The organism is Streptomyces sp. NPDC048584, assembly GCF_043199595.1.
In the GTDB taxonomy this organism is placed as follows: domain Bacteria; phylum Actinomycetota; class Actinomycetes; order Streptomycetales; family Streptomycetaceae; genus Streptomyces; species Streptomyces edwardsiae.
Map to the genome: position 1 here is coordinate 1 of NZ_JBICWF010000024.1, position 57671 is coordinate 57671.

Here is a 57671-nt window from a genome sequence, read left to right on the forward strand (position 1 = left end):
GCCGCAGGCGGTGGAACCGACCTGACCTCCCTGGCCTCCGCCGCGAACTCCGCCGACGGCGTCGACGCCGTCTACGGCGCCTCCGGCTGGGGCAGCTCCAACATCTACCTCCTCATCGGCACCCCCGACGCCAACGGCGACGCGATCCCCGACATCTGGACCGTGCGCACCGACGGGACCGTACGGTTCTACGCGGGCGGCAGGACCGTCCTGTCCGGATCCGGCACGGAGATCATCGGGACGGCCTCCTACTGGAAGACACGTATCGCCATCGGCTGAGCGGAACGGGTGAGGGCCGCCGGAGTGTTCTTCGGCGGCCCTCACCCGTTTGTCGCGTCAGCCCCGGTGCGAGCCGGTGGCCGGCTGGGGGCGCTTGGTCCTGGCGCCGTTCGGCCACAGGCGTGGCCTGCGTTTGGCGCCGAGGTCCTCGACCCAGCCCACGGTGAGGATCATCAGGCCGATGAGCGGCCAGACCAGGGCGAACGTCCAGAGGGTGTACGTGCTGTCCAGGGCGGACGCCGCCTTCTCGCTCTGCATGAACGGGAGGCGGTACAGCAGGTCGATGATCGGGAAAGTCGCCATGATCATCATGTTGTGCCACAGGTAGATGGTGACGGCCCGGTTGTTGGACAGGGTCACCAGCTTGTCCCAGTTCGCCAGGCGGCCCGGGAGTTCACTCCAGGACGGGGAGTACTGGAGCAGGATCACCACGAAACCGAACGACCAGGCGGCGTCGGCCATCGGGATGTCGTTGAGGTCCCAGCCCGAGGAGCCGAGGTGGTTCGAGGCCCACCACAGGCCGAAGGCCATCACCAGGGTCGCGCAGGAGACGGTGACGTAGCGCGGGATCCGCTTCAGCATGCCGTCGTGATGGGCGAAGCCCAGGATCCAGCAGCCGCCGTAGACCGCGAAGTCCGTGACCGCGTTGCCCAGTTCGCCGGGGATGGTGACCAGGCCGGTGCCGACGATCGCCGTCAGGCCGAGCGGCGCGAGCAGCGTCGGCCAGGGGGCCCGCCGGAACAGCCAGAGCAGCAGCGGCGACGCGAAGACGAACCACAGGTAGGCGCGCAGGTACCACAGCGGCCCGACCGTCTCCTCCGCCCAGGTGCTCTCCAGCGGGCCGATGACTCCGGCGTCCACCGGATAGGGCGGGGCGCCGAACGGGAAGACGTAGTTGACCAGGCTGACCAGACCCCAGACGCCGTCCTGGTCCGGGTCCTTCGAGGGGCTCCAGTGGGTCAGGAACAGCAGGACCAGGACGACGGCCCCGAACGCCCACATCGGCGGCAGCAGCCGGCGGACCCGCCCGCGGATCACGCCCCACGCCGGACGCTTCAGCGAGCGTGCCATCAGCGAGCCGGCCAGGGCGAACATCACGCCCATCGACGGGAACAGCACCGACAGCCAGGCCCAGCCGAACAGGTGGTAGACCACGACGCGGACCAGGGCGACGGAGCGCAGCAGGTCGAGGTAGCGGTCGCGGCCCGGCTTCCCTGGCGCCGGGGCGGGTGCGGGTTCGGGGGGAGGCTCGGTCGTGTGCTGCCGCGGGACGTCGGCGTACGGCGTGCCGTACGGTCCTGCCGGTTCCGGGCTCGTGCCCGTACCGGTCGTGTATCCGTGGGTCATGCCACGGGCCTCCGATCATCGCTGCGCCGGTTCTGGCTCGGCACCCCGTCGGCGACGGGTGCTCCGACCACGCCGGTGCGCCGCAGTTTCTGCCAGCGCAGCCGGCCGCCGGTGAGCGCGGTGATCCAGGACTGGAGCAGCACGACGTACATGAGCTGGCGGTACAGGATCTGCTGCAGCGGCAGCGAGATCAGATGGGTCATGCGTTCGCGGTCGAGGCGGAAGGCGTACGCCGCGCAGACCGCCTGGATGGCCAGGACGCCCAGCCAGGCCACGATCGTCTTCTGGGTCGGGCCGAAGACGATGCCGTAGAGGAGGAAGACGTCGATGAGCGGGGCGAGGAGCGGGGCCACCACCATGAACAGGGAGACGAAGGGCAGCCCCACGCGGCCGAAGCGGCCCGAGGGGCCCTTCTCGATCAGGGAGCGGCGGTGCTTCCAGATCGCCTGCATGGTGCCGTACGACCAGCGGTAGCGCTGGGACCACAGCTGCTGGACGGTCTCCGGCGCCTCGGTCCACGCGCGGGCGTTCTCGGCGTAGACGACCCGCCAGCCGGCGCGGTGCAGTGCCATGGTGACGTCGGTGTCCTCGGCGAGGGTGTCCTCGCTCATGCCGCCGATGGGCTCCAGGGCGGAGCGGCGGAAGGCGCCGACCGCGCCGGGGATGGTCGGCATGCAGCCGAGGATGTCGTACATACGGCGGTCGAGGTTGAAGCCCATCACGTACTCGATGTGCTGCCAGGCGCCGATGAGACTGTCCTTGTTGCCGACCTTGGCGTTGCCCGCGACGGCGCCGACCCTCGGGTCGCCGAAGGGCTGGACGAGTTCGCGGACGGTGGACGGCTCGAAGACGGTGTCGCCGTCCATCATCACGACGATGTCGTAGCGGGCGTTGGCCAGGCCCCGGTTGAGGGCGGCCGGCTTACCGGCGTTGAGCTGCCGGATCACCCGTACGTTGGGCAGGCCCATCGCCTCGACGATACGGGCGGTGCCGTCGGTGGAACCGTCGTCGATGACGAGGACCTCGATCGGGTGCTCGCTCGCCATGAGTGAGTTGACGGTGTTCTCGATGCACTTGGCCTCGTTGTACGCCGGCACGAGCACCGTCACCGGTTCGCTGACCGGCGGGCCCCAGCGGAAGTCCTTGCGGCGGACCCGGCGGGCGTGGAAGCCGGAGAGGACGAGCATCAGGACGAAGCGGGCGATGACCAGGGTGCCGATGATCGCGAGGCCGACCACCAGGACGCCGGTGATGTTCTCCGAGGCCTGGACCAGGAAGATCCACGCCTTGCCCTTCCAGAGTTCGGCGCCGGTGACGGGGCTGTGCGCGCTGGGCGCGTCCAGGGCCTCGGTGAGGTTCTCGAACGCGTAGCCCTCGTCCTTCATGTCGGGCAGGAAGGTGTCGAGCGCCGCCACGGTCTGGCTGCGGTCGCCACCGGAGTCGTGCATCAGGACGATGGCGCCCTTGCCGCCGTGCGGTGTGGCGCGGCGGATGATCTCGTGGACACCGGGCCGCTTCCAGTCCTCGCTGTCGGTGTTGTTGACGACGGTGAGGTAGCCGCGGCTGCCGATGTACTGGGTGATCGGCCAGGACTCGTTGTCCATCGCGTCGGCGTACGAGGAGTACGGCGGACGGAAGAGCGAGGTGCGGATGCCGGCCGCACCGGTGATCGCCAGCTGGTTCTGCGACAGCTCCCAGTCGATGCGTCTCTTGGACTGGAGGGAGAGATCGGGGTGGTTGAAGGTGTGCAGGCCGATCTCGTGGCCCTCGTCGACCATGCGCTTGACCAGGTCCGGGTAGCGGGAGGCCATGGTGCCGGTGACGAAGAAGACCGCGTGCGCGTCGTGCTTCTTCAGCACGTCGAGGACCTTCGGGGTCCAGGTGGGGTCCGGGCCGTCGTCGAAGGTGAGGACGAGATGGTGGTCGGGGACGCGCAGGCCCTCGGTGTGTCCCGCGCGGGCGTCGATGACCGGGCCGCCCTCCAGTATCTTCTCCGGCACCTGTGTGGTGGGCGCGGGACTCTGGATGCGGTGGTCGGCGAGGATCTCGCTGTGCACATAGCCGCGCAGCATGAGCATCGCGGCCAGGGCGACCAGGACGAGCACGGGGAGCAGCAGGCGCAAGGGCACACGGCGGCGCGGGGCGCCGTCACGGGCCTGGCGGGTGGCCCTGCGACGGTGGGAACGGGATGCCATCAGACGACGTTCTCCGGGGATGGTGCGGCGGGAGTGGTGGACGTGGCCGGCGGGGCGGCCGAGCCGTCGGAGACGACGACCGGCTGATCGGCGGGCGCACCGGCGACGCGGGGGTCGCTGCCGTCGGCCTCACCGCCGCCGCCCGTGGGAGCGGTCGTCACGGGGTCGGGTTCGTCCGACACCGGCGGGCTCGCGGGCGCCGTGCTCACGGTGTCGCCCGAGGGTGTGGAGGTGGTGTCGCCACCCCCACCGGTGGCCGGCTTTCCGGTGTCGTTCCGCCGGGTCGTCGTGGGTGACGGGTCGACGGATCCGGGCTGGTCCGCGGTGCCGCCCGTCCCGCCGCCCGTCGCGGGCGCGGTGGCGCCGGGAGCGGTGGCGGTGGGGGCGCCGGTGGTCGGCGTGCTGCCGGGAGTCACGCCGGTGCCGGCGCTGGGCGTGGTGTCCGTCTCGGCCGGTTCGGGCGTGGTCTCGACCTGGCCCGCGGGCTTGTCCTCCTGGCCCGGTACGGGCATCCAGGGGGCGTCGGAGTTGCCGGACAGCAGCGTGGCGACCATGACGACGGCGTAACCGGCGCAGGCGAGGCCCACGGCCATGCCGATACGGCGGTAGAGGCGGCTGCGGCGTCCTGACTCGTCGACGAACACGGGTCCGGCCGCGGCCTCCTGCCCTCCGCCCGCCCGGCCCGGGGCTGCCCGGCGGAGCTCCAGGCCCTCCCCTATCTGTACGGAGTCGAGCTGGACGGTGACCTCGTGCGGATCGTGGGTGGCGGCGCCGGAAGCACCGGCGTCCTCCTGCCACGGGTCGCGGACGGTCGCGCGGGAGGCGGGCTTCAGCAGCTCGGTCGGGGCGTCGGTGCCGGTGGTCGCCGGGGAGCCGGGGGCTCCGTCGCCGGTGGCCGGCGGGAAGACGGCGGTCGCGGGGTCGGCCGACGCGGGGCGGGGCCCGCCGGCCGCGGGACGGCCGAGACCGCCCGGGGCGCCGGACGGCCGACGCCCGGTGGGCGGCTGGAAGACGGAGGTCTCGCCCTCGGGAGACCCGGAGCGAGGCCCGCTCGCCGGGCCGGACACGGAACGGCCGACACCGGCCGCGGCACCGGACGACGGGCGCCCGACGACCGGCGGAAAGACGGAGGTCTCGGCCTCGGACGACGCGGGCGGGGAGCCGCTCGCGGGGCTTTTGGACGCGGGACCGCCGCCGGCGGACGCCGGATGCCGGGGCGCCGTGGGGGCGCCGGTCCGGCCGGAGTCGTACGGCGGGCGCGGCCCGCCCTGCCGGTCGCCGGGGTTGCCGCCCGGTTCGCGGGGGACCCGCAGGGCCGTGGTGCGTTCGGCGTCCCAGGGACTCTCCCGCGCGTCCCGGGACGGTGTCGCGGGGCCGCCGGCGGGGGGCTCCGCGCGGTGCGCGCCGGCGTCGGGCAGGACCTGGGTCCTGTCGGCTCCGCTGGGGAAGACTCCGAGGCGGGCCCAGCGGTCCTCGATGGAGTCGGGCCCCGTGCCGGGTCTGACGGGCTTCTCGTTCAGGGGAAGGACCCGAGTCTCCCGCAGGTTCTCGTCCTCGGCGTTGTCGCCGGACGCCCCGACGCCCTCAGGCCGATCCGGTTGGGCGTCTTCTGGCCAATTTCTCACGCGCACGCACTTCCCCCCACAGGACTTACCGGCGCGCACACGACCGAGCCCTCGTCGTCGGACCGGGCCCCCACCCGCTCCGAGCGCCCCGTTTATCACACTGAGCTCGGGCATTGAATGTAGCGCACGCGGAGGTTCTGTGTTTCCGGGGCAGTCATTCGTGTCAGTAGCGAGACATCAGTGGGCTGCCATGGCGACAATATCCGGTTTGGGTATCCATCCGTCCTCGGGCCGCCGCAGCCAGTCCTCCTCGGCGGCGACGAGGGCCGCGGCCCGCCGCAGAGCGTCCAGACCGGGGTGAAGCATCCCTTTCCGCCACACAAGAGACACGGGTGAGAGCGGGACGGGGTCCACCAAAGGGCGTAGAACCGTCGCCGGAAGTGGCGGAAAGTCGACTACGGCAAGGATCGGATGGCGGGTCCTCCTCATGATCCGCTGGAACTCCTCGTCCCCCACGGCCAGCGGAGCGGGTGGCGCGAGGGCGATTCCCCGCCCCTCGAAGAGGGCCCGCGCGAGGTCCGTCCACTCCGGGGTACGGGGGTTGCCGGCGCCCGCGTAGACCGTCTCGCCGGCGAGCGCGGCGAGCGGAACCTCGGGCCGCGCGGCCAGCGGATGGTCCTCGGGCAGGACGACCGCCATCGGCTCGTAGCGCACGGGCCGGTGCTCCAGCCCGGACCGCAGTGCGGGGGCGAGGCCCGCGAAGCGTCCGAACGAGGCGTCGAGCCGCCCCGCGAGCACCTCCCCCGCGGCCCAGGTCAGTCCGCTCTCGTAGCGGGCCATCAGTTCGTGTCCGGGAGCGAGTTCGCGGGCCCGGTGCAGCACCAGACGCGGGGTGAGCAGGCCCGGGGAGTTGAGGTCGACCAGCAGGGGGCGGGCCCGGCCGGCGGCGGCGAGGAGGTCGTCCTGCGCCTGGAGCACCGCGCGGGCGTACGGCAGCAGGCGTTCGCCGTCGGCGGTGAGGGTCACGTGCCGGGTGGTGCGTACGAACAGCTCGCCGCCCAGCTCCCGTTCCAGTCGCCGTACGTCCCTGCTGAGGGCCTGCTGGGCGACGTAGAGGCGGGCGGCGGCACGGGTGAAGTGCAGCTCCTCGGCGACGGTCACGAAGGCACGCAGGAGACGGGGGTCGACGTGGGCGGACATCCCGTGAATTTACAACAGGAGCGCGTCAATCGGCGCCGGGAAGGTGTTGGACCCCGCACGTGAGCGGGGGCGACGGTGGTGTCATGCCGCAATCAACCACCGGGGCCACCCGGAACACACCCCTGTTCACCGTCACCGCCGACACCCTCGTCGCCGTCGACTTCGGCCCGCGCGGGCGCGACAGGCCTCGCGCCGAGGTCCCGCGCGGGCGCGGCGAGCCCCACCCGGAGGACCCGCGCGAGCGGCGCGGACCCCGCGCGCCGGGCCCGTACCGCCGCCTCTTCGCCCTGCCCGGCGCCCGCGCGTTCACCGCCGGGAACCTCATCGCGCGGCTGCCGATGGGCATGTTCAGCGTGAGCGCGGTCGTGATGATCGCCGGGACGCGTGGGTCGTACGCCCTGGCCGGCGCCGTCACCGCGACGGGCCTGGCGGCGACCGCGGTGGTCGCCCCCTGGACCGCCCGCCTGGTCGACCGGTACGGGCAGGCCCGGGTCGCGCTGCCGGCCACGGTGTTCGCCGTGCTCGGCTCCCTCGCGCTGCTGCTGTGCGTACGTCAGGGCGCCCCGGACTGGACCCTGTTCGCCTCCTACGCCGCCACCGCGACCACCCCGAACACCGGCGGGATGTCCCGCGCCCGCTGGACGCATCTGCTGAAGGGGGACGAGAAGGCACTGCACACGGCGAACTCGTTCGAGCAGGCCGCGGACGAGCTGTGCTTCATGCTCGGCCCGGTCCTCGCGGCCTTCCTGTGCGGGACGTTCTTCCCGGAGGCGGGCACGCTCGTGGGCGCCGTACTGCTGCTGACCGGGGTGGCGCTGTTCACCGCCCAGCGGTCGACCGAGCCGCCCGCCGCACGTCGTTCCTCCGCGCGGGCGCCGTTCCGGTCGCCCGGGATGCGGCCGCTGCTCGTGGTCTGTCTCGCGACGGGGGCGGTGTTCGGCTCGCTGGAGGTCGTCACCCTGGCGTTCGCGGACGAGCGGGGGCACCGCACCGCGTCCGGCGCGGTGCTGGCGCTCCAGGCGGCCGGCTCCTGCGCGGCGGGACTGCTGTACGGGGCGATGCGCCCGGCGGGCTCCGCGCGGTCCCGGCTGCCGTGGTGCCTCGCCGCGATGACGGCGCTGATGACGCTGCCACTGCTCGCCGCCGAGGTCACCGGCTCGCTGCTGGTGCTGGCGGGCGCGCTGCTGATCGCCGGGATGGCGACCGCGCCCACCATGGTCACCACCATGACGCTGGTGCAGCGGTACACGCCCGAGGAGCGACTGAACGAGGGCATGACGCTCGCGGTGACCGGTCTGCTCGGCGGCATCGCCTGCGGCAGCGCGGCGGGCGGCTGGACGGTGGAGCACATCGCCGCGACGGCCGGGTACGGGGTTCCGGTGGCCGCGGCCGCGACCGCCCTTCTCGTGTCCCTCTGCACCGTTGTGCCGTTCGGGCCGTCGAACCGCTCCACCGATTGTCTCCCGACCCATTGACGACCACAGGTCCCGCACATACCTTCACCCGTCGAAGCGCTTCGAAACCGCTTTCTGCATCCCCACGGACCATGCAGACGAGGACCCCCGATGGTGAAGATCACGGATGTGGCCCGGCGTGCCGGGGTCTCCCCCAGCACCGTCTCGTACGCGCTCAGCGGCAAGCGGCCCATCTCCGACGCGACCCGGCTGCGCGTCCAGGCGGCCGTCCGCGAACTGGGCTACCGCGCGGACGGAGGCGGCCGGGGCCCGGCCGGCCGCAGATCGAAGGTGCTGGCGCTGGCGGTCCCGATGCGCTCCGGCGTCCATGTGCCGGTGGTGACGCAGTTCGCCGTGTCGGTGGTCACCGCGGCCCGCGCGCACGACCACGACGTCCTGCTGCTCACCCAGGGCGAGGGCGAGGAGGGCCTCGCGAGGGTCGCGGACGCGGGACTCGCGGACGCGGTGATCGTCATGGACGTACAGCTGCAGGATCCGCGGCTGCCGCTGCTGCGCTCGCGGTCCCTGCCCTCCGTGCTGATCGGCGTGCCCGCCGAGCCGGACGGGCTGACCTGTGTCGATCTGGACTTCCGGGCGGCGGGCGAGCTGTGTGTGGACCATCTGGCCCGGCTGGGGCACCGGGCGGTGGCGCTGGTCGGCTCGCCGCCGGAGGTGTACGTACGGCGGACGGCGTTCGCGCGACGGCTGGTGGAGGGGTTCACCGGGGCCGCCGACCGGCACCGGCTCGCCTCGGCCGTGCACCCCTGCGGCACCGGCAGGGAGGCCGCCCGCGCGATCGCCGGGCGGCTGGTGCGGGAGCTGCCCTCGCTGACGGGGGTGGTGGTGCACAACGAGCCGCTGGTCGATCCGCTGATCGACGCCTTCGAGGAACTGGGGCTGAGCGTCCCCGGCGATCTGTCCCTCACGGCCGTCTGCCCGTCGCCCGTCGCCGCGTCGGCCCGTATCCCGGTCACCTCGGTCGCCGTGCCGTCGGCGGAACTGGGCACCCGCGCGGTGCACCTCCTCGTACGGAAGCTGTCCGGTGCCCCCGTGCCGGGGGCCACGCTGCTGCCGCCGCGGCTGACGGAACGGGCCAGCACGGCCCCGCGCGGGGCGTGACGGGGCGGGGTGGGGCGGGTCGGAGGACCGCATGACGGACCGCATGACACAGGCCCCGCCGCTCGAAGCGACGGGGCCTGTGCCCACATGGGATGAGTGGAGATGGCGGGAATCGAACCCGCGTCCAACGGTGCGGAACCAGGGCTTCTCCGTGTGCAGTCGACTGTGCTTTTCTCGGCCCCGGAGATCACGTCGACAAGTCTCCGACGGGCTCAGTCACTGTTAGATTTCCCTCTTCACCCCGTGACCGGGATCAAGGTTTAGTCCCCTAGCTGATGCCAGGATCCGGGTCGGGAACATCCCCGGGCTGACACTCCCTTAAGTAGGGGAGCCGCTGCTCGCTACCTGAAAATCAGGCAGCGAGGGCGAGCTCGCCCTGGGAGACAGATCGCTTGGAATTGGCGATTGTTTTTTTCGGCCTGTGGTTTACGAGATCATGGCCGCTTCCTCGACACGCTTCCCCTGCTTCGACATCCGCTGTCGAAACCGATCATCCCCATGTTGTTTTTTCAAAACCCTCCGAGGAGGGGGCTCGCACCCTCTGTGAGGTGCTGACGCCATCGTACGTGACCAACGCGGGTCGGTGCCAGCGTATTCCCTGGGGCCTCCGGGAGAGCCCTACGCGCGCTGCTTCCTGCGCACCGCGGAGATCGCCCGGTCGGTCTCGCGCCGGTCCTGCTTCTCGCGCAGCGTCTGCCGCTTGTCGTACTCCTTCTTGCCCTTCGCCAGCGCGATCTCGACCTTCGCGCGGCCGTCCTTGAAGTACAGGGCGAGCGGCACGATCGTGTGCCCCGTCTCCTGGGACTTGGAGGCCAGCTTCTCGATCTCCGCGCGGTGCAGCAGCAGCTTCCGCTTGCGCCGTGCGCTGTGGTTGGTCCACGTGCCCTGGCTGTACTCCGGAACATGCACGTTGTGCAGCCACGCCTCGTGGTCGTCCAGCTGGACGAACCCGTCCACCAGCGACGCCCGCCCCTGACGCAGGGACTTCACCTCGGTGCCGGTGAGGACCAGGCCGGCCTCGTAGGTGTCGATGATGAGGTAGTCGTGCCGCGCCTTCTTGTTCTGCGCGATCAGCTTGCGCCCTTTTTCCTTAGCCATAGTGCCGCCCATTTTCGCACTACGGAGGGGTCCGGCGGGAAGCCGATTATCGGGGTTCGCTAACGGCCGAGTCCACTGAGGACCGTTTCCGCGCGCCGGAGGGCATCTCCGTCGGCCTCCAGGTCCGGGGTGAGGCCGTGGCCGTCGACGCCGCGGCCCGAGGGGGTGCGGTAGTGGCCCACGGTCAGCTCGGCCACGGAACCGTCGGGCAGCTCGGTCGGCATCTGGACTGAGCCCTTGCCGAAGGTGCGGGAGCCCACGACGACCGCGCGGCCGCGGTCCTGGAGGGCGCCGGTGAGGAGCTCGGCCGCGCTCATCGTGCCGCCGTCGACGAGCGCGACCAGGGGTCTGGTGGTGTCGCCGCCGGGTTCGGCGTGCAGGGCCCGCTGCTCGCCCTCGACGTCATACGTGGCGACCAGGCCGCCGTCGAGGAAGGCGGAGGCGGCGGTGACGGCCTCGGCGACCAGCCCCCCGGAGTTGCCGCGCAGGTCGAGGACGATGCCGGCGCCGGCCGGGGCCTCGCGTACGGCGGTGCGGACCTCGTCGCCGGAGCCCTTGGTGAAGGCACCCACCTCCACGACCGTGACCCCGGAGGCGAGCTCACGGACGGTGACGGTGTCACGGGACAGCCGGACCCGGCGTACGGTCTCGTGCCACGCGCGTGTGCCGCGCTCCAGACCGAGGCGGACGGTGCTGCCGGCCGACTCGCCCGTCGTCTCGCCGCGCAGTAAGGAGACGACCTCGGTGACCGGCCGCCCGTCGACCTTCTCGCCGTCGACGCTGCGCAGCCGGTCGCCCGCGCGGATGCCGGCGTCGGCGGCGGGCGTGTCGTCGCCCACCTTCGTCACCTCGATCCGGCCCTCCCGCTCGCGGGCCCACAGCCCCACGCCGGTGTAGCGGCCGTCCAGCGTCTCCTCGAACTCCTCGTACTCGCCCGGCGAGTAGACGGCGGCCCAGCGGTCCCCGCTGCGGCTGACGGCGCGCTGGGCGGCCTCCATGGGGGACGTGCCGTCGGCGGCGGCCTCCTCGGCCGCGCGGGCGACGTCATGGCCGACGGGAACGGCCGGAGGGGCCCCGTCCGAACGGGGCTCGCCCCCCGCCTCCGGGAGGCTTCCCGTGGCGGCTCCGGCGACGAGGACGCTCGCGAACACCAAGGTCAGGGCGGCCCCACGGCCGATACGGCGGGGCTGACAGAACAGGGCACGACCTGACATGCCGGTGAGTCTAGGACAACGAGAAGGGGCGCACGGCCGGTTGACCGCACGCCCCTCTTGGCAAGAGTCACACCTTCAGGTACTTGCGCAACGCGAAGAACGCGGCCAGCGCCGGCATCAGGAGACTGGTCGCCAGGATCAGTGGCAGCTTCGTCAGTACGGCGTCCCAGCCGATGAAGTTGATCAGGTTCAGCTTCTCCGACAGGGCCAGGCCGTTGTCGATGATGAAGTACCGGCCCACCACCAGGAACGCGCACGCGAGGATGCCGCCGATGAGTCCGGCTACCGCGGCCTCCATGATGAACGGCGTCTGGATGTAGAAGCCGGACGCGCCGACGAGCCGCATGATGCCGGTCTCACGTCTGCGGCTGAACGCGGACACGCGCACCGTGTTGACGATCAGCATCAGCGCGACGACGAGCATCAGCGCCATCACCGCGAGGGCGGCGACGTTCATGCCCTCCAGCAGCCCGAAGAGGCTCTCCAGGAGGCCCTTCTGGTCCTGCACCGACTGCACGCCGTCCCGCCCGTCGAAGGCGGTCGCGATGACCTGGTACTTCTCCGGGTCCTTCAGCTTGATGCGGTACGACTCCTGCATCTGGTCCGGCGTGAGGGAGCTGGCCAGCGGGGAGTCGCCGAACTGCTCCTTGTAGTGCTTGTACGCCTCGTCCTGCGACTCGTAGACGACCGAGTCGACGACCGACATCTTCTCCAGGTCGGTCTTGATCTGACCCTTCTGATCGTCGGTCACCGCGCCCTTGGCGCAGTTGGGGTCGGACTCGGCGTCCGCCTTGTTGCACAGGAAGACGGAGACGTTGACCTTGTCGTACCAGTAGCCCTTCATCGTGTTCACCTGGTCGTTCATCAGAAGCGAACCACCGAACAGGGCGAGCGACAGGGCGACGGAGACGACGACCGCGAAGGTCATCGTCAGGTTGCGGCGGAGACCCACACCGATCTCCGACAGGACGAACTGGGCGCGCATGGCGTCTGATCAAGCCTTTCCGTGGAGCGTCAGTGCTGGTAGCCGTAGACGCCGCGCGCCTGGTCGCGGACGAGACGGCCCTTCTCCAGCTCGATGACGCGCTTGCGCATCTGGTCCACGATGTTCTGGTCGTGCGTCGCCATCACCACGGTGGTGCCCGTCCGGTTGATCCGGTCGAGCAGCTTCATGATGCCGACGGAGGTCTGCGGGTCGAGGTTGCCGGTCGGCTCGTCGCAGATGAGCAGCTTGGGCCGGTTGACGAAGGCCCGCGCGATGGCCACGCGCTGCTGCTCACCGCCGGAGAGCTCGCCGGGCATCCGGTCCTCCTTGCCACCCAGCCCGACGAGGTCGAGCACCTGGGGCACGGACTTGCGGATCTCGCCGCGCGACTTGCCGATGACCTCCTGCGCGAAGGCGACGTTCTCGGCGACCGTCTTGTTCGGCAGCAGACGGAAGTCCTGGAACACGGTCCCCAGCTGGCGCCTGATCTGCGGCACCTTCCAGTTGGAGACACGGGCGAGGTCCTTGCCCAGAACGTGCACCTGTCCGTGGCTGGCCCGCTCCTCGCGGAGGATCAGCCGCAGGAAGGTGGACTTTCCGGAGCCGGAGGACCCCACGAGGAACACGAACTCGCCCTTCTCCACTTCCAGGGAGACATCCCTGAGTGCAGGACGGTTCTGCTTGGGGTAGGCCTTGGACACGTTGTCGAATCGGATCACGGATGCACCACGGGTAGCCGGGGGTAGATGAGCGTGACCATACGCGACCGGGGCAGTCGAGCGCAGGCGCCGATAGCGGTTGCGTAAGACTTGCGCCCTTTTGTTCTGTGATACCGGGCAGGGCGGCCCCCCTCAGGGGCGCGGGGCCCCCGAGGGGGCGGCCCCGGCGCAGCTTCCGCGGGAACCTGGCAGAGTGGTGGAGGGGAACGTTCACGGGAGCGTGGACGTTGTTCCAGTGGGACCGGTGCGAGGAGGGCGAGCGCATGACGTACGACAGGCTGGTGTGCGCGAACTGCGCCGCGCCCGTGAGCGAGGGCCGGTGCCCGGTGTGCCGTGCGAACCGCGAGCGGCTGCAGCAGGAGAACTTCTTCGCGGGGCTGAACCCCATGACGCTGATCGCCCTGCTGGCGGTGCTGATCGCGGCGGTGGCGCTGCTCGCGCACCAGACCGTCTGACGCGGCAAGGGAAGGGCCCGGAGCGCGGTCGCGCTCCGGGCCCTTCCGTCATCTCACGCTACGGTGCGTGGACGCGCGGCCACCGTCAGGCGGCGGCACCCCCGCGGCCGTTCGCCAGGCGCGGCAGCACCCGGAAGCCGATGCCGCCGGCGATCATCGTGGCGGCGCCGATCAGCAGGAACGTCGTCTCGGTGGCACCGGTCTCGGCGAGTTCCTTGCCGTTGCCCTGGGCCGAGGTGGCCGGGGCGTCGTCGCCGGTGTCGGTGAGGGCCGAGGAGCCCTCGTCCTGCGGCGAGGCACCATTGCCGCCGTCCGGGGTGGTGCCGGGGTCGTCGTCGCCGTTGCCCGGGGTGGTCGGGTTCTCGGTGGGCTCCTCCACGGGGTCCTCACCGCCGGGGTTCTCCCCGCCCGGGTTCTCCCCACCAGGGTTTTCACCGCCGGGGTTCTCCCCGCCCGGGTTCTCCCCACCAGGGTTCTCGCCGCCGGGGTTCTCCCCACCGGGGTTTTCACCGCCGGGGTTCTCCCCGCCCGGGTTCTCCCCGCCCGGGTTCTCCCCACCAGGGTTTTCACCGCCGGGGTTCTCGCCGCCGGGGTTCTCCCCACCGGGGTTCTCTCCACCCTCCCCTTCGCACTCCGGGTCGACCGCAATGTCGCAGCCGGGGTCCGGCTCGTCCGCGACGGTGACACCGATGTTGAGGTCGAGCGCCGAAGCGGCGCCGGCCGCCGACAGCGAGGCCCCGGCCGCGATCACGGCGCCGGCCGCGATCCGAGCGACACGGATCCGCGTCTTCTTGGTCATATGTTTGCTACCCCCAGTAGCTCATCGTCAGTGAGGCGGCGCCCGGGGCCGTGATCAACGGGGGTAACTGCGGTGAAACGCCCCCCGGTTCACATGCGCCCCGGAGATACGCATGCCACGCTTCACCATTCCCATTTTCCAAAAGAACGTCAAGGCCGTTGCGTACGCGATGTCCCGCTACGCGCGCTTTGCGGGAGAAGGAAGCTGTGAGTGTGATGTAAATCCCGGACATCCCCGGCACGAAAAAGGCAACTGCCGTCAAAGTGACGGCAGTTGCCTTGTCGACAAATCGGCGCTCGCGCGAAAAGTTACTTCTCCTGCTGCTTGCGCCAGCGAATTCCGGCCTCCAGGAAGCCGTCGATCTCGCCGTTGAACACGGACTCGGGGTTGCCGACCTCGAACTCGGTGCGCAGGTCCTTGACCATCTGGTACGGGTGCAGCACGTACGAACGCATCTGGTTGCCCCAGGAGTTGCCGCCGTCGCCCTTGAGGGCGTCCATCTTGGCCTGCTCCTCCTGCCGGCGCCGCTCGAGGAGCTTGGCCTGGAGGACGTTCATCGCGGTGGCCTTGTTCTGGATCTGCGACCGCTCGTTCTGGCAGGAGACCACGATGCCGGTGGGCAGGTGGGTGAGCCGCACCGCGGAGTCGGTGGTGTTCACGCCCTGGCCGCCGGGCCCGGACGACCGGTACACGTCCACCCGCAGCTCGGACTCGTCGATCTCGATGTGGTCGGTCTGCTCGACCACGGGGAGGATCTCGACACCGGCGAAGGAGGTCTGGCGGCGGCCCTGGTTGTCGAAGGGGGAGATGCGCACCAGACGGTGGGTGCCCTGCTCGACGGAGAGGGTGCCGTAGGCGTAGGGAACCTGGACGGAGAAGGTGGTCGACTTGATGCCGGCCTCTTCGGCGTACGACGTCTCGATCAGCTCGGTCTTGTAGCCGTGCTGCTCGGCCCAGCGCAGGTACATGCGCTGCAGCTTCTCGGCGAAGTCCGCGGCGTCGACGCCGCCCGCCTCCGCGCGGATGTTGACGAGCGCCTCGCGGGAGTCGTACTCGCCGCTGAGCAGCGTACGGACCTCCATCTCGTCCAGGGCCTTCTTCACCTGGGCGAGCTCGGACTCGGCCTCCGCGCGGGTGTCCGGGTCGTCCTCCTCCTCGGCCATCTCGAAGAGGACCGCGAGGTCGTCGATACGGCCCCGCAGTGCCTCGGCCTTCCGTACCTCGGCCTGGAGGTGGGAGAGCTTGCTGGTGATCTTCTGCGCCTCGTCCGGGTTGTCCCAGAGGGACGGCGCGGCCGCCTGCTCCTCGAGCACGGCGATGTCTGCCCTCAGCTTGTCGAGGTCCAGAACGGCCTCGATCGACTCCATGGTGGAGGAGAGGGATTTGAGCTCTTCGGATACGTCGACGACTGCCACGTTGTCCAGCGTAACGGTTCCGGGGGGCGGGTAGGCAGGGTGGTTTGGCGGGGAGGCCGGGGTGGGGTTGTTCGTTTCGCCCCCGCCGCCCCTTCCCTTCCCGTCCCTGGGGGCTGCGCTCCCAGACCCCTTCGCGCCCACGCGGCGCCGCATGCCGACACGGCCCCGCGCCCCTGGGGAACTCGGTCCCAGGGAGCTAGGGAGTGCCCGGGGCCGAGTTCTGGGTGTCCTGGGGTGGGGTCGGGGCGTCCTCCGTCGTGGCCAGCCAGGTGCCCACTCCCGCCGCCGCCAGGATCGCCACCGCCACCGCCACCGTGAGGCGGCGGCGGCGGGTGATCGTGCGGTTGCGGGCCGAGCCCGGGCGGCGGGCGCCCGCCGCGCGAGGGGCGCGGGCTGTGCCGCGGGCGCCGCCGGCCAGTTCGTCGGGGGCCGGGACCCTCATCGACGTATGCGTGTCGCGGTTGGAGTCGGCCGGTCTGGCGCCCGGCACCAGGGGGACCGCGCCCCGGCGGCGTACCGGCTCGCCGGCGGCCGGGGCGGTGCCGGAGGGCTGGAGGTCCTCGTCCGTGTCCTCCGCGGACTCGGTGTCCGGCTCGTCCACGTCCAGCGGGGGCATCCCCGCCAGCAGCGGCAGCAGCTCCCGCAGCCGGGCGCCCAGCTCGGAGGCGCGCAGCCGGGACGCAGGGGCCTTCGCCAGGCACTGCACCAGCAGCTGCCACAGCTCGTCCGGGATGCCCGGGAGGGGGACGACCGTCTCCGTGACGTGGCGGCGCAGTACCGCGCCCGGGTGGCCGCCGCCGAACGGGGTGAAGCCTGCGAGCAGCTCGTAGAGGACCGTGGCCAGCGCGTAGATGTCGACCGACGCGCGCGGGGGCAGGCCCTCGACGATCTCCGGGGCGAGATAGTCCGGCGTGCCGATGATCTTCGTGGCGCGGGTGCGGCGCGGGGTGTCGATGAGTTTCGCCACACCGAAGTCGGTGAGGAGGGCGCGGTGCGAGCCGCCGGGGCCGAGCGGGCCCTGCATGTCCAGCAGCACGTTCTCCGGCTTGACGTCCCGGTGCACGACCCCGGCCGCGTGCGCCGCCGCCAGACCGTCGGCGATGTCGGCGACGATCGCCACGGCTGCCTCGGGGGCCAGCCTGCGCTCGCGGTCGAGGCGGGTGCGCAGGTCCGTGCCGCGGACGAGGTCCATGACCAGCGCGAGGTCGTTGCCGTCGACCACCAGGTCGCGTACGGAGACGACGTGCGGATGCTCCAGGCCGAGCAGTGCCGTCCGCTCCTGCACGAAGCGGCCGACGAGTTCCTGGTCCGAGGAGAGATCCTCACGCAGCAGCTTGACGGCGACGGGCCCCTCGGGGCCCTCGCCCAGCCACACCGTCCCGGCGCTGCCCCGCCCGAGGATCTGATGGGCGGTGTACCGGCTGCCGATTCTCCGTGCCAAGACTGCTCCTACCGACGCGTGTTGTCGCCAAAGCTACGCGTCCGGTGCGGCGACCTTCACCGGGGATACGGAAATTGCTCCCCGGATGTCGACAAATCAGCAAACAAGCTCAGTTCGTCCCGGAAGGCACCGAGGGCTCGTCGGAGCCGCCCAGGTCCTCGATCCAGCCGCCCACCTTGCCGAACCAGTCGCCGATCTGGTCCCAGTAGCCCTGGCCGGTGCCGATCCAGTCCTGGAGCGGGGTCAGCTCCCAGATCAGCCAGCTCGCGACGAACAGGATGAGGAGCGTGAACAGGCAGCCCTTCAGACAGCCCAGACCGGGGATGCGCATCGGGTTGGCGCCGCGCTGCCGGGGCTGCCGGGGCTCGGGGGCCGGACGCTGACGCTCCGGGGGCTGCGGTGCGTACCGCTGCGGCGGGGGCTGCTGCGGCCGCTGGTGCTGCTGCGGCGGCGGGGCGTACTGCTGCTGGGGCTGGGGCTGATAGCCGTACCCCGGCTGCTGACGCTGCGGCTGCTGCGGCTGCTGCGGCTGCTGCGGGGGGCGTGACACCTGCCGCTGGGGGCGGCGGCGCAGCGGGTCCTGGTGGGGGTCGAGGTACTGGACCTGGGTCTGCTCGTTACGGTCACGGGCCGCGCGGAGCTGGTTCTGCCAGGGGTGCGGGTCCTCCGGACCGCCGCCGGGCCCGCCCGGCGGTACGGGCGGCATCACGGCCGTGGGGTCGGCGGCGCCGGCCGGGCCGCCGGTCTGCGGCAGGACGCTGGTGGCGCCGTTCGGGTCGTAGGCGCCCGCGCCGTGCGGCAGCACCTGGGTGGGGTCGGCGTCGCCCGGCGCGCCGGGTACGGCCGTGGGCGCCGGGTCGGGTGCGAGGAGCACGCCGACGTTCTCGGCGGCGCCGATCTGCGCGGAACTCGCGTGCACGCCGATGCCGTCGGCGACGACACGCAGACCGCGTGCGAGGTTCCCGGCGCTGGGCCGCTGGTCGGGGTTCTTGCGCAGACAGCGCTCGATGACCGTCCACAGCGGGTCGGGGACCGTGGAGGGGCGGCGCGGTTCGGCGTTCAGGTGCTGGTGCAGCACCTCCAGGGCGGAGCCGCCGGAGAACGGCGGGCGGCCGGTGACCAGCTCGTAGAGGAGGATGCCGGCGCCGTAGATGTCGACGGCCGAGGTCTGCGGTCGGCCCTCGGCGGACTCGGGCGCGATGTACGCGGGCGTGCCGACGAACTCATGGGTGCGGGTGAGGCCCGGGGAGTCGGCGAGGCGGGCGATGCCGAAGTCGGTCAGCATCGGGTGCAGCTCGCCGCCCTGCTGCTTGAGCAGCACGTTGGCGGGCTTCAGGTCGCGGTGGACCACGCCGTCGGCATGGCTGGCGCCGAGCGCGTCGGCGATCTGCGCGGTCAGCAGGGCGGCGGCGACCGGGGTGAACGGCCCGTTCTCGCGCAACTGACGGTGCAGGTCGGGGCCCTCGACGAGGTCCATGACCAGTGCCAGCAGATCGCCCTCGACGACCAGGTCGCGGACCCGGACGATATTGGGGTGGGTGAGCCGGAGCAGGACGGACCGCTCGCGCAGGAAGCGCATCACGACGTCGGCGTCGTTCGCGAGTTCCTCCTTGAGGACCTTGATCGCGACGGTCTCGCCGGGCTGTCCGGCCACGGCCGCCTCGGCGCCCGCGGTCTCCCGCTGGCGGGCTCGCCAGACGGTGCCCGTGGCGCCGCGTCCGAGCGGCTCCTCGAGCAGGTACTTGCTGCCGACTGGCCGCACGTCACGCACTCCCTGCTGCTTGCTTGGCGTACACCCTGGTCCACGGTGCTACGGAACGTTCCGACCCACTGTAGTGCCGCCGCCCGGGATACCGGCCGGTCGTCCTCGACGTGATCTCCCCGTGGTCCTTACGTACCGGTTCCCGTCCGTGTTCGGAGGTTGGCGGGAAAGACGCCCGACCCGGTCCGTTGGTTGCCGTATGCCGAACGTGACCGATCTCAAGTGACGCCGGAACGATCATTCACTCCTCACCTGTCAGGCACTTTTGCGGGCAGAGCCGACCAATCAAGATCATTTGATGGTGGAAGGCGGGCGCGTTGTCGGTGGCAGGTGCGAGGATGCGTGCAGTACTGGCCGTACGTGCGCGTGTGGCGGTGGGGGAAGTCCACGGTGGGGGACCGCGGGCCGGCCGAGTCCCCCCGCGTCGCGGGCGCCCTCGCAGAAGGGACCGCTGACGGCGATGCAGATCCGGCTGACCGTCGTAGACCCGCTGGGCTCCTCCTCCCCCGCGCGGGAGCGGGCGGCGAGCTGCGATGTGCTGGTCACGGCACCCGCGGGCACGGCCCTGGCCGCGGTCGCCTCCGCGCTGGCCTCGGCGGTCTCCGGTGCGGACGGCTCGTCGGGCACCCCGGTGCTGTACGCCGGTGACCTGCGGCTCGACGCCCAGCGCTGCACGCTGGGAGAGCCGCCGCTGATCGACGGCGCGGTGCTGGCCGTGGGCGCCCCCGGTGAACCCGAGCCGCATCCCGAGCTGGACGGGACCCCCACGCGGCTGCATGTCGTCGCCGGTCCCGATGCGGGCGGGGTGCATCTGCTGCACGGCGGGGAGATCCGCATAGGCCGTTCCGCCGACGCCGACGTGCCGCTGGACGACCCGGACGTCTCCCGGCTGCACTGCGCGGTGACGGTCGCCCCGGACGGCGGTGTCTCGGTCGCCGACCTCCACTCCACCAACGGCACGACCCTGGACGGCCGGCGCGTCGGCCCCCGCCCGATCCGGCTCACCCCGGGCGCGCTGCTGCGCATCGGCGAGTCGGCCCTGCGGCTGACCCCGGCGGCGGGACCCCGCGCGCGTGCGGCGACGACACCGGACGGCGAGGGGCACGTACGGGTACCGGGGGCGCGGGCGGGCGAGGACACCGGCGCGTCCGCACGCGTGCGGACGGAACCGGGTGCCGGCCCTCGCGCGGGGACGCATCATGCGTACGGCTCCCTGGAGTGGGCCGCGTCCGCTGGCGCCGCTGAGGAGCACGCGTCCGGTGCGGCCGACCCGCGCGCGGGGCGTACGCCGGGGGTGCCGGGACAGGGCGGTGCGCCGGACACCGAGGGGGCGGACGGCACCACCGGCCGGCGGCCGGTACGGGTCGTGACCCGGGGGGACGACGTTCCGCGTATGCCCAAGGGGCGGCGGGTGTCCCGGCCCCGGCCCGCCGGTGACGAGACGCACGCGGGGAGCGGTCCCCTCGATCCCGGGTTCGGTCACGGCACCGTCGCTCCGGGTCGACGCGGCCCCGACGCCGCGCACGGCGACTCCCGGGACGAGTCACCCGCCGCGGCGCGGCACGGCGGGGCGCCGGGACAGGGCTCCGTCCGCGGGGACGACGGCACACGTGGCGGGGAGTACGGCCGGTACGCCGACGACGGTCCCGGCACCGGACCGCACGCCGAGCGGCCCGCCCGCTCGGACGAGCCCGAGCGGCCCGCCCGCTCGGACGAGCCCGAGCGGGGCGGACAGCACGGCCGGTACGACGGCCTCCGCGGCGGTGTCGACGGCACACCCGCCGCCCCCCGCGAAGGCACCCCTCCGCGCGCCACCGGCCTCCCCCGGCCGCCCGCCGCCCGCAGGCGCGGCGGGATCGGCGCCTGGGCCCGGCGGCTGGCCGGGGGACGGCAGGAGCGGGAGGACACCTCCGCGCGGGACGCGTACGGGGACGAGCCGGCCGGGTTCGCCGCCGAACCGGTGCACGTCGCCCCCGTACTGCCCGAGACCTGGCCGGACCCCGCCACGCTGCTGCTGACCGCGCTGGGCCCCGGCCCCCGGCTGTGGGAGCGCGGGCCGGACGACCCCGAGGCGCTCGCGGTGCGGCTCGGTACGGCCGACCGGCCGGCGCCGGACGGTTCCGGACTGCTGCCCGCCGTACCGGTGACGTCGGGCCTGCGCGAGGCCGGCGCGCTGGGACTGGCCGGCCCGCGTGAGCGGCTCGCCGGGCTGGCCCGCGCGGTGGTCGCACAGCTCGCCGCGCTGCACTCCCCCGACTCGCTGGAACTCGTCCTGATCGCCGCCGACCACTCCCGCCCGCTGGCGCAGCGCACCGCCGAGTGGTCCTGGGCGGGCTGGCTGCCGCATGTACGCCCGGCACACGGGCAGGACTGCCGGCTGCTGCTCGCGCACGACCGGGATCAGGCGGCGGCCCGCGCGGAGGAGCTGCTGCGCCGGCTGGAGGACCACGACCACACGGCGCCCCGCATATCCGACGGCTGTCGAGGGCCGTACACCGTCGTCGTCGTGGACGGCGACCCGGGCGGTGCGGAGGTGCGCGAGGCCATGGCCCGGCTGGCCCTGGAGGGGCCGCGGGCCGGTATCCACGTGGTGTGTCTCGCCGAGACGGCCGCCGCCTCCCCGTCGTCCCCGGTGACGGAGACGTACGAGGCGGCCTGCGCGGTGGCGCCGACGTTCCGGCAGTGCGGGGCCGTCGCCCTGCTCAGCGGGGACGTGGCGACCACCCTGCGGCTGCTGCGGATCGGCGGGACCGGCCCCGTCGGCCACGGCACCCTCGCGACGGTCGACGCGGTCTCCCCCGCCTGGGCGGAACGCTTCGCGCGGGCGCTGGCACCCCTGCGCACCGACGGCACCGGCGGGGAGCGGCACGCGCGCGTGTCGGCGCCGCTGCCCCGGTCGGCGCGCCTGCTGGACGAGCTGGGCCTGGCCCGCGCCACCCCGGCCTCGCTGATGGCCCGCTGGGCGGACGCGGCCGACGACACCCAGGCGCTCGGCGGACGCGTCACCGCCATACTCGGCGCCGGCCCGCGCGGGCCCGTCACCGCCGACCTCGCCGCCGACGGACCGCACCTCCTGGTCGAGGGGCCGTCCGGCAGCGGCCGTACGGAACTGCTGCGGGCGGTCGTGGCCTCGCTCGCCGCCGCCGAGCGTCCCGACCGGCTGGCCGTCGTGCTGGTCGACGGCCGGGGCGTCCCCTCGCCGGACGCCACGCCCGGCGAGGGACTGGGGGTGTGTACGGACGTACCGCATGTCACCACGCATCTGTCCGCCCACGACCCGGTGCGGATGCGGGAGTTCGCGCAGTCCCTGAGCGCCGAGCTGAAGCGGCGCGCGGAGCTGCTGGGCCGGTCGGACTTCGCGGAGTGGCACACCGGGCGGGAGTTGTCGGACCGGATGGTCGCCCAGCGCACGGCGGCCGCGTCCCGCGAGGACCGGAACGGGGACCTGGACAGTCCGCCCAGTTCGACGCTGCGGCTGCGGCCGGGCGGGGACCGGCGCAGGGCGGAGCCGGCGCCGCCGCTGCCCCGGCTGGTGGTGGTCGTGGACGACCTGGACGCGCTGGTGTCCCCGGCGCTCGGCTCGCCGGGGCGGCCCGCCGCCGGATCGGTGATGCGGGCGCTGGAGGCGGTGGCGCGGGACGGGGAGCGGCTGGGGGTGCATCTGGTCGCGGCCACCGGGCCGTGTGCGCGTACGGCGCAGACGGAGCCGGTGCGGCGGGCGTCGCTGCGGGTGGTGCTCGATGCGGTGGTGCCGGGGGGTGGTCCTGACGAACCGGCGCCGGGGCGGGGGCGGTTGGCCCGTGCGGACGGGTGGGAGACGGTGTTCCAGGGCGGGCGGGTGACCGGGCGTATCCCTCGGACGGCGACGCTGCGGCCGACGGTGGTGCCGCTGGAGTGGCATCGGATGGGGGATCCGCCGGCTCGGCGGCAGGTTCGCGAGCTGGGGAACGGGCCTACCGATCTGGCGTTGCTCGCCAGTGCGTTGGAGCGGGCGGCGCGGCAGGTTTCGGCGGCGGAGGTTCCGTCGCTGCTCTGAGCTGGTTGCGGGTGCGGCGCGTGGGGGTGGGCCGGGGGGTGGGTCGCGCGGCCCGGCGCCAACGGGGTGCCGTCGCGCCCACCCGTGCCGCCCTGCGGCACGACTGCCCGCGGAGTGCGGGGGTGGGGTCGCCGCCCCAGCGGTGCGGGTGTCCGCGGACTGCGGGGTCGGATCGCCGACCCAGCCGTTCGGATCGCCCCGCCCCAGCCGTGGGGGTGCACGTGGGGGGTACGCGGCCCGGGTGTGTGGGATGTGGTGACGTGGGGTCACGGCGTGGTTACGATCGTGAGGTTGACGTGGGGTGCGGTCTTGCCACCCCCATCCCCCGGGCGTAGACCAGTGCGCACGGGAACAGTGCTCGGCGTTCGACGGCGTACGAAGAACGGGGCAGTGATGCGCAGGACGAGCAGGATCATCCGGATACGTGGTGCCGCCGCGCTCGCCGCGGGGGTGCTCGCGGTCTCGCTGACCGCGTGCGGCGGTGGCGACGACGACAGTGGCGGCGGCGACGAGGACAAGGGCACCGGCGACACCGGAACCACCGTCACCCTGCCGAAGTTGGACGGCGAGAGCCTCGAGGTCGCCGCCGTGTGGACCGGCGCCGAGCAGGCCAACTTCAAGAAGGTCCTCGCCGAGTTCGAGAAGCGCACCGGCGCCAAGGTGACCTTCGTCCCCGCCCAGGACCCGATCATCAACTTCCTCGGCTCGAAGGTCGCGGGCGGCGCCCCGCCGGACGTGGCGATGCTGCCGCAGCCGGGCGCCATCAAGCAGGCCGTCGACAAGGGCTGGGCCAAACCGCTCGGCGCCGACGCGGTCAAGGAGCTCGGCGAGAACTACTCGCAGGGCTGGCAGGACATCGGCACGATCGACGGCAAAGTGTACGGCGTCTACTACAAGGCCGCCAACAAGTCGCTGATCTGGTACAACGCCCAGGTCTTCGAGAACGCCGGCGCCGCCGAGCCCAAGACGTGGGACGAACTCCTCACCGCCGCGCAGACGGTGTACGACTCCGGTGTCACGCCCTTCTCGGTCGGCGGGGCGGACGGCTGGACGCTGACCGACTGGTTCGAGAACGTCTATCTCTCGCAGGCCGGCCCGGAGAAGTACGACCAGCTCGCCCGGCACGAGATCAAGTGGACGGACCCGTCCGTCAAGGAGGCCCTCACCACGCTCGCCGGGATCTGGGGGAAGAAGGACTACGTCGCGACCGGCGCCCTCGGCACCGACTTCCCGACCTCCGTGACCCAGACCTTCACCGGCGGCGACCAGCCCAAGGCCGGCATGGTCTACGAGGGCGACTTCGCGCAGGTCAACATCGGTGAGACCAAGGCGAAGGTGGGCACGGACGCCAAGGTGTTCCCGTTCCCGGCCGTCGGCGACACCGCGCCGGTGGTCTCCGGCGGCGACGCGGCCGTGATCCTGGAGGAATCGAAGGCGGCGCAGGCGCTGGCCACCTTCCTGGCCTCGCCGGACGCGGCGCAGATCCACGCGAAGCTGGGCGGCTTCCTCTCGCCGAACAAGAACGTCGACCCGTCGGCGTATCCGAACGAGGTGCAGAGGAAGATCGCCGAGGCGCTGGTCGCGTCCGGTGACGACTTCCGCTTCGACATGTCCGACCAGGCCCCGCAGGCCTTCGGCGGCACACCCGGCAAGGGCGAGTGGAAGGCGCTGCAGGACTTCCTGAAGAACCCGGGGGACATCGCCGGCACACAGGCGAAGCTGGAGGCCGACGCGGCCGCGGCGTACGGGAACTGATCCGGCGATGACGTCGGACACGGCGGCAGGGGCACCGAGGACAGCCCCCTCCGCTCCCAAGTCGCGCAGGAGCGTCACCGGGACCCGCAGGACCGTCGCGGCGCTGTTCCTGCTGCCCGCGCTGGTGCTGCTCGGCGCGCTCGTGGTCTACCCGATCGGGTACTCCGTCGTCCGCAGCCTCTACGACCAGTCCGGCGACGGCTTCGCCGGATTCGACAACTACGAGGCCCTGTTCACCGACGACGGCATCCGCACCGCCCTGCGGAACAACGTCCTCTGGGTGGTGTTCGCGCCGACGGTCGCGACCGCGCTCGGTCTGGTCTTCGCGGTGCTGACCGAACGGGTGCGCTGGGGCACGGCGTTCAAGCTGGTCGTCTTCATGCCGATGGCGATCTCGATGCTGGCGGCCGGCATCATCTTCCGTCTGGTGTACGACCAGGACCCGGACAAGGGCGTGGCGAACGCGGTGTGGGTGGGGGTGCACGACACCTTCGCCCAGTCGTCGGCGTTCCCGAAGGCGCACCCGGGCCGTGAGTCGCCGCTTGAGCCGGCCGGCGGGGGCGCGTTCATCACCACGTCGGCGGTGAGCGCCGGTGACACGGTGACGCTGCCGCTCGTCGGTGTCGCCCCGGATCTGATGCCGAAGGAGGCGCGGCGGGCGGCATCCCCGAAGCCGGAGGACGACCGGATCACCGGCACCACCTGGCAGGACTTCACCCGCGGCAAGGGTGTCGGCACGCTGAACGGTGTCGACGCGACCGAGCTCGGCTATCCGGGGATGAGGATCGAGGCCGTGAAGGACGGCGAGGTGGTGGAGACGGCCACGGCGGGCGACGACGGCACGTTCTCCTTCTCGTCGAAGGCCGACGGGGCCCTGCTGCGGCTGCCGGCGGACAACTTCGCGCAGCCGTACAACGGCCTCGACTGGCTGGGCCCGTCCCTGGTCACGCCTGCGATCATCGGCTCGTACATCTGGATGTGGGCGGGCTTCGCGATGGTGCTGATCGCGGCCGGGCTCGCGGGGATGCCCCGGGAGCTGCTGGAGGCGGCGCGGGTGGACGGCGCGAACGAGTGGCAGGTGTTCAGACGTGTCACGGTGCCGCTGCTGGCGCCGGTCCTGGCGGTCGTCACGGTCACCTTGATGATCAATGTGCTGAAGGTGTTCGACCTGGTCTTCATCATCGCGCCGGGCTCGTCCCAGGACGACGCGAACGTGCTCGCGCTGGAGCTGTACCGCAAGGGCTTCGCGTCGGACCAGCCGGGCATCGCCAGCGCGATCGCGGTGTTCCTGCTGCTGCTCGTCATCCCGGTGATGTGGTTCAACGTAAGGCGGCTGCGGCGGGAGGTGCGGCGATGAGCGGCGTCGTCAAGGCGGCTCCGGTCGCCAGGGTCGATGAGCCGCTCGGCTCCTGGCTCAGCCGGTGGGTCGGCGGCGGTCTGGTGCGCGTGTTCCTGATCGTGGTGGGGCTGTTCTGGCTGGTCCCCACGGTCGGGCTGCTGCTGGCCAGTCTGCGGACGCCGGAGGACATGGCCGCCGACGGCTGGTGGAACGTGTTCACCGAGCCGTCGCAGCTCACCTTCGGCGCCTACGAGACCCTGCTGAAGAACGACGACATCACCGGTTCGCTGCTGAACACGGCGTACATCACCGTCCCGGCGACCGTGCTGGTGGTGGTGATCGGCTCCCTGGCCGGATACGCGTTCGCATGGATGGAGTTCCCGGGCCGCGACTGGTGGTTCCTCGCGGTGGTGGGGCTGCTGGTGGTGCCGGTACAGGTGGCGCTGATCCCGATCGCCGAACTCTTCGGCACCATCGGCATCTTCGGCTCACTGACCGGGGTGATCCTCTTCCACGTCGGTTTCGGTCTGCCGTTCGCGGTGTTCCTGCTGCGGAACTTCTTCGCGGAGATCCCGCGCGAACTGCTGGAGGCGGCCCGGCTGGACGGCGCGGGCGAACTGCGGCTGTTCGTCAGGGTCGTGATGCCGCTGGCCGGTCCCGCGATCGCCGCGCTCGGTATCTTCCAGTTCCTGTGGGTGTGGAACGACATGCTGGTCGCGCTGATCTTCACCGACTCGGGAAGCCAGCCGATCACGGTCGCCCTGCAGACGCAGGTACGGCAGTTCGGCAACAACATCGACGTCCTGGCACCCGGCGCGTTCATCTCGATGGTGGTCCCGCTGGTCGTGTTCTTCGCGTTCCAGCGGCAGTTCGTCTCCGGTGTCATGGCGGGCGCGGTGAAGTAGCCGAACGCAATGCCGGGTTGAGGGGGCGCGTCCGTCCGGGGCCGCCCCTTCGTGTGACGGTTGTCCCCCGGATGCCGCAGGGCGCGTAACCAAGTCGGGCGGGCGGCCGTTGCCGGGCAGAGCACCCGCACCGACCGTTGGACGCCCCTTGCCCAGGTTCAGTGTCATTGTCCCCGCGTACCAGGTCCAGGCGTATCTGCACGAGTGCCTGGACTCGGTGCTGTCCCAGTCGTATCCCGATCTCGAACTGATCGCCGTCGACGACTGCTCGCCGGACGCCTGCGGTGCGGTGATCGACGAGTTCGCGGCCCGCGACCCGCGCGTACGGGCCGTGCACCTGCCGGAGAACGGCGGCCTCGGGCCCGCCCGCAACGCGGGCATGGAGCGGGCGACCGGCGACTACCTGGTGTTCCTGGACGGCGACGACACCCTGACCCCCGACGCGCTGCTCGCCCTCGCCGACCGGCTGAAGGAGACCGGCGAGCCGGACGTCCTGGTCTACGACTACGCCCGCACCTACTGGTCGGGCGAGACCGTCCGCAACCGGGCCGCCGCCGAACTCGGCGAGGCCGGGCCCGCGCCGTTCCGGCTCGCGGACCGGCCGGGGCTGCTGAACCTGCTGATGGTGGCCTGGAACAAGACGTACCGGCGGAAGTTCGTCGAGCGGGCGGGCCTCGCCTTCCCGCCCGGCTACTACGAGGACACCCCGTGGACGTACCCGGTCCTGATGACGGCGGGTTCCATCGCCACCCTGGACCGGGTGTGCGTGCACTACCGGCAGCGGCGGACCGGCGGCATCCTGCGCACCACCAGCGAGCGGCACTTCGACGTCTTCGACCAGTACGACCGGGTTTTCGCGTTCCTCGACGAGCGGCCGGAACTCCGGCGCTGGCGGCCGGTGCTGTTCCGCCGCATGGTCGACCATCTGGTGACCGTGTACGCCCGCCGGGACAGGCTGCCGCACGGTTCGCGCACCGCCTTCCTGCGCCGGGCCCGTACCCACTACCGGCGTTACCGGACGCCCGGCGCGCCCGTGTCCACGCGCGCCCGCGCGCACCACGCGATGGTCCGGTTCGGACTGCACCGCACCTACCGGTCGCTGCGGCTGGCGGCCGCCCTGCGCCGCAGGTGGACCCGGATCGCGGGGCGACTGCCGCGCGCCCTGGGGCGGGCCGCCCTGCGCCTGCACTACCGCGTCCAGCGCCTGCTGCCGCTGCGCGCCGACCGGGCCGTGTTCACCGTGCACGGCGGCCGCGGTCACGGCGGTGACCCGGGCGCGCTGGAGTCCGCGCTGCGCGATCTCGTGCCGCACATCCGCACGGCGTGGGTGGCCCGTCCCGAGTACCACCACACCGTTCCGCCGGCCACCGCCCGGCTGGTGCCGGGGACGGCCGCGCACTGGAGCGCGCTCGCCCGGTCGGCGTATCTGGTGACGGACGCCGACGTGGTGCCGGGGCTGGTCAAGCGCAAGGGGCAGGTCGTGGTGCAGACGCGGCGCGGCACCCCCCTCGGGCATGCGGGCCTGGATCTCCTCGAACGTCCGGCGGCGGCCCGGGGCACCGACTTCGCACGGCTGCTGCGGGGCGTCGACCAGTGGGACTACGTGATCTCCGCCGACCGCCACTCCACCCTGACCTGGGAGCGGGTGTGCCCCGGCCGCTACACCACCCTGGAGTACGGCCGTCCGCGCACCGACCGCTTCCACACCGCGACCGCGGCGGACGTGGCCCGGCTGCGGAAGTCGCTGGGCGTACCGGAGGGCTCGGTGGCGATCCTGTACGCGCCGGCCCACCGCGACTACCGGCGCACCCAGCCCCAGCTCCTCGACCTGGAGCGCCTGGTGCGCCGCCTCGGCCCCCGCTTCGTGGTTCTGTCCCGCGCCCACCACCCGCACCGCGGGCCGCGGGAGGCCGCCTCCGACCGGGTCCTGGACGTCACCGGCCACCCGGACCTCACCGCGCTCTGCCTGGCCTCGGACGTCCTCGTCACGGACTACTCCCCCGTGATGTTCGACTACGCGGGGCTGGACCGGCCCGTGGTGCTGTACATCGAGGACTGGGAGGCGTACGAGGCCGCCCGCGGCGCCTACTTCGACCCGCGGACGTTCCCGCCGGGCGCGGTCGCGGGCAGCGCGGACGAACTGATCGACATCTTCGCCACCGGGCACTGGTGCGGCGCCCGCTCCGCCCGGCTGCGGGCGGACTTCCGCGCGCGCTTCTGCGCGTACGACGACGGCCGCGCCGCCGAGCGGGTGGTGCGGCGGGTCTGGCTCGGCGAGGCCGGGCCGGCGTGGGTGGTCCCGCCCGGGGAGCGCCGGCCGGTGCCGTCCGCCGCCGACATGACCGGTCCCGCGTCGCTCACCACGGTGCCGCCGCAGCAGCCCGCCGGCCTGCGGACCGTCACCGACCACGGCTGACCGCCGTTTTCCCCCACGTACAGGGAGTACCCATGCCCTCCGGCTCGTCGCGGCCCACCCCGACCCGGCCGTCCACCTGGCGGCCGGCGGGGCGGCCCGGCCGGCGCCCCTCCCGCTGAGGGCGCCAGACATCCGCTACGGAAAGAAGAGAATGCCCCGCTTCAGCATCATCGTCCCGTCCCATGGGGTCGCAGGCAGGCTGGGACTGGCGCTGGACTCGGTCCTCGCCCAGTCCTTCGGCGACTTCGAGCTGATCCCGGTCTGTGAAGCACCCGGTTCCCCGGCCGGCGGCGTGGCCGCCCGGCACGCCGCGCGGGACTCCCGGGTGACGCCCGTGCACGCGCCGCCGTCGGCCGGACTCGCGGGGGCGCGCAACGCGGGACTGCGGGCGGCCACGGGGACGTATCTGCTGTTCCTCGACGGTGACGACGTTCTCGTGCCGGGTGCGCTGGCGGCGCTGGACGGGCGGCTGACGGATACCGGCCCCGTGGACGTGCTGCACTTCGAGCACGAGCGGGTGCCCTGGTGGGAGGGCGAGCCCGCCAACCCGGCCGCGCCTCTCCTGGCGCGGACCCCGGACGGCGCGTTCGCGCCCGAGGACGCCCCGCATCTCACCGGCGTGAGCCTCCCGGCGTGGAGTGCGGCCTGGCGGCGCGCGTTCGTCGCCGAGCGCGAACTCGTCTTTCCTGACGGTCACTTCACGGATGTCGGCTGGGGCGGGGTCGCGATGGCGGGCGCCGGGCGGGTCGCGGTGCTGCGGTCGGTCGTCGTACGGCATCTGGTGCGGCGGCAGGGCAGCCGGCTGAACCTGCCCGGGGAGCACCACGCCGAACTCCTGGACCAGGTGGAGCTGGCACTTGTACGGGCCGCCGGGCTGGGGCTGTCCGCCGAGCGGTCGGGGCCGTTGTTCGAACAGCTCTTCACCGCCGTACTGAAGACGGCCGCGCATCCCCGGCGGCTGCCGTCGGGGCGCCGGGCCTTCTTCCGCCGGGCGAGCACCCTGTACCGCCGGCACCGCCCCGCCGGGTTCCGGCCGCCGCCCGGCAGCCTCGGGGTGCAGCACCGGCTGCTGGCGTCCGGCTCGTACGAGGCCTTCGCCGCCCTGCGCGGTGTCCGTCGCGCGGTGACCCGGGCGGTGGCCCCGCTGCCGCGCCCGCACGGGCTGCGCACCCGGCTGCGGTACCGGACGCGGCTGCGCCGTCCCCTCGATCCGAACCTGGTCGTGTACTGCGCCTACTGGGGCCGGGGCTACGCCTGCAACCCGGCCGCGATCCACGCCAAGGCCCGCGAACTCGCCCCGCACCTGCGCTCGGTGTTCCTGGTGGAGGCCGACCAGGCGCACACCGTGCCGGACGGCGTCGAGTACGCGGTCATCGGCAGCCACCGCTACTGGGAGGTGCTGGCCCGCGCCACGTATCTGGTCAACAACGCCAACTTCGCGGAGGGCGTGGTCAAACGGCCCGGCAGCGTCCATCTCCAGACCCAGCACGGCACCCCGCTGAAGACCATGGGCATCGACCAGTCGACGTACCCGGTGGTGGCCGCCGCGTCCGGCAGCTTCACCAAGCTGCTGGGCCGGGTGGACCGCTGGGACTACAACCTCTCCGCCAACCCGCACTCCACCCGCGTGTGGGAGCGCGTCTTCCCCGGCTCCTACGAGCACCTGGAGTACGGGTATCCGCGCAACGACGTGTACTGCACGGCCGGCGCCGACGACGTGGCCCGTGTCCGCGCGGAACTCGGCATCCCCCAGGGCGCGCGGGCGGTGCTGTACGCGCCCACGCACCGCGACCACCACACCGGCTTCGAGACCGGTCTCGACCTGGAGGCGTTCTGCGCGGCGGCCGGCGAGGACGTCGTCGTCCTGCTGCGCGCCCACTACTTCTACGACCGGGGCGCACGCGGGAACACCGGCCGGGTCATCGACGTCACCGCGCACCGCTCCGCCGAGGACGTCTGCCTCGCCGCCGACGTCCTGATCACCGACTACTCGTCGATCATGTTCGACTACGCCAATCTGGACCGTCCGATCGTCGTGTACGCCGACGACTGGGACGTCTACCGGGAGACCAGGGGCGTCTGCTTCGACCTGTTGGCGGAGCCGCCGGGCCGGGTCGCCCGTACCCCGGGCGAACTGGCCCGGATGTTCCGCGACGGCTCGTACGCGGACGCGGAGTCGGCCGCGCTGCGGGCCCGGTTCCGGGAGCGGTTCTGCCCGTTCGACGACGGACGGGCCGCCGAACGGGTCGTGCGCCGGGTGCTGCTCGGCGAGCCGCCCGAGGCCCTGCCGCCCGTGATCCCGCTCGCGGAGCGTGTCCCCGCTCCCGCGGCCGCCACCCTGGTGAGGAGCTGACGTGCCCCGCTTCAGCATCATCGTCCCCGTCTTCAAGGTGCGGGGATATCTGCACGCCTGCCTCGACTCGGTGCTCGGGCAGTCGTACCGCGACATCGAGGTGATCGCCGTCGACGACCGCTCGCCCGACGAGTGCGGGGCGATCCTCGACGCGTACGCGGCCCGCGACGACCGCCTCCAGGTCCTGCGACTGCCCGAGAACGTGGGCCTCGGCCGGGCCCGCAACGCCGGGATGCCGCACGCGACCGGCGACTACCTGTTCTTCCTCGACAGCGACGACACCCTCACCCCGGGCGCGCTGCGCGCCCTCGCCGACCGCATCGACGAGACCGGCGACCCGGACGTCCTCGTCTTCGACTACGCCCGCACCCACTGGTGGGGCGGCACCCGCCGCAATGCGCTGGCCCGACTGCTCGCCGTCGACGACGTGTTCACGGCGGCCGAGCGGCCGGAGATCCTCGATCTGCTGATGGTGGTGTGGAACAAGGTCTACCGCCGGGACTTCGTCGAACGGGAGGGCTTCACCTTCCCGCCCGGCTACTACGAGGACACCCCCTGGACGTTCCCGGTGCTGCTCAGCGCGGAGCGCGTCGCCACCCTGGACCGGATCTGCGTGTACTACCGGCAGCGCCGCCGGGGCAGCATCCTGTCCACCACCAGCCGCAAGCACTTCGACGTCCACGAGCAGTACGCGCGGGTGTTCCGCTTCGTCGACGCCCGCCCGGCGCTCGCGCACTGGCGGCCGTTCCTGCACGCGAAGATGGGCGAGCACTGTCTCGACATCCTCTCCAAGCCGGACCGGCTGCCCCCGTCCGACCGGGGCGAGTTCTTCCGCCGTACGGCCGAGATGTTCCGCGCGCACCGGCCGGACGGAGCGCCGGTCCCCGCCGAACTGCGGGTGCTGGAGGGGAGCTACGCCGGGTACGTCCTGCGGCGGCAGGCGGGAAGGGCCGGACGCGAGCTGGGACGGCGGGCGCGTCGGACGCGTACGGCCTCGGCGGCACGGTACGCCCGCGCCCGGGCCGCGCTCCCCCACTCCCTGGACCCGGACCTCGCCGTGTACTCGGCGTTCTCCCACCGGGGCGTGCTCGGCGACCCGGCCGCGATCCACCGCGCGGCACGCGAACTCGCCCCGCACATCAGGGGCGTATGGGTGGTCGCCGACGAGGAGCGGGCCGCCGCGCTGCCGCCGGACACCGACTACGTGCTGCTCGACTCGCCCGAGTACCGGCGGGTGACCGGGCGGGCCACCTACTTCGTCAACAACGTCAACTGGCCGGGCTCGCTGGTCAAACGCCCGGGGAGCGTGCACATCCACACCCACCAGGGCACCCCCCTGAAGTACATGGGCGCCGATCTTCTCGGCCGGCCCGGCGCCCGGCTCGGTACCGACGTACCGCGGATGCTGCGCCGGGCCGACCGCTGGGACCACAGCCTGGTCGCCAACCGGCACTCCGAGCTGGTGTGGGAACGCGCCTACCCCTGCCACTTCGCCTCCGCACGGACCGGCAGCCCGCGCAACGACGTCCTGGTCGCGGCGCCCGAGGAGCGGGGCCGCGCGGTCCGCGCACGGCTCGGTGTCCCCGACGGCGACACCGTGGTGCTGTACGCGCCGACCCGCCGCGACTACCGCAGGGACGGCCTGGTGGAGCGGATCGACCTGGCCCGGTTCGCCGCCGATCTGGGTCCCGGCCACACCCTCGTCGTCCGTCTGCACCCCTCCCTCGCCGCCGGACCGGCGCGCGGGCTCGGCCTCACGGAGCTGCACCGGCGGGGTGTGCTCGTCGACGCCACGGACGAACCGGAGGTGCAGGACGTGCTGCTCGCCTCCGATGTGCTGGTCACCGACTATTCGGCCCTGATGTTCGACTACGCCCTTCTGGACCGGCCGATCGTGCTCCACGCCGACGACTGGGACGCCTACCGGGCCGGCCGGGGCGTCTATCTGGACATCACGGCCGAGGCGCCGGGCCATGTCACGCGCTCCCACGGGGAGCTGGCGCGGCTGTTCGGCTCCGGGACCTGGCGGGACGGGGAGTCGGCCCGGCTGCGGTCGGCGTTCCGGGAGCGGTTCTGCGAGTTCGACGACGGGCGGGCCGCCGAGCGGGTGGTGCGGACGCTGATGCTGGGCGAGCCGATGCCGGAAGCGGCGGCCGGTCCGGTCCCGGTGCCGTCCCAGGGCGCCGGCGCCGGCCTGCCGGCCCCGTCGTGAGGCCGCGCGCCTGGGTCCTGCTGCTGGCCGGCGTGTTCGCGCTGCTGCAACTCGCCAACGTCACCGGCCGGGACACGCCCGACAGCAAGAACTATCTGTCGTACGCGCTGAGCCTGACCGGGGCGGACAAGCGGGACGCGGCGGCCGCCACCATCGACTACTACTGCGCGGGCCGGGCGGTGATCGCGCACCGCGGGCAGAACGTGAACGTGGTGCGCTTCCACGCCCCGGACCCCGCCCCGGAGGTTCTGCGGGAGTGCCGGGAGCGGGAGTGGCGGCAGGTGGAGGCACGGCTGGCGGCCGGGGAGACCGGCGGGCACACCGTGCCGTTCATGCCGGAGCGGTTCATGCGGATCTTCGAGACGCGGCCCGGCTACCCGGTGTTCCTGGCGCCGTTCGTCGGCGTGTTAGGGGTGACGTGGGGGGTCTGGGCGGCGGGCGTGGCGGTCACCTGTCTGGGCGGCGCGCTCACCTTCCTGGTGCTGCGCACCCTGGCGCTTTCGGTGCCGCTCGCGCTCACCGGGCAGGCGCTGTTCATGGTGCTGCCGTGCGGGACGACCGCGATGCGCCCGATGACCGAGGGGCTGCTGCTGGCGCTCACCCTGGCCGTGCTGTGGGGCTGTGCGCTGCTCCTCGAGGGGCGCGGGAGACGGCGGGGTCCGGCGCTGGTGTACGGGGCGCTGCTCGCGCTGTTCACCGTCAAGCACTCGCAGGCGCTGTTCCTCGGCCTGTGCCTGGCGGTCGCGGGCGCGGTCGTCGCCGTACGGCGGCGGTGGCGGGGTCTTCCGGCGGGGCGCGGGGTGGTGGCGCTCGCGGCGGCGGGGTGTGCGGGGGTGCTGGGCACGGTACTGCTGGCCCGGCTGCTGCACTATCCGTCGGTGTCGGAGAGCGTGCAGGATCTGCTCACCGGTCACTTCGCCCGTCCGGACCGGGAGCGGCCGTGGGCGGAGTTCTTCCAGTTGCAGGGGAACTTCTGGACGGAGTGGCTGCGGCGGCGGTTGTGGGAGCCGCTGTTCGTGGCGTTCCTGGCGGCCGGTGTCCTGGGGGCGCGGCGGCGGCCGGCGTTCGGCGCCTTCCTGGTGGCCGCCGCCTGCACGGGGTTCCTCAACCAGGCCGGGCATCCGGACATCAACATCTGGGGCGACCGGCTGATCGTCCTGGCCTGGCTGCTGCCGGTGCTCGGCGTGCCGCTGCTGCTGGAGCCGGTGGTGCTGCGGGCGGTGGTGCCGACGCAGGGGGTTCCGGTGGAGCCGGCGCGCTGACCTGCCCCGTTCACTCGTTGGAGTGAGGAGAGGTCATGTCGTTGATCGTTTCGGGAACATACGACAAATGCCCACAATGCCCCCTTTGCCCGTCATCCGATGAGCTCCGGAGTCCTCGTACGCGGACCCGGGCACGGCGCCACGGCGCTGCGCGGCGACCGGACCTGGCGCCCGACCCCGTACCAGTTCTTCGGGTTCCTGTTCTGGATCATGATGTCGCTGGCGTACTGGAGTGTGCCGCTGTGCTGTGACGCCGGGCTGCACGCGGCCGTCGTCGAGCGCCTCAGGGACGATCTGCTGAACCCCCGGCATCCGATGGCGGACCTGCCGGGGGCGGGCAGCCCCTACTACTCGCCGTTCGCGCTGGCGCAGGGGGTGGCCGCCCGGCTGACGGGGCTGGGCGGCTGGGAGGTGCTCCGGCTCACCGGGCCGCTGAACCTGATCGTGCTGCTGACCGGGATCGGCCGCTGCGTGCGCGTGCTGACCCCGCGCCCCTGGGCGCCGGTGCTGGCACTGGGCGCGATGTCACTGCTGTGGGGGGTGGAGCGGGCCTGGTGGAGCGGTTTCATCAACGTGATGTCGATGACCGGCAATCTGTCCTACCCGTCGGCCTTCGCGATCGGGCTCACCTTCTGGGCGTGGGCGCTGACGGGTGCGCGGGCGCGGGACGCGGGGGCCGTGCGGTACGTGGGGCCGAGCGGGCTGCGGCCGGTGTCCGGGTACGCGGCGCTGGGCGTGCTGTACGGGGTGATCCTGCTGGTGCATCCGATCACGTCGGTCGCGGCGGTGCTGGGGGCGGTGGCGCTGGTCACCGGCTGGCAGCGCCGGTGGCGGCCGGCGGTCGTCGCGCGGTGGGCGCTGACGGGGGCGGTGGCGCTGCTGGCGGCCGCGTCCTGGCCGTACTTCGACGTGTTCGCGCTGGCCGGCGACGACAGCGTGGACGCCATGCACCGGCGGCTGTATCTGGACCTCGGCGGGCAGTTCGGGCTGGCGCTGCTGGGGCTGCCCGCGCTGTGGCTGCGGGCCCGGCGCACCTCGTGGCGCGATCCGCTGGTGCTGATGTTCGTACTGGACTGTCTCGTGGTGGCGTACGGCTGGCTCGGCGGCCACTACACCTACGGCAGGATCCTCGGGCTGACCCTGGCGCCGCTGCAGTTCGCGCTGGCGGTGGAGCTGGCGGCGCCCCGGCCGTGGCCGGTGTGGCGGCGGCTGCTGGGCGGGGCCGCGGCGGCGGGCGCGTGCGCCGGGTTCCTGACCGTGCACGCGGGGGCGGTGCTGCCGGCGGGCTTCGAACGGCCGCCGGACTGGCCGTCGTACGTCTGGGCCACGCGGTACATCGGGCCGGGCGAGGTGGTGATCACCGACGGGTACTACGCCGTCCACGCGATCGCCGGATACGGGCCGAACCTCGCGGCGCCCGCCTGGCCGGACCCCTCGCTGGACGAAGGGGAGCGGCTGCGGCGGGTGGCCGATGTGCGGGCGTATCTCGATCCGGGTTCGACCCGCGCCGAGCGGGCCGCGGTCGTCCGCCGGTACCACGCGCGCTGGCTGCTGCTGACCCCCGGACAGCGGGTGCCCGGGGAGGCGGTGGTGGTGACGTGGAGCCGGCGGACGGGGGAGGTGCTGGCGCGGGTCGGGGGCTGAGCCCGCCGCCGGTTACTCGATGACGAGGTCGACCGGGATGTTGCCGCGGGTGGCGTTGGAGTAGGGGCAGACCTGGTGGGCCTGCTCGACCAGCTTGCGGCCGGTCTCCTCCTCGATGCCCTCGGGCAGCTCGACGCGCAGCGTCACGGCGAGCGCGAAGCCCTCGCCCTGCTTGCCGAGGACCACCTCCGCGGTCACCGCGGCGTCGCTGACGTCGACCTTCGCCGCCCGGCCGACCACGCCGAGGGCGCCGCCGAAGCATGCCGCGTAACCGGACGCGAACAACTGCTCCGGGTTGGTGCCCACGCCGTCGCCGCCGAGCTCGACGGGCATGCTCAGGCCGAGGTCCAGCTTGCCGTCGGAGGTGACGGCCCGGCCGGCACGGCCGTGGGTGGCGGTGGCGACAGCGGTGTAGAGCGCGTCCATGGGAGGACCTTCCCTTTTCAATCGTGACACGGCCGGCCCGGGGCGGGTCCGGCTGCCGTACGACCACAAGTAGAGCACGCAATTTAATTGCGCGCAACCAAATGGCTCGCTAGCGCTACGCTGGACGCATGACTGCCACCCCGAGCCCCCCACCCGCGACGGTCCCGGCACCGGGCTCCGCGGACGACTGGCTCCGCCTAGACCAGCAGGTCTGCTTCACGCTGAACGCGGCCTCCCGCGCCTTCAACGGTGTCTACCGGGTGATCCTCAAGGACCTCGGGCTCACCTATCCGCAGTACCTGGTCATGCTGGTGCTGTGGGAGCACGGCACGCTGCCCGTGAAGAAGCTCGGCGAGCATCTGCGACTGGACTCCGGCACCCTGTCCCCGCTGCTCAAGCGACTGGAGACGGCCGGCCTGGTGCGCCGGGAGCGCAGTGCGCGCGACGAGCGGTCCGTGGAGGTCCGGCCCACCGAGGAGGGCACCGCGCTGCGCCGGCAGGCCCTGGAGGTGCCGCTGCGGATCGCGGCCGCGACCGGCTTCGAGGTGGAGGAGATCCGCGAGCTGAGCGCCGTCCTCCAGCGGCTCACCACGGCACTGGACGCGGCGGCGGCCGCGGCGGAAGGCGCGCAGAGACCGGACTCCCCGTAACCTACGCCTGCGTAGGTTACGATGCCGTAGCTTACGGAACCGTAAGTTCACGGATACGCCGGTACGGACCCGGTGCGTCACCCCGGTCCTGCCGCCACCCTTGCGAGGACCGCATGAACGAATCCCGGACGGCGGCCGAGCCGCCCTGGCTGATCCAAGGCGGCATGGGTGTGGGGGTGTCCGGCCGGCGGCTCGCCCGCGCGGTCGCCCGCACCGGGCAGCTGGGAGTCGTCTCCGGTACCGCTCTCGACACCCTGCTGATCCGGGTGCTCCAGAGCGGCGACCCGGGCGGTCACCTCCGGCGGGCGCTGGCCGCCTTCCCCGTACCGTCACTCGCCGCCGAGCTGCGGGAGCGCTACTTCGTCGAGGGCGGCATCGGACCCGGCGAGCGGTTCGCGGCCACCCCCATGACGACCGCCGACGAGGCGTGCCCCGCGCGGGCACTGACCGTGGCCGCCAACTTCTGCGAGGTCTGGCTCGCCAAGGAGGGCCACGGCGGACCGGTCGGCATCAACTACCTGGAGAAGCTCCAGCTCGCCACCGTGCCCGCACTGTTCGGCGCGATCCTGGCGGGCGTCGACTACGTCCTGGTCGGCGCGGGCATCCCCGCGCAGATACCCGGGATCGCCGACGGTCTCGCCCGGTCGGAACCGGTCACCGTACGGGTGGACGTGGCGGGTGACGACCAGCCCCACGAGCTGCGCTTCGACCCCTCCTCGGTGCTGCGCGGGGCGGATCCGGGCCGCGTCGGCCGGCTGCGCCGCCCCCGCGTCCTGGCCATCGTCTCGCTGCCCGCGCTGGCCTCGTACCTGAACCGCGACGAGGAGACCCGGCCGGACGGATTCGTCGTCGAGGGCCACCGCGCGGGCGGCCACAGCGCCCCGCCCCGCGGACCGCTGGGCCTGGACGAGTCAGGTGAACCCGTCTACGGCCCCAGGGACGTCCCCGACTTCGCGAAGATGGCCCGCCTCGGACTGCCGTTCTGGATCGCCGGCGGCCAGTGCGGACCGCGGCAGTTGCGCGAGGCCAGGGCGGCGGGTGCCGCCGGTGTCCAGCTCGGCAGCGTCTTCGCGCTCTGCGAGGAGTCCGGCATGGACACCGGGCTGCGGCGGCGGCTGATCGAGCGTGAGCTGACCGGCGGACTGCGGGTGCGCAACGATCCGGCGGCCTCTCCGACCGGCTTCCCCTTCAAGGTCGCCGACCTGCCCGGCACCCTGTCCGACCCCGGCGTCGGCGCCGCCCGCGCCCGCGTCTGCGACCTCGGCTATCTGCGGACTCCCTACCGCACCCCGCAGGGCGCCATCGGCTACCGCTGCCCGGCGGAACCGCGGGTGGCGTACGTCCGCAAGGGCGGGGACGCCGAGCGGACCGAGGGGCGGCACTGCCTGTGCAACGGGCTGCTGGCCGCCGTCGGCCTCGGGCAGCGGCGCCCACGGGGCGTGGTGGAACCGCCCGTCGTCACCATCGGCCAGGACCTGGGGTTCCTGCGCCATCTCGCGCCCGATGGGGGTCCGTACAGCGCCGCTGAGGTCGTGCGGTGGCTGCGCGCGGGCGTGACGGCCTCCCACGTGTGAGCGGCCGAGCGGGGGCGCCATCCGGCCGGGGTACCGGGGTACTGATGAACAGAATGCTGACAATCAGCCCATAACACCCTGAGGATGCCATGCGCCCCCACCTCTCCCCGGCCGTCGCCGTCGTCGTCATCGGCCATGACGACGCCGCCCATGTGACCGACGCCGTGCGCTCGGCACTCCGGCAGGGCCCCGCCGTACGGGAGGTCGTCGCCGTCGACGACGGCTCGACGGACGGCAGCGCGGACCTGCTCGACCGGCTCGCCGCCCGCGAACCCCGGCTGCGGGTGATCCGGTGCCCCGTCAACAGCGGCGGCTGCGGCACCCCGCGCAACACCGGTCTCGCCGCGGTGACCTCGCCGTACGTGATGTTCCTGGACAGTGACGACGTCCTGCCGCCCGGCGCGGTGGACGCCCTGCTCACGGCGGCGACCGCGGCGGACGCGCAGGTCACCGGTGGCCTGTGTGTGCGCCGCGAGCTGCCTTCGGGGCGCGAGGTGCCATGGGAGCCGGGCCTGTACGCGGCGCCCGCCGTGCACGCCCGGCCCGCCCTGCGCCCGCGCCTGGTCCACGACACCCTGTGCGTCAACAAGCTCTACGCCACGGCCTTCCTGCGCGCGCACGGCATCCGCTTCCCCGACGGCCGTTTCCCCTACGAGGACGTCGTGTTCACCGCGCGGGTGTGGGCGGCCGCCCCGCGCGTGGCGCTGGTCCCGCAGCGGGTGTACGTCTGGCACGTCCGCCGGTCCGCGCGGCGGCTGTCGATCTCGCTGGACCGCGCGGGCATCGGCAACTGGCGGGCCCGCACCCACGCGTGCCGCACCGCCCACGAGATCCTGCTGGACGCCGGGCAGAAACGGCTGGCGCGCAGGGCGCGGGCCAAGTTCCTCGACCACGAGCTGCGTATGTACGCGCGTGAGCTGCCCCTGCGCGACGAGGGGTACCGGCGGGAGTGGTGGGCGCACACACGGGAGTTCCTCGCGGAGTACGACGCCGCCGACTGGGCCCGTGACCCGGTCGCCCCCGGCCGGCTGATCGGGCGGGTGGTGCTGGCCTCCCCCGGGCCGCGCGATCTGCCCCGGCTGCGGGAGCTGGCGGCGCGGCCGGCCCGGCTGTACCCGCCGTACGCCCGCGCGCGGGACGGCACACCGTGCTGGTCGGCGGAGCTGCCCGGGGTCACCCTGGAGCCCCTGCCGGACCGGCCCGCGCCCCTGCTCCCGCTCGCCGTGGACGCGGAACTGCGTCCGCGCGCGCGTGGCCTGCGGCTGCGCCTGCACGAGCTCTACGGCCGGGTGGGGCGGGCGGGACCGGTGTCGGTGGAGCTCGAGTGGCGCCACCGGGAGCGCGCGGAGGCCGTGGTCCGTGACACCCTGCCGCTGCGGGTGGCCGCCGACGGCACCTGGGTCGCGGCCGCGCCCCTCCGCCTCGACCGGCTGGCCGCGCTCGGCGCGGGCGCCTGGGACCTGCGGCTGCGGGTGCGCTTCCGGGACGGCTCGAGCCGCCGCGTCACCGCGCACGCGCTCGCCGGGCCGGGCCTGCTGCGCCGCCGCGCGGTGCCGAGCGCCCGGCACGGCGTGGTCCTGGTCCGGCCGTACGCCACCCACTCGGGCTCACTGGCCCTGCGCGTGGCCGCCGGCGTCCGCGGAGTCGTACCGGTGCTGCGCGCGAGACTGCGGCGCCCGACTGACCAGTGCCGGGCCGGCTGATCCGCGAGTCGCTCGCTTTCTGTCATTTCCGCCCACTGCCATTTCCGCTCACTGCCCGGCGCCGCCACTTCGGGCCCCGACCACAGGACCCGTCGGGCCAGGGCTTCGGTGACCGCCGGGCAGCCCGTTCTCCTCCGGCGGTACGGGGGAGAGGGTCAGATCTGGTTGGCGCCTCCGTCCACGGCGAGTTCCGCGCCGGTGACGAAGCTGCTCCGCGGGGTGGCGAGGAAGAGGACCGCGTCGGCCACCTCCTCCGGGTCGCCCAGGCGGCCCAGCGGGACCGCGGCCGCGAGCCGGTCCGTGAAGTCGGACGGGGCGACGCCCTCGGGGGCCACGCCGGTGAGTCCGGGGGTGTCGATGGGCCCCGGAGTGACGGTGTTGACGCGGATGCCGCGGCCCTTGAGCTCGTTGGCCCAGGTGCGGGCGAAGGAGCGCAGGGCCGCCTTGGACGCCGCGTAGACGCCGAACGACTCCGCGCCGCGCGCGGCGTTGGTCGAACCGGTCAGGACCACCGCCGCACCGTCGTTGAGCAGCGGCAGCGCCTTCTGGACGGTGAAGAGCGCGCCCCGGACGTTGACGCCGAAGGTCTGGTCGAAGTGCTCCTCGGTGATCTCCTCCAGCGGTACGAACGAGGCGATCGCGGCGTTCACGAACAGCACGTCGAGCCCCCGGCCCCGGTCGCGGACCGCGGCGATCAGCCGGTCCAGATCCGCCAGGTCGGAGGTGTCGCCCTGGACGCCGGTCGCCGAGCCGATGGTCTCGACGGCCGCGTCCAGTTCGGCCTTGCGCCGGCCGGTCACGAACACGTGCGCGCCCTCGTCCCCCAGCCGTACGGCGGTCGCCAGACCGATGCCGGTGCTCCCGCCGGTGACGACGGCGGTCTTGCCTGCGAGCTGCCCCATGACAGCACCTCCTCTTTCTGTATCGATCGGTACGGTAACACGCGAATACCGAACGGTACAGAATTGGTATGCTGGTCGGCATGGAGAGCAGGCAGAAGGCACCGGCGGGCCGGCCGAGGGGGTTCGACGCCGAGGAGGCGCTGGAACGCGCGGTGGTCGTCTTCTGGCGGCAGGGTTACGAGGGCGCCAGCCTCACCGATCTGACGGAGGCCATGGGCATCACCCGCCCGAGCATGTACGCGGCCTTCGGCAACAAGGAGGAGCTGTTCCGCAAGGCGCTCGAGCGCTACTCCGAGGGCCCGGGAGCCTACGTCGCCAGAGCCCTGGAGGAGCCGACCGCCCGCGCCGTGGCCGCCGCGCTCCTCAACGGCACGGTCCGCGCCACCACCCGCCCCGGCTACCCGACGGGCTGTCTGGGCGTCCAGGGCGCCCTGGCCACCGGCGAACCCGGGCGCCGGGCCCACGACGTACTGATCGCCTGGCGCAACTTCAACGGGGCCTGCGTCGCGGACCGGTTCCGGCGCGCCGTCGCCGAGGGCGATCTGCCGTCCGGCACCGACCCGGAGCAGCTCGCCTGCTACCTCACGTCCCTCTCGTACGGGATCTCCGTACAGGCCGCGAGCGGCGTCGGCCGTGACGAACTCCAGGGGGTGGCCGACACCACCCTGCTCAACTGGCCTCCGGCGACCTCCGGATGATCACGGCGGGCCGCCTCACAGCGCCTTCAGCGCCTCCGTCGTGGCCCGGGTCAGGGCCGCCAGGTAGCCCTTCGGGAGTTTCGGGCTGCGGATGACCACCGAGCGCCAGTACAGAGGGCCCGAGATCAGGTCGAGGGCTAGGGCGTGGTCGGTGCCGGGGCGGAGTTCGCCGCGCCGCTGTGCCGCCGCGACGATGCCCTTGGCCACTCCGTCCTGACCCTCGCGCAGCGCTGTCTGCAGCGCCTCCGCGATCTCCGGGTTGCGGGCGGCCTCGGCCTGCAGGTCGGGGAGGATCTGCGAGGCGACGGGATGGCGCAGGGCGCGGGAGGTGACCTCGTACAGCAGACGCAGGTCGCCCTCCAGGGAGCCGGTGTCCGGCGCGGGCAGGCCCTGGACGGCGATCGCGGAGACCAGGTCGAGGACAAGGTGCAGTTTGGAGCGCCAGCGGCGGTACACCGCGGTCTTGCCGACGCCCGCGCGGCGCGCGATTCCCTCGATCGACATCCGCGCGTAGCCGACCGCGGCGAGTTCCTCGAAGACGGCCGCCCGGATGGCCTCCGTCACGTCCGCCCGCAGCACTGCGGCCCCCGCGGGTGCCCTGCGGCGCGGACGCTGCTGAGGCTCGTCTGCGTGGGTCGTCATACGGAACAGCATAGGCCGCCACCGTCACGACGAAACGGTTGCGTTCCGACGTTCTTTCGACTTACGCTCCCGTTGCGACGATACGGTCCCGTCCCGACGTAGCTTCGTCGTCCCCCCTCCCTCTAGCGAAAGCGCCGGATGTGAGTCAGGCCCTCCACACACCACCCCCCGCGCCGGCCCGCCCGATACCGGACGAGGGCGACCTCGCGGCCCTCGCCGCCCGGCACGGCCTCACGGTCAGCGGCGCCCGGCCCACCCTCCGGGAGTACGTCCGTCAGCTCTGGGACCGGCGGCACTTCATCCTCGCCTTCTCCCGGGCGAAGCTGACCGCGCAGTACAGCCAGGCCAAGCTGGGCCAGCTGTGGCAGGTGGCGACGCCACTGCTGAACGCGGCCGTCTACTTCTTCATCTTCGGCCTGCTGCTGGGCGCCCGGCGGGGCATCCCGCACGAGATCTATGTGCCGTTCCTGGTGACGGGCGTGTTCGTGTTCACGTTCACCCAGAGCTCCGTGCTCGCCGGTGTGCGGGCGATCTCCGGGAACCTTGGGCTGGTGCGGGCCCTGCACTTCCCGCGCGCCTCCCTGCCCGTCTCCTTCGCGCTTCAGCAGCTCCAGCAGCTGCTGTACTCGATGCTCGTGCTGGTCGTCGTCGTGATGGCCTTCGGGAGCCTGCCCGCCCTGTCCTGGCTGCTGGTCATCCCCGCGCTGCTGCTGCAGTTCGTGTTCAACACCGGGCTCGCGCTGATCTTCGCGCGGATGGGCAGCAAGACGCCCGACCTGGCCCAGCTGATGCCGTTCGTGCTGCGCACCTGGATGTACGCGTCCGGCGTGATGTTCAGCATCCCGGCGATGCTGCACGACAAGGACGTGCCCGGCTGGCTCGCCGACGTCCTGCAGTGGAACCCGGCCGCGGTCTACATGGACCTGATCCGCTTCGCGATGATCGACGGCTACGGCTCCTCGTACCTGCCCCCGCACGTGTGGGCGTTCGCGCTGGGCTGGGCCCTGCTGGCCGGCGTGATCGGGTTCGTCTACTTCTGGAAGGCAGAGGAGAGGTACGGCCGTGGCTGACACCACCGACGCGAAGATCCCCACGGTCGTCGCCGACCACGTCGACATCGTCTACCGGGTCAACGGCACCGGCGCCGGACGCGGCTCCGCCACCGCCGCCCTCAACCGCATGCTGCGCCGCAAGCAGACCGAGAAGGCGGCCGGGGTGCGCACGGTGCACGCCGTGCGGGACGTCTCCTTCGTGGCGTACCGGGGCGAGGCCATCGGCCTGATCGGCACCAACGGCTCGGGCAAGTCGACCCTGCTCAAGGCCGTCGCCGGCCTGCTCCCGGTGGAGAACGGCCGTATCTACACCGACGGCCAGCCCTCCCTGCTCGGCGTCAACGCCGCCCTGATGAGCGATCTGACCGGCGAGCGCAACGTCCACCTCGGCGGGCTCGCCATGGGCATGTCCCGCGAGGAGATACGGGCACGCTACGACGAGATCGTCGACTTCTCCGGCATCAACGAGAAGGGCGACTTCATCACCCTGCCGATGCGCACCTACTCCTCCGGCATGGCGGCCCGGCTGCGGTTCTCCATCGCCGCCGCCAAGGACCACGACGTCCTCCTCGTCGACGAGGCGCTGGCCACCGGCGACCGCTCCTTCCAGAAGCGCTCCGAGGCCCGGATCCGGGAACTGCGCAAGCGGGCGGGGACGGTGTTCCTGGTCAGCCACAACAACAAGTCGATCCGCGACACCTGCGACCGCGTGCTGTGGCTGGAGCGCGGCGAACTGCGCATGGACGGGCCGACCGAGGACGTGCTCAAGGAGTACGAGGCGTTCACCGGCGGCACGGACAAGGCCCGCAAACCGAAGCCGAAGGCGGCACCGGTGCCCTCCTGAGGCCCACGCCCGCGCGCCCAGGCGACCTATTCGTCGTATTGATGCCAATATGACCGAAGAGGAATGCCCGGAGCGACGAGCAGCCGAAGGAGCCCCGCGATGCCCGAACTCAGCGTCGTCGTCCACGGGCCGAACACCCAGGACCACCTGACCGGCCTGCTCGACTCCCTCGCCGCCCGTCCGCTCCCGGACACCGAGGTCGTCGTCGCCGCCGTCGGCGACTGGGCCCGCGAGACCGCCGTCCGGCACACCCCGCACATCCAGGTGCTGCCCCTGCCGGACGGCACGTCCGGCGCGGCGGCCCGGACGGCGGGGGCGGCGCGGGCCACCGGCCGCTGGCTGCACTTCGTGAGCGCCAAGGACGGTCTGCCGCCCGACAGCACCCGTACCGTCGCCGAACGGCTCGCCGAACTCCCGGACACCGTGGACGTACTGCTCCTCGACCACCTGCGCAGCACCTGGCGGAGCTCCGGCCTGCCCTCGGCGGACGGCCCCCTGCTCGCCCGCGCGGGACGCGCCGAACTCGCCCTCGGCGACGCCGCCTACCTGCTGCGCCTGACCCCACTGCTCGGCACCCGCGTGCTGCGCGCCGGCTTCTGGCGGGCCCACGAGGAACAGCTCACCACCGACGACGAACCGCGCGCGGCCCTCGCCGCCCTGCTGCTCGCCGACCGTGTCGCCGCCCTGCCGCAGATCGCCCACGAGGACCGCCGGCTGCGGTCCGCCGCCCTCCCCCCGGTCACCCCCGAACAGCGCTACGCGCTCGTCGACCGCTACGAGAGCCTGCTCGACCTCGCCCGTGACCGCCCCGCCGTCTACACCGTGCTCTACGAGATCATGGTCCGCGACTGTCTGCGCACGTTCACCCGCGGCGGCATGCCCGAGGACGTGGCCCGGGAGTTCTTCCACCGGGCCTCGGTCGCCGCCCTGCGCCGCCGCCCCGAGGGCCACCGGCGCCCCGCCGGCCCGGAGGGCATCCGCCGCTCCCTGCTCGAAGAGGGCGCCTACGGGAAGTACCGCGCCTTCCAGACCGCCAACCGCGCCCGCCGCGCCGTGCGTTCCACCGTCCGCGCCGGCCGGCGCCGGCTCGGCGCACAGGTCCGCGAACAGCAGTACCGCAGCGCCCTGCGCCGCCCCGTCGACCCCCGTCTCGCGGTGTTCGCCGCCTACTGGAACCGCGGAGTCGCCTGCAACCCGGCCGCGATCGCCGCGAAGCTCGCCGAACTCGCCCCGCACATCCACCCGGTGTGGGTGGTGACCGCCGAGAACGCCGCGCTGCTCCCGCCCGGCACCGACCACGTCGTCCCCGGCACCCGCCGCTACTGGGAGACGCTCGCCACCGCCGCGTACCTCGTCAACAACGTCAACTTCCCGAACGCCCTGGTCAAACGCCCCGACGCGGTACACCTCCAGACCCACCACGGCACCCCCCTCAAACGCATGGGCGTGGACCAGATGCCGTTCCCCGCCGCCGCCCAGGGCCTGGACTTCGCCGCGCTGCTGGAACGCGTCGACAAATGGGACTACAGCCTCTCCGCCAACCGTCACACCACCCGTATGTGGGAGAGGGCGTACCCGTCCCGGTACATCCCGCTGGACTACGGCTATCCGCGCAACGACGTCTACTACACGGCCGGTGCCGACGACATCCGCGCGGTCCGCGCCCGCCTCGGCATCGCCCCCGGCCGCCGGGCCGTCCTCTACGCGCCCACGCACCGCGACTACGAGGCCGGCTGGACCCCGCGCCTGGACCTCGCCTCCCTCGCCGACCGCCTCGGCGAGGACACCGTGCTGCTGGTGCGCGGCCACTACTTCTACGAGGGTTCCGCCTCCCCGCTGACCGGTCTGCGCCGCTCGGGCCGGATCGTCGACGTCTCGTCCTACGACCCCGTCGAGGAGCTGTGCCTGGCCGCCGACGCGCTGGTCACGGACTACTCGTCGATCATGTTCGACTACGCCAACCTCGACCGCCCGATCGTCGTCCACGCCGACGACTGGGAGACGTACCGCACCACGCGCGGTGTCTACTTCGACCTGATGGCGGAGGCGCCCGGCCCGGTCGCCCGCACCCAGGACGAACTCACCGGGATCCTCACCACCGACGCCTGGCGCGACGACAGCGCGGCGAAGGCACGGGCCGCCTTCCGCCGCCGCTTCTGCGAGTACGACGACGGCCGCGCCGCCGAACGCGTCGTACGCCGGGTCTTCCTCGGCCAGGACGAGGCGTCGCTGCCGCCGGTGGTCCCGGTCGGGGAACGCACCCCGGCACCGGCTCCCCAGGAGGCCGTATGACCGTCTCGCCGCCCCCCGACGTCACCGTCACGGTGATCGTGCACAACGACGCCGGACGGCTCCCCCGCGCGGTGGAGTCCGTACGCCGCCAGACCCACCGCGACCTCGAGATCGTCATCAGCGACGACCACTCGACCGACGACACCCCCGAGGTCGCACGGGCGCTGGCCGCCCTCGACCCCCGCATCCGGTATCTGCGGCTGCCGGAGAACAGCGGCGGGTGCAGCGCGCCCCGCAACCGTGCGCTGGAGATCGCGCGGGCGCCGTACCTGATGTTCCTCGACAGCGACGACGAACTCCCGCCGGAGTCGGTCGCCTCGCTGCTCGCCGCACACCGCGAACGCGACCTCGACTTCGCGATGGGCGCGGTACGGCGGATCCGGGTGGACACCGGACGCCGCTCCACCTGGATGCCGCACCTCGTGCGCGAACGCCGCACCCTGGACGGCGTCGAGGCCGATCCGCGGCTGTTCTTCGAGCACCTGGCGACCAGCAAGATGTACTCCCGCGCCTTCCTGGACCGGCACGGTCTGCGCTTCCCCGAGGGCATCCACTACGAGGACCAGCTGTTCTCGGCGCAGGCGTACTGCCTGGCGAAACGATTCACTGTCATCCCGGAGCCGGTGTACCACTGGTACATCGCCCCGTACGCGGACTCCGACGCGGTGTCCATCTCCAACCAGCGGCATCTGCTCACCAACGTCCACGACCGCGTCCACGTCCAGCGGCTGATCGACGCCTTCCTGACCGGGAGCGGGCACGGGGCGCTGCGCGAGGACAAGGACCACAAGTTCCTGAAGCACGACTTCCGGATGTACGCGGGCGATCTCCCCTACCGGGACGAGGAGTGGCTCACGGCCTTCGCGGACCTGGTGAACCCGTACCTGGAGACCCTGTCACCGGGCGCGTACGCCCGTCTCCCCCGCGCCGAGCGGGTGGTGCTGCAACTGCTCCGCGACCGGCGGCTGACCGAGGTGCGGTGGGCGGCGCGCGGACTGGGGCACGCTGTCGCCCCGAGGGAGCTGACCACGGGCCCGGACGGCCGTACGTACTGGGGCGGACGGATCCCCGAGTCGGCGACGGCCCGCCGCGAACTGGACCTGACCGAGCTGGAACCGGCCACCCGCCCGTTCCCCGTCGCCCACTTCCGCCACGAGATCACCGAGATCAGGCGCGGACCCGGCGCGTCGGTCGACCTGACGGTACGCACCTACGACCCGGCCCTGCGCCTGCCGGTGGGCCCGCAGCGCGCGAGTCTGCTCCTCACCCCCGGCAGGCACCGCCTCACGGTCCCGTTCCGGCTCTCCCCCGTACGCCCCGGCGTCTTCGAGGGCCAGGTCCGCCTCGACCCGGCGGCCGCCCGCCTCCCGCTCACCGGCTTCGCGGGAAAACGCCACCCGATGCTCCAGCTGACGTCCCAGGGCCGCAGCAACACCTCCCTGCTGCTGGCCCCCCTCGCCTTCCCACCCCTCAGGGCCCGCCTCCCCCACCACCACCTCACCATCGAACCCGAGGGCCACACCCCGGGCCGCCTCCAACTCCACTGGCACCCCACCACCGCCCTGCACCACCTGAAAACCCCCCGCCTCCGCAAAGCAGCCCGCACAGCGGCAAGCATCTTCAGCCACCCATAACCCCTGCAACGCCGAAGAAGCGCGGCCCGAACCCCCCACACACCCACCCACCCCACCCCCACCCAGCCCCTACGGCGTTTGAGGAGCGGGGTCCGGGGCGGAGCCCCAGGGACGGGAAGGGAAGGGGCGGCGGGGGCGAAAAAGCCCAGACCGGCCGCCCCCACCCTCAAACGCAAGGGGCGCCCCGGGCCGGACAGACCCGGGACGCCCCACATACCCGCCGCTACCTACGAATGCGACCGCAACAACGTCCGCATCGTCCGCATGGCCACAGACAGATTCGCGAGATCAAACGCCTCGGACCCGTGGATCTCCTCCAACGTGCTACGCGCCCGCCCCAACAGCGCGGCATTCTTCCGCTCCCACAGATCGAACCGCTGCTGCGGCGCGGCAGCACCATCCCCCTCCGCCAGAACCTCCGCAGCCACAGCCGAGTGCGCCGCGTACAGATCCTCACGGATCGCCGCACGGGCCATGGACTGCCAGCGGTCGGCCCGCGGCAACTCGATGATGCGGTCCATCAGCTGAGTGATCCGCAGCCGGTCCCCGAGGTCGTAGTACACCTCGGCGACCTCCAGCGGCTCCTTCCCCATCCGGTCGGCCACCGACACGATGTCCAGCGTCGGGAACGCGGAGGAGAACCCGGCGACCCGCGTGGCCAGCTCGTCCGGAACCCCGGCACCGCTCAGCTCGTCGTAGATCCGCTGGTACCACTCGAGGTCGGCGCCCCGCAGCAGCTTCGGCAGCTGCGACCACACCTGCTCGACCCGCTCGCCGAAGAACGTCACCGTCTCCTCGAGCTCCAGCGGCTGCGGCCGGTTGTTGAGCAGCCACCGCGTACCGCGCTCGACCAGCCGGCGCGAGTGCAGCCTGATACGGGTCTGGAGCTCCGCGTCGACCGTGTTGTCGAGCGCCTCGACCCCGTCCCACACCACCGAGGAGCGGAAGATCGCACGGGCCGCGGTCTGCGCCCGGACGATCTCCTCCAGCGACGCGCCGGTCTCCTCGCGCAGCCGGTGCAGATACGTCGTACCGCCCGTGTTGACCGTGTCGTTGACCAGCACCGTCGTGGTGATCTCGCGGCGCAGCGGGTGGCTGTCGATCCGGTCGAGGAACTGCTCACGCAGCTCGGTCGGGAAGTACGCGTGCAGCAGCACCTTCAGATACGGGTCCTCGGGCAGCGAGGTGGCCAGCAGCTCCTCGGCGACCGTGATCTTCGTGTACGCCAGCAGCACGGCCGTCTCCGGTCCGCTCAGACCCTGCCCGGAGGCGAGCCGTTCACGGATCTGCCGGTCGGTGGGCAGGAACTCCAGGGCCCGGTCGAGATGCCCTTCGCGCACCAGGTGCTTCAGGAAGCGCTGCTGCGCGTGCATCATGTCCTTCGACTGTGCCAGCGCGTTGGCGATGGCGGTGTTCTGCGCGTAGTTGTTGCGCAGGACCAGCCGTCCGACCTCGTCGGTCATCCCGGCGAGCAGCTTGTTGCGCTGCTTCACGGTCATGTCGCCGTCCTTGACGAGACCGTTGAGCAGGATCTTGATGTTCACCTCGTGGTCGGAGGTGTCCACGCCGGCGCTGTTGTCGATCGCGTCGGTGTTGATGCGGCCGCCGTGCAGCGCGAACTCGATCCGGCCGAGCTGGGTGCAGCCCAGGTTGCCGCCCTCGCCGACGACCTCGACCCGCAGGTCCTTGCCGTCGACGCGGATGGCGTCGTTGCCCTTGTCGCCCACGTCGGCGTTGGACTCCGTGGACGCCTTGACGTAGGTGCCGATGCCGCCGTTCCACAGCAGGTCCACCGGTGCCGTGAGGATCGTCTTCATCAGGTCGGCCGGGGTCATCTTGGCGATGCCGGGCTCGATGCCGAGGACCTCGCGCATCTGCGCGTTGACCGGGATGGACTTGGCGCTGCGCGGGAAGATCCCGCCGCCGGCCGACAGCAGCTCGGTGTTGTAGTCGGCCCAGGAGCTGCGCGGCAGCTCGAACAGCCGGCGGCGCTCGGCGTAGGAGACGGCAGCGTCGGGGCTCGGGTCGATGAAGATGTGCCGGTGGTCGAAGGCGGCGACCAGGCGGATGTGCTCGCTGAGCAGCATGCCGTTGCCGAACACGTCGCCGGACATGTCGCCGATGCCGACGACCGTGAAGTCCTGGCTCTGGGTGTCCACGCCCAGCTCCCGGAAGTGCCGCTTCACGGACTCCCAGGCGCCGCGGGCGGTGATGCCCATGCCCTTGTGGTCGTAGCCCGCGCTGCCGCCGGAGGCGAAGGCGTCGCCGAGCCAGAAGTTGTACGACTCGGCGACCTCGTTGGCGATGTCCGAGAACTTCGCGGTGCCCTTGTCGGCGGCGACGACGAGGTAGGTGTCGTCCTCGTCGTGCCGGACGACGTCCGCCGGGTGCACGACCTCGCCGGCCACCATGTTGTCGGTGATGTCGAGCAGCGCCGAGATGAACGTCCGGTAGCTGGCGATGCCCTCCGCCATCCAGGCGTCACGGTCGGCGTTCGGGTCGGGCAGCTGCTTGGCGACGAAGCCGCCCTTGGCGCCGACCGGCACGATGACGGTGTTCTTCACCATCTGCGCCTTGACCAGGCCGAGGATCTCCGTACGGAAGTCCTCCCGGCGGTCCGACCAGCGCAGACCACCGCGCGCGACCTTGCCGAAGCGCAGGTGCACGCCCTCGACGCGCGGCGAGTACACCCAGATCTCGAACGCCGGGCGCGGCGCGGGGAGGTCGGGGATGGCCGTCGGGTCGAACTTCATGGAGACGTAGTCGTGCGGCACGCCGCCGCCGGCCTCCTGGAAGAAGTTGGTGCGCAGCGTCGCCTTGATGACGGTGAGGAAGGAGCGCAGGATGCGGTCCTCGTCCAGCGAGGCGACCTGGTCGAGGGCGGCGTCGACCTCCTCGAGGAGCGCGTCCACCAGCTCGTACCCGGCGCGCTGCCGGTCCGGGGACATCCGCGCCTCGAACAGGGAGACGAGCAGCCGGGTGGTGTGGACGTTGGTGCGGAGGGTGTCCTCCATGTAGTCCTGGCTGAACGTGGAGCCGGCCTGGCGCAGGTACTTGGCGTACGCCCGCAGCACCACGGCCTGCCGCCAGGTCAGCCCGGCGCCGAGCACGAGGGCGTTGAAGCCGTCGTTCTCCGCCTTGCCGGTCCAGGTCGCGGCGAAGGTGTCCTGGAACCGCTCACGCGCGTCGTCGCCGAGATGGTCGGCGCCGGCGCCCTTGGGCATCCGCAGACCGAAGTCGTAGATCCAGGCCACGCTGCGGTCGGCGCAGCGCAGTTCGTACGGCCGCTCGTCGACGACCTCGACGCCGAGCCGCTGGAGCACCGGCAGCACGGCGGACAGGGAGACGGCCTCGCCCTTGCGGTAGATCTTGAAGCGGCGCTCCTGGGCACCGGCGCCCACCGGCTCGTACAGGCTGAGCGCGAAGTCCCGCTCCTCGTCGAGCTCCTCGATCCGGACCAGGTCGGCGACGGCGCTGCGCGGGGTGTGGTCGGCCTTGTAGCCCTCGGTGAAGGAGCCCGCGTAACGGCGCAGCAGCTCGGCGGCGCGCTCCTCGCCGAACTCGGCGTTCAGCGCCTCGGAGAAGCCGTCGGCCCAGGAGCGGGCGGCCTCGACGAGGCGGGCCTCGATGCGCTCCTTGTCGGCGTCGGACAGCTCGGGCAGTTCGGTGCCCTGCGGGACGCGGACCACGAAGTGCAGCCGGGAGAGGACCGACTCGGTGTTCCAGGCGGTGAAGTCGACGCTGATGCCGCCGAGCTCCTCCTTGAGGATGTCGATGATCCGCAGCCGCACACCGGTGGTGTAGCGGTCGCGCGGGAGGTAGACGAGCGCCGAGTAGTAGCGCCCGTACTCGTCCTGGCGCAGGTAGAGCCGCAGCCGGCGGCGCTCCTGGAGGTAGAGCACGGAGGTCGCGATGGCCTGGAGCTCACCGACCGGGGTCTGGAACAGCTCGTCGCGCGGGTAGGTCTCCAGGATCTGGAGCAGATCGCGTCCGTCGTGGCTGTGCGGCGAGAAGCCTGCGCGTTCGAGGACCTCCTCGACCTTGCGGCGGATCACCGGCACCCGGCGCACGGACTCGGTGTAGGCGGCGGAGGAGAACAAGCCGAGGAAGCGGCGCTCACCGACGACGTTGCCGTCCGCGTCGAACTTCTTGACGCCGATGTAGTCCAGGTACGACGGCCGGTGCACGGTGGCCCGGCTGTTCGCCTTGGTCAGCACCAGCACCTTGTGCTCGCGCGCCTTGGCGCGGGCGTCGGCGGGCAGCCGCTCGAAGGACGGGCTGACGGGGTGGCCCTCGTCGGTGGCGTGGTGCGGGTCGGAGCGCAGGATGCCGAGGCCGGTGCCGGGGACGGCACCCAGCGAGTCGTCCCCGCGCAGCTCGTACTCGCGGTAGCCGAGGAAGGTGAAGTGGTCGTCGGCGAGCCAGCGCAGCAGCTCGCGGGCCTCCTCGACCTGCGGCGCGGGCAGGTCGGCGGGGACGTGCTCACCGGGCAGCGCCTCGGCGAGCGCGGTCGCGGCCTGGCGCATCTTGCCCCAGTCCTCGACGGCCTCGCGGACGTCGGAGAGGACCCGCAGCAGGTCGGAGGTGATCTGCTTGAGGTCGCCGCGGTCGGTCTCGCGGTCGATCTCCACATGGATCCAGGACTCGACGTGCGCGTCGTGCGGCAGACCGCGGGTGTCCTGGGGGAGGTCGCCGCCGACGGGGGCGGTGAGCACCTCGATCAGCTTGCCGGTGACGTCCCGGCGGACCACGACCTGGGGGTGGATGACGACGTGGATGCCGCGGCCCTGGCGGGTCAGCTCGTTGGTGACGGAGTCGACCAGGAACGGCATGTCGTCGGTGACCACCTCGACGACGGAGTGGCTGCAGGTCCAGCCGTTCTCCTCGACGGTCGGGGTGTGGACGCGGACGCTGGCCGTGCCCTGGGGGCGGCTCTCGGCGAGGCGGTAGTGCGAGTAGGCGGCACCGAAGACGTCGACCGGGTCGCGGTCGGTCAGGTCCTCCGGGGCGGTGTGCAGGAAGTAGCGCTGGAGGAACTCGAGCACGGTGTCCCGGTCGGGCATGCCCTTGTCCGTCGTCCCGGTCGGCAGTTTCCCCCCGGCCGGGCTGTTCTCAGCTACCCGGGCGGCCCTTTCGAGCAGCTCGGCCTTGGCTTCGTCCAGCTTGGTCTGCATGGTCCTCTGGCTCCTGTCGCGCGCCATTGCGTGACGTAGAAGGAAGTACGGTCTCCGGCCTCGCGGTGCGGTGGTACGACGCGGGGTGTCCGCTCTGTACCGACGCTATGCCGCGAGGTGAAGTGAGTGGGGGCTTCTCGGCGGAATTCGACGCGCCCGACGGGTGTGACGCCGCTCTCCCCGATACCCGTCCGGGGGAGGTGTGGCGCGTCCCGAGTGCCCTGGTGCGAAGACCAGCGACCGCCACCCGGTCACGGATGTCGTCCGTGCTCGCCGGGCGCACAGCAGGGACACCGAGGCCCCCGCGAGCTATCGCGCTGATCACGCCACCAAGGCTATCGCTCCCCACAGGCCCTCCGTCATGAGCCGTATGTGTACAAAACCAGCCCCCGAACTTTGACGTTCTGCACAGTGCGCTTCCCCCCACACATACCCGTGCCCTCACAGCCACGGGCGCCCACACCGCCCCGCCACTACGGCCGGCACACCATCGCCACTACGAACAATCGCGCCACCGCCACTGCGGGCAGCGACCCACCGTCACTGCGGGCGGCGCACCATCGCCAGTACGGGCAGCGACCTACCGCCAATACGGGCAGCGCGCCACCGTCACTGCCCGCAGCGACCCACCGCCACTACGGGCAGCGCACCAGCGTCAGTACCGGGAGCGCGCCACCGTCACTGCGGGCAATCGTGCCGCTGGGGCGGCACGGGTGGGCGCAGCGGCACCCCGCAAACGCCGGGCCGCGCGAACACCCCCCGGCCCCCGGCCGCCCCCCACTGCAATCGTCGGCCGCGTAAACGCTCAGCCCGCCGCCAACCGCTCCGCCACCCCCACCGCTTCCCGCAACGTGTCCACCACCGGAACCCCCACCGCCTCCAGGCTGGCCCGCCCGTGCGACCCCCCGGTGTACAGCACCGCCCGCGCCCCCGCATGCAGCGCGGCCACCGCATCGTCCGCCGCGTCCCCGATCACCACCGTGCGCCCCGGATCGACCCCGGCCAGCGCCGAAAGATGCCGCACCATGTGCTCCGCCTTGCCTCCCCCGGACGGCCCGGTCCGCCCCTCCACCCGCAGGAAGTGGGTCTCGATCCCGAACCCCCGCACCAGCGGCACCAGCTCCTCGTGCCCGTACAGGCTGAGGATGGACTGGCTGCGCCCGGCCGACGCCCACCCCGCCAGCAGCTCCACCACCCCCTCGGCGAGCCCGCACCGCACATGGTGCCGCGTGTAGTACCGATGGAACGTGGAGTCCATCAGCTCCCACTCCGCCGCGCTGGGCAGCCGCCCCATCAGCCGCTCGTAGAACTTCGGCACCGGTACGCAGTACAGCTCCCGGTACCGCTCCAGCGTGAGCGGCTCCAGGCCCAGCTCGGCGAAGGCCGCGTTCGTCGCCCCGATGACCGCGTCGACATCGTGGAACAGCGTGCCGTTCCAGTCCCAGACGATGTGCGCGTCCGTGTACGTCCCCATGCCCGAAAACGTACCCGCCCCCACTGACATCCGGCAGGGCCACAGGTCAGGGCGGTCAGCCCACCAGGTTGGGGATCTCCTGGGTGGCGTACCAGAGCAGTTCGTGGTCCTCCGCGCCCTCGACGGTGAACCGGGCGTCGTCGTCCCCGCCGTCCGCCGCGGCCAGCGCGCCCGCGGCGGCCGCCACGTCCGCCTCGGCGTCGGCCGCGTCCACGTGCACCGCGGCCGCCTTGGCCAGCCGTACGGCGCCGGCGACCCGCACCTCGCCGAGGGCGGCCGGGTCGAGGCCCCGGTCGGGGTCGCTGGAGGCGGCGCCGTCGGACACGTCCACGGCGACCACGACCCTGCGGCGCGGCGCACCGGCGTCCGCGGCCAGCAGCCGCAGGGAGGCGAGCGCGGCGCGGCTGAGCGCGGCGTACTCGAGTTCCTCGATGTCGTCGGAGAGGTACCACTCGCGCAGCGCGGGCGTCACGGCGTACGCGAGGAACGGCCCGTCGCCCAGCACACCGGTCCTGGACGCCTCGGCGAGCCCGGGAAGGGTCAGGGGGACGTAGACGCGCATGGCGGGCCGCTTTCACGAGATCGGGAGCTCCGGACGAACCCTCAGGATACGTGCGGGGCGTCCCCCATCGAGTCCCCACCCACACCCCCACCCACGTCCACTCCCGTCCCGCGATTCACCCGGCTCCCCCGCCCCACCACGGGCCCGGCCTCCCCCGATTCACCCTGATAAGTGAATCCCGACGGCCTCCTCACTCGGCCCTCCGTCGCCTTGCCCGGGACCCCCGCAAACCCGTACAAGATCCACGAAGACGAAGTTACCGCCCGGTACGTCCGACCGGCCGGGCCCGCAGAACGGGGTCCCCATGCACAAAGTCATGACCAGAGCCCAGCACCGCCCCGCAGGCCGTCCCCCCACCCGCCACGACCCCCGCCGCCCTTCAGCGGCCCCGCCGCCTCACGCGTCCACGGCACGGCCCGCGACGTCCCCGGCCCCAAGAACGTCCCCGCCCGCGAACGCCGACGCGCCCCGTACGGTCCCGCAAGCCCTGAGAGCACCCACTACGGCCCGCCCCCACACCGGCACACCGCGCCGGGACCGGCAACCCCTGACACCCCCCACCCCCACCGGCACGGCTGCCCCGCACACAGGACCGGAAGGAGCCACGTCCGCCGCTGCCGCCGCCCCGGCCCACTACCCGTCCCCCACGTCCCTCACCCCCGCCGGCGCTCCGCACAGGCCCGCAGGAGTCCCTGCACGCGTCTCCTCACCCGGCGCGGGCGCCCCGCCCCGTGTCCCCGTCGGCAGGGTCGCCGCCGCGCCCTCTCCCGGCGGGCGCCGCCCCGCTGCCACGGCTAGGGCGACCCGGCCCACCGACAACCGTCCGCCGGCCCGCGCGGGCCGGCGGACCACCTCGCCGACGCCGTCGGCACCCGGCGTCCGGGGGCCGTCGACCGTCGGCGGCCGCCCGCACGCAGCCGACCGGGCTCCCGTACGTCCCGTCGTCCCCCAGCCCCGGCCCACCGACCGCTTCGCCGAGCTGCTGCTCGCCGTTCTCAGCGGGCAGCGGCCCGTGCACGCGATGCTCCGGCACACCGCCGGACGCGCCTACGACGACCTGGTGCGGCTCGCCGAG

The 57671-nt window shown here is 72.6% G+C and carries 39 protein-coding genes, 1 other RNA gene and 1 pseudogene (1 of these 41 running past the window's edge); 22 read left to right on the plus strand and 19 right to left on the minus strand.

Going from position 1 to position 57671, the window contains the following annotated elements:
* Window positions 1-279 (plus strand): annotated as a pseudogene (locus ACGFR9_RS34340) (hypothetical protein); the annotation flags it as partial.
* A 57-nt stretch (window positions 280-336) separates the two neighbouring features.
* Here ACGFR9_RS34340 and ACGFR9_RS34345 read toward each other — a convergent pair.
* The 4 genes from ACGFR9_RS34345 to ACGFR9_RS34360 form a co-directional block, all read right to left on the minus strand.
* Window positions 337-1626, minus strand: coding sequence for an acyltransferase (locus ACGFR9_RS34345; protein WP_393216689.1), 1290 nt, complete (start codon window positions 1624-1626; stop codon window positions 337-339).
* Window positions 1623-3821, minus strand: coding sequence for a polysaccharide deacetylase family protein (locus ACGFR9_RS34350; RefSeq protein WP_393216691.1), 2199 nt, complete (start codon window positions 3819-3821; stop codon window positions 1623-1625). Before ACGFR9_RS34350 ends, ACGFR9_RS34345 begins: the two co-directional genes overlap by 4 nt.
* Complete coding sequence (locus tag ACGFR9_RS34355) at window positions 3821-5446, minus strand: hypothetical protein (protein WP_393216693.1); 1626 nt, start codon at window positions 5444-5446, stop codon at window positions 3821-3823. Before ACGFR9_RS34355 ends, ACGFR9_RS34350 begins: the two co-directional genes overlap by 1 nt.
* Before the next feature lie 177 nt (window positions 5447-5623).
* Window positions 5624-6586: a LysR family transcriptional regulator gene (locus ACGFR9_RS34360; protein WP_393216695.1), complete on the minus strand. Its 963-nt coding sequence runs from the start codon at window positions 6584-6586 to the stop codon at window positions 5624-5626.
* A gap of 83 nt (window positions 6587-6669) precedes the next feature.
* Between ACGFR9_RS34360 and ACGFR9_RS34365 the strand changes: the two genes are divergently transcribed.
* Both ACGFR9_RS34365 and ACGFR9_RS34370 read left to right on the plus strand, forming a co-directional pair.
* Window positions 6670-8061: an MFS transporter gene (locus ACGFR9_RS34365; RefSeq protein WP_393216697.1), complete on the plus strand. Its 1392-nt coding sequence runs from the start codon at window positions 6670-6672 to the stop codon at window positions 8059-8061.
* A gap of 90 nt (window positions 8062-8151) precedes the next feature.
* Window positions 8152-9159, plus strand: coding sequence for a LacI family DNA-binding transcriptional regulator (locus ACGFR9_RS34370; RefSeq protein WP_393216699.1), 1008 nt, complete (start codon window positions 8152-8154; stop codon window positions 9157-9159).
* A 94-nt stretch (window positions 9160-9253) separates the two neighbouring features.
* Here ACGFR9_RS34370 and ssrA read toward each other — a convergent pair.
* The 5 genes from ssrA to ftsE all read right to left on the minus strand — a co-directional run bounded on the left by ssrA (window position 9254) and on the right by ftsE (window position 13175).
* Window positions 9254-9657, minus strand: a transfer-messenger RNA (tmRNA) gene (ssrA, locus tag ACGFR9_RS34375).
* Between the two features lie 120 nt (window positions 9658-9777).
* The gene (smpB, locus tag ACGFR9_RS34380) at window positions 9778-10257 is read right to left on the minus strand and encodes an SsrA-binding protein SmpB (RefSeq protein WP_393216701.1); all 480 of its coding nucleotides are present in this window, start codon (window positions 10255-10257) and stop codon (window positions 9778-9780) included.
* A 59-nt stretch (window positions 10258-10316) separates the two neighbouring features.
* Window positions 10317-11471, minus strand: a complete 1155-nt coding sequence (locus ACGFR9_RS34385; protein WP_393216703.1) for a S41 family peptidase — start codon at window positions 11469-11471, stop codon at window positions 10317-10319.
* A 67-nt stretch (window positions 11472-11538) separates the two neighbouring features.
* On the minus strand, window positions 11539-12456 hold the full coding sequence (gene ftsX, locus ACGFR9_RS34390; protein WP_393216705.1) for a permease-like cell division protein FtsX: 918 nt from the start codon (window positions 12454-12456) through the stop codon (window positions 11539-11541).
* Window positions 12457-12485: 29 nt separating this feature from the next.
* A complete protein-coding gene (ftsE, locus tag ACGFR9_RS34395; protein WP_030224873.1) occupies window positions 12486-13175 on the minus strand; it encodes a cell division ATP-binding protein FtsE in 690 nt (229 codons plus the stop codon).
* A gap of 263 nt (window positions 13176-13438) precedes the next feature.
* Between ftsE and ACGFR9_RS34400 the strand changes: the two genes are divergently transcribed.
* Window positions 13439-13630, plus strand: a complete 192-nt coding sequence (locus tag ACGFR9_RS34400) for a hypothetical protein (RefSeq protein ID WP_030224875.1) — start codon at window positions 13439-13441, stop codon at window positions 13628-13630.
* Window positions 13631-13715: 85 nt separating this feature from the next.
* Here ACGFR9_RS34400 and ACGFR9_RS34405 read toward each other — a convergent pair whose 3' ends face one another.
* The 4 genes from ACGFR9_RS34405 to ACGFR9_RS34420 all read right to left on the minus strand — a co-directional run bounded on the left by ACGFR9_RS34405 (window position 13716) and on the right by ACGFR9_RS34420 (window position 19047).
* Window positions 13716-14429: an LPXTG cell wall anchor domain-containing protein gene (locus tag ACGFR9_RS34405; RefSeq protein ID WP_393216707.1), complete on the minus strand. Its 714-nt coding sequence runs from the start codon at window positions 14427-14429 to the stop codon at window positions 13716-13718.
* A gap of 308 nt (window positions 14430-14737) precedes the next feature.
* On the minus strand, window positions 14738-15844 hold the full coding sequence (prfB, locus tag ACGFR9_RS34410) for a peptide chain release factor 2 (RefSeq protein ID WP_311645516.1): 1107 nt from the start codon (window positions 15842-15844) through the stop codon (window positions 14738-14740).
* Between the two features lie 196 nt (window positions 15845-16040).
* Window positions 16041-17285 carry a serine/threonine-protein kinase gene (locus ACGFR9_RS34415; protein ID WP_393216709.1) on the minus strand — a complete coding sequence of 415 codons (1245 nt, stop codon included), beginning with the start codon at window positions 17283-17285 and terminating at the stop codon, window positions 16041-16043.
* A gap of 109 nt (window positions 17286-17394) precedes the next feature.
* Entirely contained in the window at window positions 17395-19047 is a 1653-nt protein-coding gene (locus ACGFR9_RS34420; protein ID WP_393216711.1) for a serine/threonine-protein kinase, read from the minus strand.
* Window positions 19048-19507: 460 nt separating this feature from the next.
* Here ACGFR9_RS34420 and ACGFR9_RS34425 point away from each other — a divergent pair, with 460 nt between their 5' ends.
* From ACGFR9_RS34425 to ACGFR9_RS34465, 9 genes are all read left to right on the plus strand, one after another.
* Complete coding sequence (locus tag ACGFR9_RS34425) at window positions 19508-23083, plus strand: FHA domain-containing protein (protein WP_393216713.1); 3576 nt, start codon at window positions 19508-19510, stop codon at window positions 23081-23083.
* Between the two features lie 393 nt (window positions 23084-23476).
* Complete coding sequence (locus ACGFR9_RS34430; RefSeq protein WP_393216715.1) at window positions 23477-24838, plus strand: ABC transporter substrate-binding protein; 1362 nt, start codon at window positions 23477-23479, stop codon at window positions 24836-24838.
* Between the two features lie 7 nt (window positions 24839-24845).
* Window positions 24846-26195, plus strand: coding sequence for a carbohydrate ABC transporter permease (locus ACGFR9_RS34435; protein WP_393216717.1), 1350 nt, complete (start codon window positions 24846-24848; stop codon window positions 26193-26195).
* Window positions 26192-27082, plus strand: a complete 891-nt coding sequence (locus ACGFR9_RS34440) for a carbohydrate ABC transporter permease (RefSeq protein ID WP_393216719.1) — start codon at window positions 26192-26194, stop codon at window positions 27080-27082. The genes ACGFR9_RS34435 and ACGFR9_RS34440 overlap by 4 nt, the downstream gene beginning before the upstream one ends.
* A gap of 148 nt (window positions 27083-27230) precedes the next feature.
* On the plus strand, window positions 27231-29498 hold the full coding sequence (locus ACGFR9_RS34445; protein ID WP_393216721.1) for a CDP-glycerol glycerophosphotransferase family protein: 2268 nt from the start codon (window positions 27231-27233) through the stop codon (window positions 29496-29498).
* 151 nt (window positions 29499-29649) lie between these two features.
* Window positions 29650-31851, plus strand: a complete 2202-nt coding sequence (locus tag ACGFR9_RS34450; protein ID WP_393216723.1) for a CDP-glycerol glycerophosphotransferase family protein — start codon at window positions 29650-29652, stop codon at window positions 31849-31851.
* Window position 31852: 1 nt separating this feature from the next.
* Window positions 31853-34063 carry a CDP-glycerol glycerophosphotransferase family protein gene (locus ACGFR9_RS34455; RefSeq protein ID WP_393216724.1) on the plus strand — a complete coding sequence of 737 codons (2211 nt, stop codon included), beginning with the start codon at window positions 31853-31855 and terminating at the stop codon, window positions 34061-34063.
* Entirely contained in the window at window positions 34060-35325 is a 1266-nt protein-coding gene (locus ACGFR9_RS34460; protein ID WP_393216726.1) for a hypothetical protein, read from the plus strand. The genes ACGFR9_RS34455 and ACGFR9_RS34460 overlap by 4 nt, the downstream gene beginning before the upstream one ends.
* 99 nt (window positions 35326-35424) lie before the next feature.
* Window positions 35425-36969: a hypothetical protein gene (locus tag ACGFR9_RS34465; RefSeq protein WP_393216728.1), complete on the plus strand. Its 1545-nt coding sequence runs from the start codon at window positions 35425-35427 to the stop codon at window positions 36967-36969.
* A gap of 12 nt (window positions 36970-36981) precedes the next feature.
* Here ACGFR9_RS34465 and ACGFR9_RS34470 read toward each other — a convergent pair whose 3' ends face one another.
* On the minus strand, window positions 36982-37395 hold the full coding sequence (locus ACGFR9_RS34470) for an organic hydroperoxide resistance protein (RefSeq protein WP_393216730.1): 414 nt from the start codon (window positions 37393-37395) through the stop codon (window positions 36982-36984).
* Between the two features lie 128 nt (window positions 37396-37523).
* On the opposite strand from ACGFR9_RS34470, the gene ACGFR9_RS34475 reads away from it, so the two are divergent.
* The 3 genes from ACGFR9_RS34475 to ACGFR9_RS34485 all read left to right on the plus strand — a co-directional run bounded on the left by ACGFR9_RS34475 (window position 37524) and on the right by ACGFR9_RS34485 (window position 41322).
* Window positions 37524-38045 (plus strand): MarR family winged helix-turn-helix transcriptional regulator, encoded by a 522-nt coding sequence (locus tag ACGFR9_RS34475; protein ID WP_393216732.1) that lies wholly within the window; start codon window positions 37524-37526, stop codon window positions 38043-38045.
* A gap of 113 nt (window positions 38046-38158) precedes the next feature.
* On the plus strand, window positions 38159-39619 hold the full coding sequence (locus tag ACGFR9_RS34480) for a nitronate monooxygenase (RefSeq protein ID WP_393216734.1): 1461 nt from the start codon (window positions 38159-38161) through the stop codon (window positions 39617-39619).
* An 89-nt stretch (window positions 39620-39708) separates the two neighbouring features.
* Window positions 39709-41322, plus strand: a complete 1614-nt coding sequence (locus ACGFR9_RS34485) for a glycosyltransferase (protein WP_393216736.1) — start codon at window positions 39709-39711, stop codon at window positions 41320-41322.
* Between the two features lie 155 nt (window positions 41323-41477).
* On the opposite strand, the gene ACGFR9_RS34490 is transcribed toward ACGFR9_RS34485, so the two are convergent.
* Entirely contained in the window at window positions 41478-42224 is a 747-nt protein-coding gene (locus tag ACGFR9_RS34490) for an SDR family NAD(P)-dependent oxidoreductase (RefSeq protein ID WP_393216738.1), read from the minus strand.
* An 80-nt stretch (window positions 42225-42304) separates the two neighbouring features.
* On the opposite strand from ACGFR9_RS34490, the gene ACGFR9_RS34495 reads away from it, so the two are divergent.
* Window positions 42305-42922 (plus strand): TetR/AcrR family transcriptional regulator, encoded by a 618-nt coding sequence (locus tag ACGFR9_RS34495; RefSeq protein ID WP_393216740.1) that lies wholly within the window; start codon window positions 42305-42307, stop codon window positions 42920-42922.
* A gap of 15 nt (window positions 42923-42937) precedes the next feature.
* Here the strand turns inward: ACGFR9_RS34495 and ACGFR9_RS34500 are convergent, their stop codons facing one another.
* On the minus strand, window positions 42938-43564 hold the full coding sequence (locus ACGFR9_RS34500) for a TetR/AcrR family transcriptional regulator (RefSeq protein ID WP_393216742.1): 627 nt from the start codon (window positions 43562-43564) through the stop codon (window positions 42938-42940).
* Window positions 43565-43704: 140 nt separating this feature from the next.
* On the opposite strand from ACGFR9_RS34500, the gene ACGFR9_RS34505 reads away from it, so the two are divergent.
* The 4 genes from ACGFR9_RS34505 to ACGFR9_RS34520 all read left to right on the plus strand — a co-directional run bounded on the left by ACGFR9_RS34505 (window position 43705) and on the right by ACGFR9_RS34520 (window position 49386).
* Entirely contained in the window at window positions 43705-44634 is a 930-nt protein-coding gene (locus ACGFR9_RS34505) for an ABC transporter permease (RefSeq protein WP_393216744.1), read from the plus strand.
* Window positions 44627-45460, plus strand: a complete 834-nt coding sequence (locus ACGFR9_RS34510) for an ABC transporter ATP-binding protein (protein ID WP_393216746.1) — start codon at window positions 44627-44629, stop codon at window positions 45458-45460. Before ACGFR9_RS34505 ends, ACGFR9_RS34510 begins: the two co-directional genes overlap by 8 nt.
* 99 nt (window positions 45461-45559) lie before the next feature.
* Window positions 45560-47752, plus strand: a complete 2193-nt coding sequence (locus tag ACGFR9_RS34515; RefSeq protein WP_393216748.1) for a CDP-glycerol glycerophosphotransferase family protein — start codon at window positions 45560-45562, stop codon at window positions 47750-47752.
* Window positions 47749-49386, plus strand: coding sequence for a glycosyltransferase family 2 protein (locus ACGFR9_RS34520; RefSeq protein ID WP_393216750.1), 1638 nt, complete (start codon window positions 47749-47751; stop codon window positions 49384-49386). Before ACGFR9_RS34515 ends, ACGFR9_RS34520 begins: the two co-directional genes overlap by 4 nt.
* 227 nt (window positions 49387-49613) lie before the next feature.
* Here the strand turns inward: ACGFR9_RS34520 and ACGFR9_RS34525 are convergent, their stop codons facing one another.
* The 3 genes from ACGFR9_RS34525 to ACGFR9_RS34535 all read right to left on the minus strand — a co-directional run bounded on the left by ACGFR9_RS34525 (window position 49614) and on the right by ACGFR9_RS34535 (window position 56596).
* Window positions 49614-54560, minus strand: coding sequence for an NAD-glutamate dehydrogenase (locus ACGFR9_RS34525; RefSeq protein WP_393216752.1), 4947 nt, complete (start codon window positions 54558-54560; stop codon window positions 49614-49616).
* Between the two features lie 805 nt (window positions 54561-55365).
* Window positions 55366-56034 carry an HAD family hydrolase gene (locus ACGFR9_RS34530; protein ID WP_393216754.1) on the minus strand — a complete coding sequence of 223 codons (669 nt, stop codon included), beginning with the start codon at window positions 56032-56034 and terminating at the stop codon, window positions 55366-55368.
* Between the two features lie 55 nt (window positions 56035-56089).
* On the minus strand, window positions 56090-56596 hold the full coding sequence (locus ACGFR9_RS34535; RefSeq protein ID WP_393216756.1) for a DUF6912 family protein: 507 nt from the start codon (window positions 56594-56596) through the stop codon (window positions 56090-56092).
* Window positions 56597-56912: 316 nt separating this feature from the next.
* Between ACGFR9_RS34535 and ACGFR9_RS34540 the strand changes: the two genes are divergently transcribed.
* Window positions 56913-57671 carry the 5' portion of an Rv3235 family protein gene (locus tag ACGFR9_RS34540; RefSeq protein ID WP_393216758.1) on the plus strand. The gene runs 207 nt beyond the window's last position, so only the first 759 of its 966 coding nucleotides appear in the window; its start codon is at window positions 56913-56915; its stop codon lies beyond the right edge, outside the window.

Bases quoted from the DNA above. Each gene is read 5' to 3' on its own strand.
- ACGFR9_RS34350 (WP_393216691.1), bottom strand. From the start codon at position 3,821: ATGGCATCCCGTTCCCACCGTCGCAGGGCCACCCGCCAGGCCCGTGAC.
- ACGFR9_RS34360 (WP_393216695.1), bottom strand. From the start codon at position 6,586: ATGTCCGCCCACGTCGACCCCCGTCTCCTGCGTGCCTTCGTGACCGTC.
- ACGFR9_RS34490 (WP_393216738.1), bottom strand. From the start codon at position 42,224: ATGGGGCAGCTCGCAGGCAAGACCGCCGTCGTCACCGGCGGGAGCACC.
- ACGFR9_RS34525 (WP_393216752.1), bottom strand. From the start codon at position 54,560: ATGCAGACCAAGCTGGACGAAGCCAAGGCCGAGCTGCTCGAAAGGGCC.
- ACGFR9_RS34495 (WP_393216740.1), top strand. From the start codon at position 42,305: ATGGAGAGCAGGCAGAAGGCACCGGCGGGCCGGCCGAGGGGGTTCGAC.
- ACGFR9_RS34480 (WP_393216734.1), top strand. From the start codon at position 38,159: ATGAACGAATCCCGGACGGCGGCCGAGCCGCCCTGGCTGATCCAAGGC.
- ftsX (WP_393216705.1), bottom strand. From the start codon at position 12,456: ATGCGCGCCCAGTTCGTCCTGTCGGAGATCGGTGTGGGTCTCCGCCGC.
- ACGFR9_RS34465 (WP_393216728.1), top strand. From the start codon at position 35,425: ATGAGCTCCGGAGTCCTCGTACGCGGACCCGGGCACGGCGCCACGGCG.
- ACGFR9_RS34535 (WP_393216756.1), bottom strand. From the start codon at position 56,596: ATGCGCGTCTACGTCCCCCTGACCCTTCCCGGGCTCGCCGAGGCGTCC.
- ACGFR9_RS34435 (WP_393216717.1), top strand. From the start codon at position 24,846: ATGACGTCGGACACGGCGGCAGGGGCACCGAGGACAGCCCCCTCCGCT.
- ACGFR9_RS34530 (WP_393216754.1), bottom strand. From the start codon at position 56,034: ATGGGGACGTACACGGACGCGCACATCGTCTGGGACTGGAACGGCACG.
- ACGFR9_RS34515 (WP_393216748.1), top strand. From the start codon at position 45,560: ATGCCCGAACTCAGCGTCGTCGTCCACGGGCCGAACACCCAGGACCAC.
- ACGFR9_RS34345 (WP_393216689.1), bottom strand. From the start codon at position 1,626: ATGACCCACGGATACACGACCGGTACGGGCACGAGCCCGGAACCGGCA.
- ACGFR9_RS34365 (WP_393216697.1), top strand. From the start codon at position 6,670: ATGCCGCAATCAACCACCGGGGCCACCCGGAACACACCCCTGTTCACC.
- ACGFR9_RS34500 (WP_393216742.1), bottom strand. From the start codon at position 43,564: ATGACGACCCACGCAGACGAGCCTCAGCAGCGTCCGCGCCGCAGGGCA.
- ACGFR9_RS34425 (WP_393216713.1), top strand. From the start codon at position 19,508: ATGCAGATCCGGCTGACCGTCGTAGACCCGCTGGGCTCCTCCTCCCCC.
- ACGFR9_RS34485 (WP_393216736.1), top strand. From the start codon at position 39,709: ATGCGCCCCCACCTCTCCCCGGCCGTCGCCGTCGTCGTCATCGGCCAT.
- ACGFR9_RS34405 (WP_393216707.1), bottom strand. From the start codon at position 14,429: ATGACCAAGAAGACGCGGATCCGTGTCGCTCGGATCGCGGCCGGCGCC.
- ACGFR9_RS34430 (WP_393216715.1), top strand. From the start codon at position 23,477: ATGCGCAGGACGAGCAGGATCATCCGGATACGTGGTGCCGCCGCGCTC.
- ACGFR9_RS34400 (WP_030224875.1), top strand. From the start codon at position 13,439: ATGACGTACGACAGGCTGGTGTGCGCGAACTGCGCCGCGCCCGTGAGC.
- ACGFR9_RS34370 (WP_393216699.1), top strand. From the start codon at position 8,152: ATGGTGAAGATCACGGATGTGGCCCGGCGTGCCGGGGTCTCCCCCAGC.
- ACGFR9_RS34440 (WP_393216719.1), top strand. From the start codon at position 26,192: ATGAGCGGCGTCGTCAAGGCGGCTCCGGTCGCCAGGGTCGATGAGCCG.
- ACGFR9_RS34475 (WP_393216732.1), top strand. From the start codon at position 37,524: ATGACTGCCACCCCGAGCCCCCCACCCGCGACGGTCCCGGCACCGGGC.
- ACGFR9_RS34450 (WP_393216723.1), top strand. From the start codon at position 29,650: ATGCCCCGCTTCAGCATCATCGTCCCGTCCCATGGGGTCGCAGGCAGG.
- ACGFR9_RS34470 (WP_393216730.1), bottom strand. From the start codon at position 37,395: ATGGACGCGCTCTACACCGCTGTCGCCACCGCCACCCACGGCCGTGCC.
- ACGFR9_RS34520 (WP_393216750.1), top strand. From the start codon at position 47,749: ATGACCGTCTCGCCGCCCCCCGACGTCACCGTCACGGTGATCGTGCAC.
- smpB (WP_393216701.1), bottom strand. From the start codon at position 10,257: ATGGCTAAGGAAAAAGGGCGCAAGCTGATCGCGCAGAACAAGAAGGCG.
- ACGFR9_RS34385 (WP_393216703.1), bottom strand. From the start codon at position 11,471: ATGTCAGGTCGTGCCCTGTTCTGTCAGCCCCGCCGTATCGGCCGTGGG.